Origin of the sequence: Pseudomonas sp. YNh, from assembly GCF_037993085.1 — a bacterium.
GTDB lineage: Bacteria > Pseudomonadota > Gammaproteobacteria > Pseudomonadales > Pseudomonadaceae > Aquipseudomonas > Aquipseudomonas putida.
The window spans coordinates 112,737-169,017 of sequence record NZ_JBBMRJ010000009.1; the positions used below are offsets into that span (position 1 = coordinate 112,737).

The following is a 56,281-nucleotide window of genomic DNA, read 5'->3' on the forward strand; positions in this document are numbered from 1 at the left end:
GATGATATTGCCGATGATGATCGCCGCAATCCCTTGCAAGGGCCCGACGAACAGCGCGGTGGCGCCGCCGATCAGGAACACCCAGGTGGCCACCGCCAGCGCCGAGTTGGCGTAGGCAAAGCCCCAGAAGCCCCAGACCCGCTCACCGGGTAGCAAGGGGGTGTCGCCACGTTCCGCACCCAGGCGAAACTCCTGCTCGCGGGAGGCGCTCATGGCTGGCCTCCCAGGTAGTACGCGCCAGCAATCATCACCAGCACCAGCAGGGTAAGTGCAACCACGTCAGCCGCCGTCAAGGCGCCCGGCCACTGCACACGCTTTTCCAACTCCTCGTAGGCGCACAGGCGCCTTTCCAGGTCCTGCGCACGCTCCACATCCACTTGGCTGTTCATCGGCATCACCTCGACAGGTTCTTGTTCTTGAAATTCGATGCTTGATTGAACCTGCGTCGCTCGCCAAACCTCAGCGACGCAGACACGCCCTGAACCTCAGGGCAAGGTGATCCAGACCGCCTTGGTCTCCAGCAGAAACTCCAGTTGTTCCGCGCCCAGGTCCTTGCCATAGCCCGACTGCTTGTAGCCACCGAACGGCATGGCCGGGTCGAGGGTGCTGTGGGCATTGACGTACACGGTACCGGCCCGCAACTGCGGGATCAGCCCGTGCACCCTGCCCAGGTCGTTGGAGTAGATCGCCGCGGCCAGGCCGAACAGCGAGTCGTTGGCCAAGGCCAGGGCCTGCTCCTGGGTATCGAACGGCTGGGTGACCAGCACCGGGCCAAAGATTTCCTCGCTGACAATGCGCATGTCGTTGCGGCAGTGGGCGAAGATCGTCGGCTGCACGTAAAAGCCCGGGCCGTCCAGCGGCTCGCCGCCATAGTGCACCTGCGCGCCTTCGGCCTTGCCCAAAGCGATGTAGTCCAGCACCCGCTGCTGCTGTTGCTGCGACACCATGGGGCTGATGAAACACTCAGGGTCGAGCCCCGGGGCGATCTTCAACGTCGCGGTGTAGCGCGCCAGCGCTTCGAGAAATGCCGGGTAGACACTGCGCTCGATGTAAGCACGGGTACCGGCGTCGCACACTTGCCCGGAATTGAAGAATACGCCGTTGGCCACGGCTTGCGCCGCCGCCTCGATGTCCGCGTCGGCAAACACGATCACCGGCGACTTGCCGCCCAGTTCGAGGGTGAGGCGCTTCATCTGGTCCATCGCCGTCTTGCCCACCGTACAACCCACCGGGGTAGAGCCGGTAAAGCTCAGCTTGTCGATGCCCGGGTGGCAGGTCATCGCCTGGCCGACCACGCTGCCGCGTCCGGTCACGATGTTCACCACCCCGTCGGGGATGCCTGCCGCCTGTACCAGTTCGGCAAAGCGCAGTGCCGACAGCGAGGTCAGCTCCGCCGGTTTGACCACCACGGTGCAGCCGGTGGCCAGCGCTGCGCCCAGTTTCCAGGCCATGGTTTGCAGCGGGAAGTTCCACGGCACGATGGCGCCGACCACCCCTACCGCTTCCTTGCGGGTGTATGCCAGGTAATTGCCGGGTAGCGAAGGCTCGACGGTGCGGCCATGAATCTTGCTGGCCCAACCGGCGAAATAGCGCAGGGTGTCGACCGTGCCCTGAATGTCGACAGCACGCGCCTGCACCACCGACTTGCCCATGTCGATGGCTTCGATCTGCGCCAGTTCGTCGCCGTGGGTTTCGATCAGGTCGGCCAGGCGATGGATCAGGCGTTCGCGCTCCAGCGGTTTCAGCTGGCTCCAGGCGCCACCATCGAACTGCGCACGCGCGGCGCGCACGGCACGGTCAAGGTCATCTGCGGTACCCATGGGGATGCGCGTCAGTACCCCTTCGGTAGAGGGCTCGACCACCTCGGCGCTGCCACCGTCGCTGGCCTCCAGCCAGGCACCCCCGATGAACATGCGCTGCGGCTTGCTGAGAAAGCGTTGGGTCGCCTCGCTAACACCAAAGGCCTGCAAATAGGCTTTTACCTTGTTGTCCACAGTACAGTCTCCGGGTCAGCGAGCTTTGGCGCGCGCGTGGAAAATGAAGCCGATGCTGTTCATCAGCAGTTGGGCGGCAAGGATCGAGGTCATGCCGGTGGGGTCGTAGGCCGGGGCCACTTCGACCAGGTCCATGCCGACAATGCGACCGTGGCTGCGCTTGGCCAGCGCCTGGATGATTTCCAGCACTTCGTAGTAAAGGAACCCGCCATGGCTCGGCGTGCCGGTGCCTGGGGCGATGGAGGGGTCGAAGCCGTCGATGTCGATGGTGATGTAGTAGTTGCGCCCTTCCGGGATTTTCGCCAGCACGCCTTCGCAGCCCAGGCGGCGAACGTCACGTACCGAAAGAATCTGCGAGCCGGCCTCGCGAGCGGCGTCGTAGTCGTCGCGGTTGGATGACGACACGTTGCGGATACCCATCTGGGTCATGCCGACGATGTGATCCAGCTCCGAGGCGCGGCGCAATGGGCTGCCGTGGCCATAGCGCACGCCATGACGCTCGTCGACGAAGTCCAGGTGGGCATCGAAATGCACGATGTGGATCGGCCCATGCCCTTCGAACGCCTTGATGACCGGCGCATGCACCGAATGGTCACCGCCCAGTACCACCGGCATGGCGCCGGCTGCGAGGATCTGCCGGACGGCCGCCTCGATGTTGGCGTTGCTGCTGACCATGTCGGTGTGCACGATGTCGGCATCGCCCACATCGACCATGCGCACCTGGTCTTCGGTCAGGTAGGTGGCGTCATCCTCGAAGTCGTAGGCACCGGCATGGCCGAAGGAAAACAGGGTGGACGCCTCGCGAATGCCACGCGGCCCGAAACGCGCCCCTGAACGCCACTGGGTGCCCATGTCGTTGGGCGCGCCCAAAATCGCCACGTCGGCATCGATAGCCTCCCAGTCGGTGCACACCGGCGCCTTGGCGAACGTGCAATGGCCCACGAAAGGCAGGTTCAGGCGGCCGGACTCATAACCGTGTTTTGCCATGTTCTGGTTTCTCCACTTCTTGTTGTATGTCAGGAGACGGGGCGACTGCTCGACCACCGTTGCAGCCACTATGGCAACCACCGGGGCAGGGAAAAATGCGCAAGTGCAGATACATACATCGCCCTTTCCGATGTATCCGAAGGCGATGCGGGCGGACAACGCCAGGCATTGCAGCGGCCTGGCACTCATGGTTAGCTTGCGCAACAAGAACAATGCACGGGCGCTCATATCAGCACGGGCGATGTGAGGCCCGGCCGGGAGGCTATGGTGATCCAGCTCCACGATGTCGACCTGAAGCTGCTCAGGGTATTCACCACTATCGTCCGGTGCGGCGGCTTTTCTGCGGCGCAGGCGGCACTCAATGCCGGCCAGTCGACCATCAGCGAACAGATGACGCACCTGGAAACCCGTCTGGGGGTCAAGCTGTGCCAACGCGGGCGCAGCGGCTTTCGCCTGACCGAGCAAGGGGTGGCGATCCATGAGGCAACCTTGCGCCTGCTCAGTGCCGTGGAGAGCTTTTGCCTGGACGCCGACGTGCTCAAGCAGCACATCAGCGGCAAGCTCAACCTGGGCATCATCGACTCCACCCTGACCGACCCCGTCTCGCCGCTACCGCGCACCACCCAGCGCTTTGTTTCACGCGGGCACGATGCCCACCTGCACATCTACATCGGTGCCCCGGCGGAACTCGAAGAGCGCGTGCTGGATGGCAGGCTGCACCTGGCCATCGGCCATTTCCCGTTGCGGGTGCCTGGCTTGTCCTACCTGCCGCTGTATGACGAGGCCCTGGGGCTTTACTGTGGCCGGCGCCACCCGTTGTTCGCCAGCAATGCAGCCAACGGCCGGCTGATGGAAGACGTGCGCCAGAGCCGTATCGTGGTGCGTGGCTACATGCAGCAGTACGACCTGGAGCAACTGGGCATCACCAAGGCCGACGCAACGGTGGAGAACATCGAGGCAGCGGCGATCCTGATCATTTCCGGCGCCTACATCGGTTTTTTGCCCGTGCACTTTGCCGAGCAGTGGGTCAAGACGGGCGAAATGCGCCGCCTGGGGGCCAGCACCCTGGACCTCAGCTCACCCTTCGAAGTGGTTACCCGACGCGGAGTGTCGCGCCCGCCCATCCTGCAGGCCTTTCTGGAGGACCTGGCGGCCTGCACCAGCCAGCCCGGGGTGCCATGAGCCGCAGGCTCAGCCGGCGTGGGCCAATTGCACCTGCAAAAACGCCATCAATGCCCCCGCCGCAGGTGACAAGCTGCGCCCCTTGCGGGTGAGCATGCCGATATGCCGCTCGACCTTGGGCTCCACAAGCGGTACGAACGCCAGCTTGTCGTTCTCGTGCGGAAAGGCGAGGTACGGCAGGGTGCTGATCCCCACCCCCTCCTCCAGCATGGCGATCAACGAAATCATGTTGGAGATGAAGAGCCGGCTGTGCGACAGCAAACCCTCGGCCTCGGTGCCTGCCAGCAGTTGCGAGGTACCATTGCGGATCATCGGCACGCCCTGCAACTGCGCCCAGTGCAGCGGATCACCCGCCTGCGCCAACGGGTGGTCGCTACGGCACACCACGCCCACCTGATCGTTCACGATCGGGGCGAATTCAACCTGCTCATCATCCATCCACAGGCTGCTGATGCCGAAATCCACCTGCCCTTGGGCCAGCAACTGCTGCACACGTTCGGCGGTGCCATCCTGAATGCTGACCTGCACGTTCGGGTGTGCGGCCACGAACCGGGCCAGCGGCCCTGGCAGCATGCGGCTGGCCACCGAAGGTACCGTGGCGATGCTGACCTGGCCGATTTCATGCCGGGCAAGCAGCGTGGCTTCACGGGCGATACGGTCATGGTGCTCGATCAAGCCGCGAAACAGCGGCAGGCAATGCTCGCCGAAGGGTGTCAGCTCTACCCGTCCCCCGCCCTTCTCGACCAATGCCTGGCCCAGCTTCTGCTCCAGTTCACGCACGGCCAGGGATATCGCCGGCTGGGTGCGAAAGGCCTGGCGGGCGGCGGCATGGAAGCTCTTGAGTTCGGCGACCAGTACGAAGTAGCGCAATTGGGCGATCTTCAGCTCGGGCAACATGGTTAGCATTCCTTATCAAAGCATTTTTTTTATTAATTTTTATTTGCTGCATATTGCTCGCATGATGAATGCCATGCAACCAGAGGCGTTCATCCATGTCACACAAGACCTACAACAACTACATTGATGGCCAGTGGTGCGAAGGCCACACCACCCTGGGCAACTACAGCCCCTCGGACACCGGCGACCTGATCGGCCAGTACCATCAGGCCAGCGCCGAACAGGCCCGCCAGGCCATCCAGGCCGCCCGCGCCGCACAACCGCAGTGGGCCGCCAGCGGCCTGGAAGCCCGTCAGCAAATCCTGATGGCCATTGGCGACGAACTGATTGCCCGCAAGGAAGAGCTCGGCGAACTGCTCTCGCGAGAAGAAGGCAAGCCCCTGGCCGAAGGTATCGGCGAGGTCAACCGCAGCGGCCAGTTCTTCCATTACTACGCCGCCGAAGTACTGCGCCAGATGGGCGAGACCGCCGCCTCGGTGCGCGCCGGGGTCGACATCGAAGTGCATCGCGAACCGGTGGGTGTGGTGGGCATCATCACCCCATGGAACTTCCCCATGGCCACCGCCGCCTGGAAAATCGCCCCGGCCCTGGCCTTCGGCAACGCCGTGGTGTTCAAGCCGGCCAACCTGGTGCCGGCCAGTGCCTGGGCACTCACCGAGATCATCAGCCGACAGGGCTTGCCCAACGGCACCTTCAACCTGGTGATGGGCAGCGGCGCCGACGTCGGCGAAGCCCTGGTGCAGTCCGCCGACATCGATGCCCTGACGTTCACCGGTTCGCTGCAGACTGGCCGGCGCGTGGCGGTCGCCACCGCAGGTAACCTGGTGCGCTGCCAGCTGGAAATGGGCAGCAAGAATGCCTTGGTGGTCATGGATGACGCCGACCTTGAACTGGCCGTGGAATGCGCGCTCAACGGTGCCTTCTTCGGCACCGGGCAGAAGTGCACGGCTTCGTCACGGCTGATTGTCTGCGACGCCATCCACGACCGCTTCGTCGAAGCCCTGCGCCTGCGCATGCGCCAGCTCAAGGTCGGCCATGCCCTGGAGGCCGGCGTGCAGATCGGCCCGGTGGCCGACGCGCGCCAGCTGGAGCAGAACCTGGCCTACCTGCAGTTGGCCCAGGCCGAAGGCGCCACCCTTATCGAAGGTGGCGAACGCCTGCAACTGGAGAGCGACGGCTACTACATGCGCCCGGCGCTGTTCATCAACAGCCGCAACGACATGCGCATCAACCGGGAGGAAGTGTTCGGCCCCATCGCCTGCGTGATCCGCGTACGCGACTTCGAAGAGGCACTGGCCACGCTCAACGACACCGAATACGGCCTCACTGCCGGCATCATCACCCAGTCGCTGCGCCACGCCAGCCACTTCAAGCGCCGCGCCCAGACCGGCTGCGTAATGGTCAACCTGCCCACCGCCGGCACCGACTACCACGTGCCGTTCGGTGGCCGCAAAGCCTCAAGTTTCGGCCCACGGGAACAGGGCCAGTACGCCCGTGACTTCTACACCGTGGTCAAGACCACCTACCTGCGGCCCTGAAGGAGTACACGCCATGCACGACCTCTTGATGATCGACGGCCTGCAGTACTCCAACTGGAGCCCGGAAATATTCCAGCAGATGCAGGCCGGTGGCCTGAGCGCGGTGCACGCCACCATCGCCTACCACGAGAACGCCCGCGAAACCCTGTCGCGCCTGGGCGAATGGAACCGCCGCTTCGAGACCTGGCCTGAGCTGATCCGCCCGGTGCGCACGGCCAGCGACATCCGCCTGGCGCACGAGGAAGGCCGGGTGGGGATTTTCTTCGGCTTCCAGAACTGCTCGCCGATCGAGGACGACATCGCCCTGGTGGAAGTCTTCCGCCAGCTCGGGGTGTTCGTCATGCAGCTGACCTACAACAACCAAAGCCTGCTGGCCAGCGGCTGCTATGAGCGCGAAGACAACGGCATCAGCCGCTTTGGCCGCCAGGTGATCGCCGAAATGAACCGCGTCGGCATGCTCATCGACATGTCCCACAGCGCTGAACGCAGCACCCTGGAGGCCATCGAGCTGTCGAGCCGACCGGTGATCATCTCCCACGCCAACCCGGCCAGCTTCCACGCCGCCAAACGCAACAAGTCCGATGCGGTGCTGCGCGGGATCGCAGCATCAGGCGGGCTACTGGGCTTCAGCACCTACCCGTTTCACCTCAAGGGTGCCTCGGGCTGCAGCCTGGAAAGCTTCTGCGACATGGTCGCGCGCACCGCCGACCTGATGGGCGTGGAGCATATCGGCATCGGCACCGACCTGTGCCAGGCGCAACCGCTGGCCGTGCTGGAATGGATGCGCAATGGCCGCTGGAGCAAGGACAAGGACTACGGCGAAGGCTCCAAGGATAACGCCAACTGGCCAGCGCCCTTGCAGTGGTTCCGCGACAGCCGTGACTTCGGCAACATCGCCCAGGGCCTGCGCGCCCGTGGCTTTGCCGAACAGGATGTGGCCAACATCATGGGCCTGAACTGGTTGCGCCTGCTGGAGACTGCCACCACGGCGCAGGCCTGAGCCCCTTGCACGGACAGCATCCACAATAACAACAATCGCAGGTTCCGGAGGCTTCATGAAAAACCCAACCACCCTGCAGGCTGAAGGCCAGGCCATGGGCCTGCCAATGGCACGCGACATCGACTGGCCGCTGTTCGTGATCAGCGGCGGGTTCCTCGGCGCCTTCCTCCTGGCGGCACTGATCGACATCGACAGCGTGTCGGCGCTGGTCAACACCCTGTTCGCCTGGTCGACCAGGTTCTTTGGCCTCTACTGGCAAGTGCTGATGCTGGCAACCTTCGCCGTCAGCCTGTTCATCGGTTTTTCCAGATGCGGACGCGTACGCCTGGGCGGCGTCACCCAGCGCCCGGACATCAGCACCTTCAACTGGATCGCGGTGATCATGTGCGCCCTGCTGGCAGGTGGCGGCGCCTTCTGGGCCGCTGCCGAACCCATGATGCACTTTGCCAGCCCGCCCCCCCTATTCGCCGGCCTGCAGCCGCACAGCGAAGCGGCGGCCACCGCGGCACTGGCGCAATCGTTCGTGCACTGGGGCTTTCTGGCCTGGGCCGTGCTGGGCAGCCTGCTGGCAATCGTGCTGATGCACCTGCACTACGACAAAGGCCTGCCACTGGCGCCGCGCACCCTGCTTTACCCGCTGTTCGGCGAGCGGGCGCTCAAAGGGCCGATCGGCACCCTGGCCGACGCCACCTCGATCATCGCCGTGGTCGCCGGCACCATCGGCCCGATCGGCTTCCTCGGCCTGCAGATCAGCAGCGCCATGCATGCGGTGTGGGGCTTGCCCAACGATATCGTCACCCAGTCGCTGACCATCGTCCTGGTCACGGCCATGTACACCGTCTCGTGCCTGGTGGGCCTCAAAGGCATCCGTTTTGTCAGCGAGATCAACGTCTGGCTGATGATCGGCCTGGCGCTGTTCATGGTGGTGTTCGGGCCGACGCTGTTCATCCTCGGCGGCTTCCCGGCGGCTTTTGCCCTGCATGTGGAGCACTTCATCCCGATGGCGATGTTCCGCGCCGACCCCAAGTGGCTGGACTGGTGGACGGTGTTCTACTGGGGCTGGTTTATTGGCTACGCGCCGATGGTGGCACTGTACGTCGCGCGGATCTCGCGGGGCCGAACCATTCGCGAGATCATCATGACACTGTCGATCATCGCGCCGCTGGTAACCATGTTCTGGTTCACCGTGGTGGGCGGCACCGGTATCGGCCTGGAGCTACAAACGCCTGGCATCGTCACCGCCCACGGCACCCAGCCCGAGGACCTGCTGCTGGGGGTGACGCAGAACCTGCCACTGGGTGGCCTGATCAGCGCGCTGTTCCTGTTCCTGAGCTTCATCTCGGTGGCCACCAATGGCGATGCCATGGCCTTCACCGTGGCGCTGGCGATGTCCAGCAACGATAAACCGAAAAAATGGCTGTGCGGTTTCTGGGCCATCGGCATGGGCCTGGCAGCGGTGGTGCTGATCACCATCGGCGCTGGCGGCGTGACGGCCCTGCAGTCCTTTATTGTCATTACCGCGGTGCCGGTGTCGCTGGTGATCCTGCCAGCCTTGTGGGATGCAGTGCGCATCGCCCGGCACATGGCCCGCGAACAAGGCGTCTGAACATGATCCATCCAGGTACAACAACAATGCCCAACACCGTGCCTGCAATACCCGCGATGCGCCCTGCCAGCCAGGTCATGGACCTGGCCCGGCTGGGCAGCCACTTCCAGAGCCCGCTGAGCTTCGTGCGCAGCAGCATGCGGCGGATGATGCAGCAGCACTGGCACATCCAGCGCAGCTGCTTCGACCTGGACGGCCAAGGCTTCGGCACCGCGATCTACCGCATCGACACGCCGAATGGCCATTACCAATGCGTGATCTTCTCGGCCTACCTGCCGCCGGAAAAGCGCAGCGACCGGGTCATCGCCGACCAGTGGGACGTCACCTTCGTGCTGGTGAAGGGTGATGTCGATGCCGGGCAACTGGCCGACCTGCAGCGTAACGTGCCGCTGCAGGAGGCTGGCCGCTTCGATGCCCGCGTGCTGGTACTATCACGGGCCAACCGTAGCTTGCGCAATTTCGACCGGTTCCTGGCGGCGCTGGCGGAGGGGCAACAGCCCGACCCAAGCCAGTTGGCCGAGGTCGGCTACCTGTATCGCACCACGGCAGTGTACGGCAATGGCAAGTTCGGCATCGCCGACTTTGGCTGCCTGCAGGACAACCCGGACTTCAACCAGCCGTTCAGCGCGCAGATGTTCACGGTCTACTTGCTGCGCCACTTCAGCATCGAGCAGATCAACCACATGGCCCAGGCGCTAGACCCGCAGCGGGCAGTGCAACTGGCGCCGGCCCTGCAGCGCTACCTGGGGGTCGGCAACGCGACCGGGTTGGGCATGGCCCCGTTCCTGATCAACCACCCGCAACTGGTGGAACGCTGGATCAGCACCCGGGAAACCGCCCTGGCCCTGGTGTTGGCGCAGCCGGCCGACCCTGACCGGTTGGTGCGCCTGCAGGCACTGCTGGCACGCGCCCGCCTGCATTTGCAACAGTCCCGGACCGAAGACCAGCGCCAGCATGAGCAGAACCTGCAAACCTTGGCCGAGCTTGCTTTACTGACCACCTGGCTTGGCGCACAAGCCACCGGCGCGGGCCTTTGGTCGCGCCTGCTGGCCTGGGCTGAGGCACAGGCGGGGGTGGGCTGCCAGGAACTGCTGGCAAGCCTGCTGCTGGAGCTGTACCCCGAGCAGGTCACGCCACTGGCCGAGCACATGGGTGTCAACGAAAGCTGGCAGCTGGACGCGCAGATGCCACTTGGGCAACTGCGCCAGCTCATCGAGCAGCAGTACGGCTGGGCGCTGGGCTACGACTTCAGTGCCGTGGATGCCGAGCACTTCTTCTGGTACCGCTCGGCCGAAAAAGAGGAGCCGCGCCTGGGCATGCGCGCCGAGGAACCGGGGGCCGAAAAAGAAATGCAGCTGGGCATTGCCCGCAATATCCAGCAGTGCCACGCCGCACTGCTGCAACACCTGCAGCTACAGCCCCAGGCGTTGACCGCGCACTTCCTGATCGCCCAACCGGCGTTCAAAGGCACGGTGCGCCGCCTGCAAGGCATGGCACAGACAACCTACGGTGAAATCCGCGCCAACCTGCTGGCCCGGGACATGCTGCCGATTCACCTGCTGCGCTGCAAACTGGCGTTTTTCGGCGCGGGCAAGTTCGACCCCAAGTCCAGCCGCTGGGTGCGTATCACGCTGTTCCAGGGCGCACCACTGGTCAGCGACATCGGCCAACCGTTCGCAGACGACTGGAATTTCGCGGTCATGCCGCAAGGGGAGCGTTGACCATGCGTGTGTCGCTTAACGAAATACAGGTGATGTGCCGCAAGGCTTTCGAAGGCATGGGCTTCGCCCCCGGCGACTGCGAGGATGCCGCCGAGCTGGTGGGCTGGCTGCAATTGCAAGGGCTGGATGGCGTGGGTGCCCTGGAAAAGGCCCTGCTCTACCTGCAAGCCGAAGCCGCCCAGCCGTACGCCTTGAGCCACGAAGATCACGCCCTGCTGGTGATCGACGCCAAGGGCCAGAGCGTGTTGCGCTGCGCCGCAACGGTGGTGGAACTGGCAGCCGCCAAGGCCATGCGCCGTGGTCAGGCCGAGCTGCGCATCCACCACTGCCACAACCGCTTGCTGCTGCTGGGTTACCTGAGCCGGGCAGCTGTGCAGGGGCTGCACGTGCAAGCTCGCTGGGAGGACGCCCGTCAGTGCCATCTGGCCGACTTTACTGCCGGCATTCAGCGCCCGGCACTGCGCAGTGAAGCCCGGCCCGGCACCATTGACGCGGCCGAGCAAAGCGTCACGGTGCTGTTCAGCCGGCCTGGCCAGACCGCAACGGCGCCAGCCAACACGCAGAGCACCTTGCATCAGGGCTTTACAGTCAACGAACACACCTGGCAACGGCTCAAGCAGCTGGCCGAACACATCCTCGTCGAAAGCACCGATGCCTCGCGCCGCCACGGCGCAGGCGGCGGCAGCGATGCTGACTGAAGCCGCTCATCACTCAGGAAACCAACGTATGAAACATGCAATCAAGACCGAGCTGTTCGCCTCCAGGGCCCCCCTGGAATGGGCGGTAGTCGGCAACGGTACGCTGTACACCGCCCAGATCCCCATCGACGCACAGGGCCAGGTGGTTGCTGGCGGCATCGAGGCGCAGGCCCGCCAGACACTGGACAACCTGCGCCATACCCTGGAAGCCGCCGGCAGTTCGCTGGATGCCGTGACCCAGGTGCTGATCTACGTGACCGACCGCCAATACCTGGCCACCGTCAACAGCCTGTATGCCGACTACTTCCAGGCCCCCTACCCTAACCGCGCGGCAATCGTAGTGGCGGGGTTGGCACGCGAAGAAATGCTGGTGGAGCTGGTGGTGTACGCCTGCCTTTGAGGGCCTTGAGGCGCTCGCCTGGGGGTTTTCAGCGCCTGTGTGATCGAGCGCCGCGCGCGCGGCGCTCGATATACGCACCACATCAACCCCAAGACATGCCCCCGGAAGACTTCACTGATTCCCCCGCCAGGCACGGCCTGTGCCCCATCTCGGTTCAAAACCCTCACCCTGATTAAAACCGCCCTTATTTGATGCATCGGCCAAAGCCACCCGATAGCGCCGGTCGGCCATGCCCCTCGCATTTCCCGCATTCCCGGCACTGCCAAGCGTGTTCGGCACTTTCATTGCAAAGGCTGTTTGTGCCCAACGCACAGCCAATCAATCGCAACCGAGGCTTACGCCAGACACAGCATCCCCTGACCCGAGCAAGGCAGCACCCTGAAAAACGCAGATGAATCGCAATAAAGCTGCCGGCGACGGCGGCAAGGAGTGGGTATGTCCCGGGCTTTTTTCAATGAAATGTACGAAGCGAACGGCAGTTGCCGCCCGCATTACCAGGAGTTCGCCCGCTGGCTGGCCAACACCCCGCTGGAGCTGCTGGAACAGCGCCGGCGCGAGGCCGACCTGCTGTTTCACCGTGCAGGCATCACCTTCACTTTGTACGGCGATAGCCAGGACACCGAGCGCCTGATCCCCTTCGATATCATCCCGCGCAGCATCCGCGCCAGCGAGTGGCGCACGGTCGAGCGTGGCTGTATCCAGCGGGTGCAGGCCCTTAACCTGTTCCTGCAGGACATCTACCACGACCAGCGCATCCTCAAGGCCGGCATCATTCCGCCTGAGCAGGTACTGGCCAACGAGGGCTACCAGATCGCCATGCAGGGCCTGGACCTGCACCGTGGGCTGTATGCCCATATCGCCGGTGTCGACCTGGTGCGTGACGGCGATGGCAGCTACTTCGTGCTGGAAGACAACCTGCGTACCCCCAGCGGCGTCAGCTACATGCTCGAAGACCGCAAGATGATGATGCGCCTGTTCCCCGAACTGTTTGCCGCCCAGCGTATCGCGCCCATCGACCACTATCCAAATCTGCTGCTGGACACGCTCAAGAGCGCCAGCCCGCTGGATAACCCCACTGCCGTGCTGCTCACCCCGGGCCGTTTCAACAGCGCCTACTTCGAGCACGCCTTCCTGGCCCGGGAAATGGGCATCGAGCTGGTCGAAGGCGCAGACCTGTTCGTGCGTGACGAGCATGTCTACATGCGCACCACGGCCGGCCCCCAGCAGGTGGACGTGATCTACCGCCGGCTGGACGACGACTACCTCGACCCGCTGTCCTTCAACCCTGACTCGACGCTGGGCGTACCGGGGCTTATCTCGGTTTACCGCGCCGGCAATGTGGTGCTGGCCAACGCCGTCGGCACGGGCGTGGCCGACGACAAGTCGATCTACCCGTATGTGGACGACATGATCCGTTTCTACCTGAGCGAAGAGCCGATCCTCAACAACGTGCCCACCTGGCAGTGCCGCAAACCCGCAGACCTGTCCCATGTCCTGGCCCACCTGCCCGAGCTGGTGGTCAAGGAAACCCAGGGCTCCGGCGGCTATGGCATGTTGGTGGGGCCGGCATCGACCAGCGCCCAGATCGAGGATTTCCGGGCGCGTATCAAAGCCCGCCCGCACGCCTATATCGCGCAACCCACCTTGTGCCTGTCGACCTGCCCCACCTTCGTCGACAGCGGCATCGCGCCGCGCCACATCGACTTGCGCCCGTTCGTGCTATCGGGCAGTGAAACGCGCCTGGTGCCTGGCGGCCTGACCCGCGTGGCCTTGCAGGAAGGCTCGCTGGTGGTCAACTCGTCGCAGGGCGGCGGTACCAAGGACACCTGGGTGGTAGAGGACTGAACCATGCTTTCGCGAACCGCTTCCGACTTGTACTGGATGTCCCGCTACCTGGAACGTGCAGAAAACCTCGCACGCATGCTCGAGGTCAGCTATTCGCTGTCGCTGATGCCCCAGGCCGGGCGCAGCGACGGCCATGCCGAACTGGCGATGTCGCTGCTGGCCTCGGGCACGCTGGACGACTACATCCGCCGGCACACCGAGCTCGACACCGAGCGCATGCTGCACTTTTTTGCCCTGGACGCGACCAACCCCAGCAGCATCTATTGCTGCCTGCAGGCCGCCAGGACCAATGCCCATGCAGTGCGCGGCCGGATCACCGCCGACATGTGGGAGAACATCAACGCCACCTGGATCGAAATGCGCAACATCGCCAGCAATGGCCTTGGCCGCTATGGCATCAGCCAGTTCTGCGACTGGGTCAAGGAACGCTCGCACCTGTTCCGCGGTGCCACCTCCGGCACCATCATGCGCAACGATGCCTACAGTTTCATCCGCCTGGGCACCTTCCTGGAGCGGGCAGACAACACCCTGCGCCTGCTCGATGCGCGCTACGAAATGTTCGGTGAGGCCTCCGAAGAGGTCAGCGACAGCTCCGCCCGCGGCTATTACCAGTGGAGCGCCCTGCTGCGCGCGCTTACCTCGTATGAAGCCTTCAACGAAATCTATCGCGGCGCACCCAGCGCCCGGCCGGTGTCCGAGCTGCTGCTGTTGCGGGTGGACGTGCCACGCTCGCTGCATGCCTGCATCGAGGAACTGGACCTGATCCTGGCCGGCCTGCCGGGCAACAGCGGCCGCGCCGCCCAGCGCATGGCCGCCGAACTGAACGCGCGCCTGCGCTACACCGCCATCGACGAAATACTCGACGCCGGGTTGCACCCGTGGCTGAGCGACTTCATTGGCCGCGTCAACCAATTGGGCCAGGCCGTCCACCACTCCTACCTGGAGGTCGTATGAAACTGTCCATCCGCCACGACACCACCTACAGCTACGCCAGCGACGTGAGCAACAGCATCCAGTTCCTGCGCCTGACGCCGCGCAGCAGCGAACGCCAGCGCATCAATGACTGGCAACTGGACCTGCCCTGCAAGGTCAAGGGCCAGATCGACCCCTATGGCAACATCCTGCATGTGCTGACCCTGGACAAACCCCATGGTCACCTGGCACTGACCGCCCGCGGCCAGGTCGAGATCGACCCGGACTGCGAACACGAAGCCGAGGGCCAGTCACCCCTGCCGTTCCTGCGCGGCAGCCACCTGACCCTGGCCGACGACGCCCTGGTTGCTTTCGCCGCCCGGCAATGTGGCAGCCACCGCGACCGGGCAGCGCTGATCGGGCTGATGCAAGGCCTGGCCGAGCACATGCCCTACAGCCCCGGCGCCACCTCGGTGGGCACCACGGCCATCGAAGCGTTCAGGGGTGGCGCCGGCGTGTGCCAGGACCACACCCACGCCTTCCTGGCCTGCGCCCGCAGCCTGGGGGTGCCGGCACGCTATGTGTCCGGTTACCTGTGCACCGAGGACGAACAGCACCTGGCCAGCCATGCCTGGGCCGAGGCCTGGGTCGACGACGCCTGGTACAGCTTCGACATCACCAACCGCCTGACCCGGCCAGAACGTCACCTGAAGCTGGCGGTCGGCCTGGACTACCTGGACGCCTGCCCGGTCAGGGGCGTACGCCGCGGTGGTGGCGCCGAAGCCATGCAGGCCAGCGTCCACGTACATCGCCAGTGACGGGTTTGCTGCAGGCCGGTCTTGCCGCACGGTGCGGCAAGACCACTCCACTCGCAACACAAGGGAAACCGCATGACTTACTGCGTCGCCATGCACCTGGAGGCCGGGCTTGTCTTCATCAGCGACTCACGCACCAACGCCGGCATCGACCAGATCTCCACCTTTGCCAAGTTGTTCGTTTTCAGCCTGCCGGGCGAGCGGCTGATCGTGCTGCAGACCGCCGGCAACCTGGCAACCTCGCAGTCGGTGGTGAACCTGCTGCGCCAGCGTACCCAGGGCAGCGGCCCTCATCTGCTGAACGTTGCCACGCTCTACGACGCTACGGTGCTGGTTGCCGACACCCTGCGCGAAGTGGTCAGCCGTGACCGCAGCAAGCTTACTGCCGACGTCGACCTGAGCAGTTCATTCATTGTTGGCGGCCAGATAGCCGGCGGGCCCATGGCCATCTACAACGTCTACGCACAAGGCAATTTCTTCCAGGCCACGCCGGATACCCCGTTCCTGCAACTGGGCGAAAGCAAGTACGGCCGGCCAATCCTCGACCGCAACCTGGACTACCGCACCCCGCTCGATGAAGCGCTGCGCTGCGGCCTGATTTCGTTCGACTCCACCATCCGCAGCAACCTGTCGGTGGGTATGCCGCTGGACTTGCTGGTGTACCGCAACAACACCCTGGAAAGCATGACGCGCCAGCGCATCACCAGCGACGATGCCTATTACCAGCAGATTCGCAGACAGTGGAGTGACGGTCTGAAAACCCTGCTGGCCGAACTGCCAGCGCCGCCCTATGGCTGAATGAGCGAACACCCCGCAATCTCTGCTGCCTGTACCGGCCTCTTCGCGGGTAAACCCGCTCCCACAGGTATTGTGCAAATCCTCAAGATTGTGATGATCCTGTGGGAGCGGGTTTACCCGCGAAGAGGCCAGCACAGGCGACATGTCAATGAAGCCAGAGTGCAAAACTGCGGGCTCAGTAGACAGGTTTCAATGGGAAAGCCACGCGGGTTATCCTGCCCCCCTCACCCCTGTCACGAGACTGTCATGTCGTCCGCTGCCACACCGGTGCAAACCCACCGCGCCGACCAAGACTCGCGCAATGCCGCCCAGGTGCTCAGCCTGTGCCTGCCCAGTGACGTACTGCTCTACCTGCTACTGCCGATGTACGCAGCCGATTTTGGCGTGACCCTGGCCGAGGCTGGCATTCTGCTGGCGGCCAACCGCCTGGTGCGCATCATCGGCTACGGCTGGGTAGTGCGTTTCTATGCCCGCCACGGTGACCGCGCGGCCTGCAGCCTCGCCGCCTTCGCCGCCGCCGTGTGTGCACTGGGCAACGCGGTGCTGACCGGTTTCGCCGCGCTGCTGGTGCTGCGCCTGGTCTGGGGCCTGTGCTTCGCCACCTTCAACCTCAGCACCCAGACCCTCGCCACCGCTGAAGCACAAGGCGCGGCGCGGCGTGCCGGGCGTTCGCGGGCGAGCATTTCCATCGGGCCAATGCTGGCCTTGCCGCTGGGTGCGCTGATGGCCCAGGCCTACGGCCCGCGCAGTGTGTTCTTCGTGCTCTGCATCAGTGCCCTGTTCGGGCTGTGGCGTGCACGTGCCCTGCCCAGCACCGGCCACCCGGTCGCCAGCCGAGGTGGCCGGCGCCTGCGCCTGCCAGACAGCATTGCCACGTGGTCCTTCATCGAAGGGGTAGCCCTGGACGGCCTGTTCATCTTTGGCCTTTCGCTTTACGCACAAACCCACCTGGGTGAGTCCGGAGTGCTGGCAGCGGGTGTGCTGATGGCGGTGCGCTACCTCAGCGAAATGCTCTTCAGCCCCTTCGGTGGGCGCCTGGCCGACCGCTTCGGGCCGCTGCGCATGCTGGTGGTGCTGTCACTGGCCACGTCGGTGGCGCTGCTGCTGTTTGGCAGCCACTGGCTGTTCATCGGCGCCTTCTTCGTGCTGGTGCTGCGTGCCCTGCAACTGCCGCTGGTGATGACACTGGTCGCCCTGCGCAACCCGCAACAACGCATCCAGGCCCTGGCCGGCAATGCCATATGGCGCGACATCGGCGCTGGGCTCGGGCCGATGCTTGCGGGGGTATTGCTGCCGCAGGTACCGGCGATCTGGGCCTATGCCGGGGCGGCAGTGGCGGTTGCCGTGGCAGCCTTGAACTGTGCCTGGTCGGCGCGGAATTGAGCGCTGGCGCCATGCATGACATGGGCTCACCTGTTGGATGAAGAGTGATCGTTTGAACCACACGGGCTACTGCACTTCAATTGGGTGCTGTACTGCTATTAGGTGAAATCATGATTCACGGAAAAACCCTGGAAGCCTGGCAACAAAGCCACCCGATCATCGCCGAGCTGGTGGCCCTGAAGCCAACCAGCTGGTTCAACCCTGGTATCGCCAAGGCTGCAGAAGCCCTGCGCGACGTGGGCCTGACGGCGGCCGACGTGCAAGCCACCAGCGCGCGGCTGCAGCGGTTCGCGCCCTACCTGGCCACCGTGTTCCCCGAGACGGCAGCGGCCGGCGGGGTCATCGAGTCGCACATTACCCCGCTGCCACAGCTGCGCCAGCTGCTTGTCCGGGAGGGATCGCTGCAGAACGTGGGCAGCCTGTGGCTCAAGGCGGACAGCGACTTGCCTATCTCCGGCTCCATCAAAGCCCGGGGCGGCATCCATGAAGTGCTCAAGCACGCCGAGGACCTGGCCCTGGCGGCCGGCTTGATCACGCACACGGATGACTACACCAAACTGGCGAGCGACCAGGCCCGCGCATTCTTCAGCCAGTACAAGATCGCAGTGGGCTCGACCGGCAACCTGGGGCTGTCGATTGGCATCATGAGCGCCAAGCTGGGCTTCCAGGTGAGCGTGCACATGTCATCGGACGCCAGGCAATGGAAGAAGGACAAGCTGCGGGCCAACGGCGTCACGGTGGTCGAACACGCCTCCGACTACAGCGTGGCGGTCGAGCAAGGCCGCCAGCAGGCGGCATCAGACCCCAGCTGTTACTTTGTCGACGACGAAAACTCCCCGCAGCTGTTTCTCGGCTATGCCGTGGCCGCCGAACGGTTGGCGCGGCAATTCGACCAGGCGGGCATCCAGGTAAACGCAGATCATCCATTGTTCGTGTACCTGCCGTGCGGCGTAGGGGGCGGCCCAGGCGGTGTTGCGTTCGGGCTGAAGCTGGTATTCGGCGATGCGGTGCACTGCATCTTCGCCGAACCTACCCATTCCCCCTGCATGCTGCTGGGTGTCTATACCGGCCTGCACGATGAAACCAGCGTGCAGGACTTCGGCATCGACAACATCACCGCCGCCGACGGCCTCGCGGTCGGGCGCCCATCAGGGTTTGTCGGCAAAGCCATGCAGCGCCTGATCGATGGTTACTACACCGTGACCGACGAAGAACTGTACCGCTTGATGGTCATCGCCCATGAGCAGGACAAGGTCAAACTGGAACCCTCTGCCCTGGCCGGCGTACCCGGTATGCTGCGGGTGCTGCAAGCAGGCGAGTACCTGGCTCGCCAGGGCTTCACCCCAACCCAGCTGCAGCAGGCTACCCACCTCGTCTGGGGGACGGGTGGCAGCATGGTGCCGAACGATGAATTCAATGCCTATCTGGCGAAAGGGCGTAGCGTGCAGGCGGCGCCGTGAAACTCAATGGCTCGCACCTGGGCAGCCTGCATGTCTTTCTGGTGGCGGCACGGCACTTGAGCTTCTCGCGCGCCGCCGATGAGCTGTGCCTGACCGCCAGTGCCGTGAGCCATCGCATCAATCGCCTGGAAGATGAGCTGGCGCTCAAGCTGTTCCACCGCATGCCGCGCAAGGTCAGCCTCACCGAAGACGGCGAGCGCCTGTTCGCGGTCATGCAACGGACCATGGATGAGTTAAGCGAGGCCGTGCAGGAACGTGCTCACGCCGAAATCGCCGGCCAGTTGACGTTGTATGTGCGCCCGTCAGTCGCACAATGCTGGCTGGTGCCGCGGCTGGCGCAGTTCACCGCCCGCTACCCTGATATCCAGCTGGATATCAGGGTGGGCAACGAGAGCATCGATTACCGCACACGCAAGATCGACCTGGTCCTGTGTTATTCGGATGGCCATCATCCGGGGTTGCAGAGCATCCACTTGATGGACGAGCGGATCGCCCCGGTGTGCTCCCCCCGTTACGCAGAAACCCATGCACTGACCGGTGACCTGCACCCGCTGGATCACTGCACTGCCTTGCATGACGTGGCGGCCTGGGACAACGCTGCATTCGATGCAGAATGGCAGCTCTGGGCCAGCACCACAGGTGCGGGTATCAGCCTCCCGCGCCGATTCCTCACATTCGATCGCTCCGACCTGTGCACGCTCGCCGCGCTGAATCACGTAGGCATCGCCATTGGCCGCGAACAGCTGGTCAAGGATCGCATTGCACGAGGTGAGCTGGTTTTGCCGTTCGGTGGTTTCGTCGACACCCCCAACTATGGCTATTACCTGGTCTACCCGCATCATGACCCGATGCCCAAACGCCTGCAGGTGTTGATCGACTGGCTCGTGAAAGAAGCCTGCACAGACCTGTAGGAGCGGCCTTGTGCCGCGAAGGGCTGCAAAGCAGCCCCGGCGATTTATGCATCTGTCTCGAAACCCTGGGGCTGCTTTGCAGCCCTTCGCGGCACAAGACCGCTCCTACACGGGGCCAGTGCGGACCGGAAGACAGCATCAGGCGCGGATGCACTGGGCAAACACCGGCTCTTGCAGATAGGCCACGTTCAGCAGGGTCCAGGGTGTTACGGCCTTCTGGTTGGTCTGGAAGATCGCCCCCGGCGCCAGCATTACCCCCCTGCCCTGTACTTCACGGGTCAGCACGGCTGTATCTTCGATCCCGGGGAAACGCGCCCACAGGTACAGGCTCTGTTCCGGTCGGCAGAACACTTCGGCCTCGGCCAACTCGTCGATGGCCTCCTTGCTGCCCGCGATGTAACCCACCCGCAAGGCCGCCGACACCGATTTAAAAAAACTGCCGATGTACAGTGGCCACCGCCACGGTGTCCAGTGCCACCTTCGTGTTCAGCCCGGTGGCGATGACGGTAATCCTCGGTGAGGTGATGGGCTCGCGCATCAAGCACGCCTATCACCGGCTGACCACGGTCATCAGCGTGCGCAATGGTGTTATCGAGTCCACCTACATTGCCGAGGCGCTGATCCCGCTGATCGCCTTTGGCCTGCCGCTAAGCCCCGTCGCCGCCGAGCCGGCCGCACTGCTGTTCAACGCCCCGCCACGCTTCACCGTGGACAGCGCCAGCGGGCAGGTGAACAACCTGCACAACTTGCTCAGCGCAAGCGAGTTCCTCGCCTACGGCATGCTGGCGGTCGTGATCGCCATCCTGATCGCCTACCCCTTCTCGATGAACTTCGCCCACCGCGCCGCCTCGTTCGTGTCCCGGCGGATCAGCCACGAGGCGGTAATCGCCACGTTCGTCGGCCCGTGCTCAGCGTGCCGGCCATCGTCGCCCTGTTCGGCTGAAATGACCCTCCCCTGTTCTGCCACGCAGCCACTGCGGCTGCGTGGTTTCACTCGCTTGCAAGAAAGGAAAATCAGCGATCGGGGCCGCTTTGCGGCCCATCGCCGGCAAGCCGGGCTCCCACAGGTGCGGCGCAAAACTCAGCCATGACACGTTACTTGTGGGAGCCCGGCTTGCCGGCGATGGGCTGCGCAGCAGCCCCAAAGACTCCGTACAATCAATGCTCCTGCAGCAACTGGCTCAATACAGCGCGCAATTTCCCAGGCTTGACCGGTTTGTTCAAAAGCGGCGCCCCCAGTTTCTGCAAGCCCCGCCGGCATTGATCGCTGCGGTCGGCGGTGATGATCACCGCCGGTATGGAAACCGCAAAATGCGCACGCAAATACCTGACCACCTCGCAACCCACCACGCCATGGTCCAGGTGGTAGTCGGCCAGGATCAGTTCCGGGGCCTGCCCCTGCAAGGCCAGCAAGGCACCTGCCTGGTCGGTCGCGGTCACCACTTCGCAGCCCCACTGCCCAAGCAGCGCGCCCATGCTCTCGAGGATGCTCACTTCGTTGTCCAGTACCAACAGGCGGCGGCCCGGTAGCGGGTTGCCGACGCTTGGCAACGGCACGGCCTGGTGAGCGGCCAGCGGCACCTCTTTACCCAGCGGAACCTCGATGCTGAACACCGAGCCACGCCCCGGCCACGAACGTACCTCAATCCGGTAGCCGAGAATCTTGGCAATCCGCTCGACGATGGCCAACCCCAGCCCCACGCCCTTGCGATCCGCTGCGCGGCCGACATCCAGTTGGTTGAACTCAAGAAAGATCGCCTGTAACCGGTCTTCGGCAATACCCCGCCCGGTATCCCACACTTCCAGCCGCAAATGCCCACCCCGGCGCCTTGCCCCCAGCAAGATCCGGCCGTCGTCGGTGTAGCGGCAGGCGTTGCTGAGGAAGTTGCGCAGGATACGTGTCATCAGCCGCAGGTCAGTGCTGATGGCACAGTCCGGGATGCGCGCATGCAGCTTGAGGCCTTCCGCATCGGCCACCGAGCGGAACTCCGAGACCAGTGGTGCGAACAACTCGTCGAGGCGGTACACGGCCACGTCCGGCTTCACCGCTGCCTGGTCGAGACGGGAAATGTCCAGCAGGTCGGTCAGCAAGTCTTCGGCGCCCTCAAGGGCCTGGTGGGTACGCTCCACCAGCACGTGCTCGGCCTCTGGCAATGGCCGCTCGCGCAAGGTGGAGATCAGCAGGCGGGCGGCGTTCAGCGGTTGCAGCAGGTCATGGCTGGCGGCGGCCAGGTATTTGTCCTTGCTGCGGTTGGCAGCTTCTGCAGCATCGCGGGCCTCCAGCAATTCATCGGTACGCGCAGCAACCCGTTGCTCCAGCTCGTCATTGAGCTGTTGCAGGCGTTGCTGGGCCAGCTTGCGTTCGGTGATGTCGGCGACAAAACCCTCCACCAGCCCCTCCTGCCCGGGCTTGAGCAGCAGGTTCATCAGCACATCGAGGTGGCTGCCATCCTTGCGCCGCAAGCGGGTTTCATAGCCGTGCAGGCTGCGCTCACGGGCGAGGATCGCGGTAATCGCCTGCAACTCCTCGGCACCGCCGTCGAACAGGTTGGCGGCCAGGTCCGTCAGGGAAAACAGCACCGCTTGCGGGTCGTCGTAGCCCAGCATGCGCGCCAGCGCCGGATTGGCGGCACGCATGCCGTCCTGCAGGCTAGCCTGGAAAATCCCGTGCACGGCATTTTCGAACAGCCACTTGTAGCGGTTGCGCTCGGCCTCCAGCTCGTCCAGGCGGGCGGAAAGCTCCGGGTAATGGCTTTTGCGTGCCGAGTGGTCGCCCAGCCCCAACAGCCCGGCCAGTGCCCGCTGCTGCTCGTCAGAGGGCCTCGCCATAAACGACCTCGACATCACGCTGGCTCGACGCACGGGGGTTGGTGAGGATGCACGGGTCATCCATCGCATGTTGCGACAGGAACGGAATGTCCGCGGTGCGCACCCCGTGCAGGCCCAGGGTTTCATGGAAGCCGATGGCGTGCTTCAGGGCAATCAGGTGCTCCACCAGGCGCCCGCAGATCTGCCGGTGGTTGAGGCCGCGGCAATCAATACCGAACACCTCGGCAATCACCTTGAAGCGCTCTGGCGCCGAGCTGTAGTTGAACGCCACCACGTGCTCCACCAGCACCGCGTTGCACAAGCCATGGGGCAAGTCGAGGAAGCCGCCCAGGCTGTGGGACATGGCGTGAACCGCGCCCAGAATCGCGTTGGAGAACGCCAGCCCCGCCTGCATGCTGCCCAGCATGATCTTCTCGCGCAGGGCGATATCGGTGGGGTTGGCGATCATCTCCACCAGGTTGCCGTTGATCAGGCGCATGGCTTCCAGCGCATGGGGGTCGGTCAGCGGGCCGTGGCCGGTGGAAACAAAGGCTTCAATGGCATGCACCAGCGCATCGATACCGGTGCAGGCCGACAGGAACGGGTCCATGCTCAGGGTAGTTTGCGGGTCGATCAGCGACACGTCCGGCACCACCGCCTTGCTGACGATGGAGAACTTCATGCGTTCCTGCTGGTTGGAGATGATCACGAACTGCGAAACGTCCGCCGAGGTGCCGGCCGTGGTCGGGATCAGGATCAGCGGCGGGCTGGGCACGCGGATCATGTCCACGCCTTCGAATTCGAGGATGCTGCGCCCGTGGGCCACCACGATACCGATGGCCTTGCCGCAATCCATCGGGCTGCCGCCGCCGACGGCGACGATCACATCGCAGTGGTTCTGCCGATAGATCTCGGCACCCAGCATCACCTCTTCGACCCGCGGGTTGGGCGACACGGCGGTATACAGGCAGTAATCGATGCCCTGGGCCTGCAAGCTGGCCTCCACGTCCGCCACCCAGCCGGCGGCGATCACGCCCGGGTCGCTGACCACCAGCACCTTGCGGGCACCGAAGGTTTTCGCGTAATTGGCGACGTTATGCCGGCAGCCGGCACCAAAGATGATTTCAGGCGATACGAACTTGCGAAGCGGGCTGAAACTCTGGCTCATTGGCAAGCCTGTTCTTATTGTTCTGGAAGGTAACCGCCAGCGTAAAGCATCCCGCAGCGAAAGCAACCAGACCAATGAGCAGCACTGGCTCAGCCACGGGCAGTCAGAGGAACCGGCCACCGTAGTGATGGCCGGGTGGCACATCAACGGTTGGCGAAATACATCGTCACTTCAAAGCCGATGCGCAGGTCGGTAAAGGCAGGTTTATTCCACATGGGCAGTCCTCTTCTTGTGCCGGGGAGTCCGGTAGATGCATTAATGCACGGGGGGCGCCAGGGCCGAATGCTACTTTGGAAGGAACTTGCGGGGTGCGTTGGTAGGGGATTTCGTTTCCTGCGCCGGCCTCTTCGCGGGCGAGCCCGCGAAAAGGCCGCGCTGCGGTCTAGAAGAAGCCCAGCGGGTTGATGTCGTAGCTTACCAACAGGTTCTTGGTCTGCTGGTAGTGGTCGAGCATCATCTTGTGGGTCTCACGGCCCACGCCAGACTTCTTGTAGCCGCCAAACGCTGCATGGGCCGGGTACAGGTGGTAGCAGTTGGTCCACACGCGGCCGGCCTTGATGCCGCGGCCCATCCGGTAGGCGCGGTTGATGTCGCGGGTCCACAGGCCGGCGCCCAAGCCGAATTCGGTGTCGTTGGCAATCGCCAGCGCTTCGGCTTCGTCCTTGAAGGTGGTCACGCCCACCACCGGGCCGAAGATTTCTTCCTGGAACACACGCATCGTGTTGTTGCCTTTGAGCAGGGTCGGCTGGATGTAGTAACCGCTGCCCAGGTCGCCCTGCAGCCGCTCGGCACCGCCGCCGGTGAGCAGCTGCGCGCCCTCCTCCTTGGCAATCTGCAGATAGGACAGAATCTTGTCGTATTGCTGCTCCGAAGCCTGGGCGCCAACCATGGTATCGGTGTCCAGCGGGTTGCCCCGCGTTATCTTGGCGATCTTCTTCATCACCTCGGCCATGAATGGCTCGTAGATCGATTCCTGGATCAGTGCCCTTGACGGACAGGTGCACACCTCGCCCTGGTTGAAGAACGCCAGCACCAGGCCCTCGGCGGCCTTCTCGATGAACGCGGGCTCGGCCTGCATGATGTCTTCGAAGAAGATATTCGGCGACTTGCCGCCCAGTTCGACGGTGGACGGGATGATGTTCTCGGCCGCGCATTTCATGATGTGCGAACCCACCGGGGTGGAGCCGGTGAAGGCGATCTTGGCGATGCGCTTGCTGGTGGCCAACGCCTCGCCGGCCTCACGGCCAAAGCCCTGGACGATGTTCAACACGCCCGCCGGCAGCAGGTCGGCGACCAGCTCGGCAAAAATGGTGATCGACAGTGGCGTCTGCTCGGCCGGCTTGAGCACTACACAGTTGCCGGCGGCCAGGGCCGGGGCAAGCTTCCAGGCGGCCATCAGCAACGGGAAGTTCCAGGGGATGATCTGCCCGACCACGCCCAGCGGCTCATGGATGTGATAAGCCACGGTGCCTTCGTTGATTTCGGCCGCGCCGCCCTCCTGGGCACGGATGCAACCGGCAAAATAGCGGAAGTGGTCCGCTGCCAGCGGCACATCGGCATTAAGCGTTTCGCGCACCGCCTTGCCGTTGTCCCAGCTTTCGGTGACGGCCAGCACTTCCAGGTTCTGTTCGATACGGTCGGCAATCTTCAGTAGCAGCAGGGCGCGGTCTTGCACCGAGGTCTTGCCCCAGGCTTCGGCGGCTGCGTGTGCGGCGTCCAGGGCGCGGTCGACGTCCTGGGCAGTGGAACGCGGGAATTCGGCAATCGGCTGGCCATTGACCGGCGAGCTGTTGGTGAAGTACTGGCCAGCCAACGGTTGCACGAACTCGCCATTGATGAAGTTGCCATAACGTGGCTTGAAGGATACGACGGCGCCTGGGGTTCCGGGTTGTGCGTAGATCATGCTGAGCCTCTGCGGGTCGATGCCTGTCCCACGACAGGCGATGGACCGATGGTAAAAAGCCCCGCGTGCCAGGCGAATCCATCGTTGGCAGCGGGGCTCTCGTCATTTGGTAGTAGGGCCGCTTGCCTCAGGCCCACTGCTTTACGGCTTGGCGCTTGCCGTTTGCTGCAGCTGCTTGGGGAGCTTGAAGGTCCAGAGCATGCCGCCCTGGTTGAAGTCCTTGACCCGCTTGGCCACTTCGCCACCCCACAGCGGTACCGCGCCGCCCCAGCCGGAGACCACCGACACGTATTGCTCGCCGTCCATTTCCCAGGTCACGGGCGAGCCAAGCACGCCGGAGCCGGTCTGGAATTCCCAGACCTTGTCGCCGGTCTTGGCGTTGAAGGCCTGCAGGAAGCCTTCCGGCGTGCCGGTGAACACCAGGTTGCCCTTGGTGGTCAGCACCCCGCCCCACAGCGGCGCGTAGTTCTTGTGCCGCCACACTTCCTTGCCACTGATCGGGTCGATGGCACGCAGCACGCCGATGTAGTCTTCGTTGAGCGGTTTGATGGTGAAGCCGGCGCCGAGGAACGCCGCGCCTTTCTTGTAGGCGATGCCTTCGTTCCAGATGTCCATGCCCCACTCGTTGGAGGGCACGTAGAACAGCCCGGTGTCCTTGTTATAGGCCATCGGCATCCAGTTCTTGGCGCCGAGGAACGCCGGGGCGACGAACACCGAACTGCCCTTGGCTTCGCTGCCGGGTGCGCCTGGGCGGCTGGCGTCGTTGTAGATCGGCCGGCCGTCCTTGTCCAGGCCGGTGGCCCAGGTGATCTTGTCGACGAAGGGGAAGCCGCGAATGAACTTGCCGTTGGTGCGGTCCAGCACGTAGAAGAAGCCGTTGCGGTCGGCCGTGGCAGCGGCCTTGACCTCCTTGCCGCCATCCTTGTAGTTGAACGAGATCAGTTCGTTGACGCCGTCGAAGTCCCAGCCGTCATGCGGCGTGCTCTGGAAGTGCCACTTGATGGTGCCGTCGTCAGGGTTCAGCGCCAGGCGCGACGAGGAATACAGGTTGTCTCCGGGGCGCAGGTGCGAGTTCCACGGTGCCGGGTTGCCGGTCCCGAACAGGATCAGGTTGGTTTCCGGGTCGTAGTAACCGCCCAGCCAGGGCGCAGCGCCGCCGGTCTTCCACAGGTCCCCGGGCCAGGTCTTGCCCGCCTCGCCGCCGGAAATACCGTTTTCGATGGCCTTGCCGTCCTTGTACACGTAGCCCATGTGCCCTTCCACGGTGGGTCGCATCCACAGCAGCTCGCCGTTTTCCGGGTTGTAGGCCTGGATCTTGCCCACCACGCCGAACTCGCCACCGGCGACGCCGGTGATCAGCTTGCCGTTGACGATCATGGGCGCGGCGCTGATGGAATAACCTTCCTTGTGGTCGGCCACTTTCTTGCTCCAGACCACCTTGCCGGTGTCCTTGTTCAGGGCCACCAGTTTGGCGTCCAGGGTGCCGAAGAACACCAGGTCGCCGTACAGCGCCACGCCGCGGTTGATCACGTCGCAGCAGGGGCGGATGTCATCCGGCAGGCGTGCATCGTATTGCCACAGTTTCTTGCCGGTGCGCGCATCCACGGCGAACACCCGCGAGTAGGAACCGGTCAGGTACATCACCCCATCCTTGATCAGCGGCTGGGCCTGCTGGCCGCGTTGTTTTTCACCACCGAAGGAGAACGCCCAGACCGGCCGCAGTTCCTTGACGTTGTTGGCATTGAGCAGGTCCAGCGGGCTGTAGCGCTGGCCCTGCACACCCAAGCCATTGGTCACGATCTGCTGCGGGTTCTTCGGGTCCTGGAGGATTTCTTCATTGCTGACAGCGGCGTGGGCTGCACCGGCAAGCAGCATGGCGCTGAGCACCAGGCTCACGGCGAACATGGGGCGACGCGGGGATCGGGTCATGACGGCTACCTTTGGTTTTTTTGTTGTGCCCGGGAAAATTTCCCGGTGTGCCGGGAATTCTTGGTTGCCGCCAGTTCGCCAACAATTGCCCGCTGTGCGGAGTTTTCTAGTTCCTTGGTACAGGGCTGCGTCCCCAAGACAAGCGCGATCCCTTGGGGATAGCGTCAGGGGTTGGCGTCGACCCGCTGGAGTTGTTGGCGTTCGTAGCGGGGATACAGATGGCTGACACTGCGAATCAGCTCATGACGGGTCAGGGTGATCCCGGCAAAGCGTTCAGGGATGGGGCTGCGGATCATCTCGGCCATGTCGTCGCCACGCGCCGCGCCGTCGCGCATCAGGCCATCCAGCCAGCCCAGGTAATCACGCACCTGCGCAAACGGCCGGGCATCGCTGGCCACCGGCCCGTGCCCGGGCACAAGCAGCTTCCAGGGCAAGGCTTGCAGGGTGTCCAGGTCCTTCTGCCACACCTCCAGCCCCGGGCTGTTGGGGGTGGTCAAGGCACGCTCGTAGAAAACCAGATCGCCAGCGAACAGTACGCCGGTCTTCTCATCCAGAATCGCCAGGTCGGCGCCGGTATGCCCGCCTAGCTCCAGCAATCGCAGGCGGTGCCCGCCCACCTCGTGGATACCCGGCTGCAGCACCTGGGTAGGCAGCACCACTTCGGTGCCGCGCATCCAGTCGCCGACCAGGCGGTACATGTTCTCGGCCATGGCCTCGCCCTGCTGGCGCAGCAAGTCGCCGGTACCGGCCAAGGCGCCAATAGGCACATCGGCAAAGGCCTGGTTGCCCAGTACATGGTCAGGGTGATGATGGGTCAGCAGCACCTCCAGCACCGGCTTGTCGGTGGTGGCGGCAATCGCCTGGCGTAACGCGTCGCCGTAACGCTTCGATGGCCCGCTGTCGATCACCACCACACCGCTGTCGGTGACAATGAACGCGGTATTGACGATATTACCGCCATTGGCCTTGCCGAAGTTGTCAGTGCTGCCCTCCAGTAGCCAGGTGCCCTCCGCTATCTGCCGGGGCGCAAGCCGATAGTCCAGGTCTGCCTGGGCCGGCAGCCCCAGGCACAGCAGCAACAGCATCATCCAACGCATGAAGAGCGCCTCTGGTCAGGGGTGAAATCGGGCAATGGGCTCAGGGCACTGCCGCTTCGAACTGGTTGCCGCTGTTGTCCTGCAACAGCAGCCGGGTCGGCCCGGCGCCCTGGATATCGAAGCCCAGGCTGGGGTTTTCGCTGACCGCCGGGTACAGCTCGAGGCTGGCCAGGCGCTGGCCGTTCGCGTCCTGCAACTCGGCATGGTTTAGGAAAAACTCGGGAATACCGCTGACCAGGCCGTTGTCCATCGGATGGGCCACCTGCAGGCGCAAGCGGCTGCTGTCGCCACGCGGGTAGCGCCCGCCCAGCACTTCACCGAGGTGTTCTTCCCAGCCAGGCTGCGTGCGCACCACGCTGGGCGCGGTACAGCCGCCGCCGGCGGCATCGATCAGGGTCGAGCCGACGTGCCACAGGCCGTCGCGTGTCAGCACGGCGGCGCGCAGCGGCGTGGCCTGTTCGATGCGGATGCGGATCGACAACCAGGGCAACACGCGCTCGCCGGGCTGAAAGTCGACAATGCGCGGCAACGGGTTGAGTTCGGCCCAGGCGATTATCCGCACCACCTCGCCAGCGAATGCCCGGGCGTCGATCTCCAACGGCACCTGCCGTGCGTCCTCGGCAAAGGGCGGCGCCAGCAGCTTGACCCGGTCATCGAAGACGAACGCGGCCTGGCCCAGCAACTGCTTGTGGTAGAAGTCCCACATCACCGAGGGCACCGGGTCCGTCTGCGGGGCTGGGGTGGCAGCCTGGGCTGACCAGGGTATGCAGCAGGCCAGCAGGAAAGTCGCTTTCAAGTTCATGATCCGCTCCCATGGATCAACACAGGATCTTCAGGGGTACCAAGGCCACTGTGGGAGCGGGTTCACCCGCGAAGAATCCGACGCGGTGCATGGCACCGGCTTCGCCGGTGTTCGCGGGTAAACCCGCTCCCACAGGGTGATGTGTTGCCTGCGCGAATCCGCGGGCCTGGGCAATTTGTTACTGATACATCTCGGGAACCTCGTAGCGCAGGCCGTAAGCTGCATACATCGCCTTGAGCCGGCCATCGCGGATCATCGCCTCAAGGGTCTCCTCCACGGCATAGGCCAGCTGACGGTTGCTTTCATGGACGGCCATGCCGATTTCCCAGGCCTGCTTGCCCAGGTTGGGGTAGGCGTTTTCCGCCAGGGCCAATTGCGGGTCGGCGGCCTGGTGCAGCTGCCAGTCAACTTCGCCACGCATCGCCATCACCGCGTCCACCTGGCCAGCCTGCATGGCGCTGAACGCCTGCTGTACACCGGGGTAATGATGGGTTTTGGCACTCAGCATGCCGTTGAACACAGAAGTCAGGTAGAACGAAGGCACGCTGTCCACCTCGACACCGATCGGGTGCTGCTGGAACACCGCCACACTGCCCACCGACTTCAGACGACGCTGGTCGTAGGCCACCTGCCAGCGCTCTTGCTGATAAGGGCCGAACATCACCACCTGGGCGTTTTCCAGCTCGCCCAGTTCGTTGCGTCTTTGCGCGTAGGCGTGGTCGTAGGGCACCCTCATCATCAGGTCGGCCAACTGCTGGTGGCGCAGCGGGCTGCCACGCCAGATGTAATCGCGCAGGTCATCGTCGAGTTTTTCCCCGGCCGGCGCCCAGATCAGTTGCAAGCGCACTCCCAAGGCGGTGGCCAGCGCCTGCGCCAGCTCCACATCGACACCCCGGGGCTTGCCGTGGTCCTCGAAACTGTAGGGCGCGAAATCCTTGTACACCGCCACCTTCAGTTCGCCAGCGGCGATGATCGCGTCGTAGTTGCGCACCTGCGCCTGGGCCGTCGCGCACCACAGCAGCAGGCTACAAAGCCACACGGCAAACAGACGCATGGCCGTCACTCCTCGACGTGCACGCTGTCCAGGTAGGTGCGCACCGCCCACAGGGCTTCCTGGCTGAGGTAATCGGCCATCTTCGGCATGTACACACGGCCATCGCGGACCGCGCCATGGCGTACCCGTTCGACAAACCATTCATCCCCGGCGTCACCGGCATCGAGCATGCGCAGGTCGGGGGCGATACCGCCGGACTTGGCCTCCAGGCCATGGCAGGCAGCGCAATTCTGGTTGTAGGCCGAGGCGCCGATTTCCACGGCCTTGTCGTGCTCGGGCGAGCTGCGGTAAGGGTTTACTGCCGCCCAGCCGTCGCCGTCCAGGCTTACACCGGCGTCCTTGATCGGGGTCAGGCCCTTGGTCTCCACCGCCTGGGGCACCACGTTGCCATGGGCAAAAGCGGTACTGGTCAGCACCGCTGCAGCCAGCAGCCCTGCAGCAAGCAACACATTGCGTTTTGTTGTCATTGTTATGCCCTCACCATTGCACGCAAAGCCTCAACCACAGAGGCCGTGCCGCCATCTTAGAAACAGCTTGCGAATGGTCGAATGCTGCTTTGGTGGCCGGGCCTTACTCCCTTGGTAGTAGGGCTTGTGGCGAAGGGCCAATTGAGGTGCCGTTCGGGAACTATTCCCGGCAAGGGCGGGATTTTTTCCGTATCCCGCGACAGCGCCCCCGCCCCACCCTGTGCAGGCCAAAACCTCCACTGGGAACTGCAACCATGACAATAAGATCGCTACCCGCCCTTTCCCCTCTGGCCCTGAGCGTGCGCGTCCTGCTACTGGCCGGTGGCCTGGCCCTGGGCAATGTGGCAACAGCGGCCACTGCACCTGCGGCACCTGCCGGCAAGAGCGTCACCTGGGAAGACATCGCCAACGACCACCTGACCACCAAGGACGTGCTGCAGTACGGCATGGGCACCAATGCCCAGCGCTGGAGCCCGCTGGCCCAGGTCAATGACCAGAACGTGTTCAAGCTGACTCCGGCCTGGTCGTACTCCTTCGGCGACGAGAAGCAGCGCGGCCAGGAATCCCAGGCCATCGTCAGCGACGGCGTGGTCTACGTCACCGGCTCGTACTCGCGGGTGTTTGCCCTTGATGCCAAGACCGGCAAACGCCTGTGGACCTACAACCACCGCCTGCCCGACAACATTCGCCCGTGCTGCGACGTGGTCAACCGCGGGGCGGCCATCTTCGGCGACAAGATCTACTTCGGCACCCTGGACGCGCGGCTCATCGCCCTCGACAAGCACACTGGCAAAGTCGTGTGGAACAAGAAGTTCGGCGACCACAGCGCCGGCTACACCATGACCGGCGCCCCGGTGCTGATCAAAGACAAGACCAGCGGCAAGGTGCTGCTGATCCATGGCAGCTCGGGCGATGAATTCGGCGTGGTCGGCCAGTTGTTCGCGCGCGACCCGGACACCGGTGAAGAAGTGTGGATGCGGCCCTTCGTCGAGGGCCACATGGGCCGCCTGAACGGCAAGGACAGCACCCCCACCGGCGACGTCAAGGCGCCATCCTGGCCAGACGACCCAACCACCGAAACCGGCAAGGTCGAAGCCTGGAGCCACGGCGGCGGCGCCCCTTGGCAAAGCGCGAGCTTCGACCCCGAAACCAACACCATCATTGTCGGCGCTGGCAACCCTGGCCCCTGGAATACCTGGGCGCGCACGTCGAAGGACGGCAACCCGCATGACTTCGACAGCCTGTACACCTCCGGCCAGGTCGGCGTCGACCCGAGTACCGGCGAGGTCAAGTGGTTCTACCAGCACACCCCCAACGATGCCTGGGACTTCTCCGGCAACAACGAGCTGGTGCTGTTCGACTACAAGGACAAGGACGGCAACGTGGTCAAGGCCACCGCCCACGCCGACCGCAACGGCTTCTTCTATGTGGTCGACCGCAACAACGGCAAGCTGCAGAACGCCTTCCCCTTCGTCGACAACATCACCTGGGCCAGCCATATCGACCTGAAGACCGGCCGCCCGGTGGAAAACCCCGGCCAACGCCCGGACAAGCCGCTGCCGGGTGATACCAAGGGCAAGCCGGTGGAAGTCTCGCCACCGTTCCTGGGTGGCAAGAACTGGAACCCGATGGCCTACAGCCAGGACACCGGGCTGTTCTACATCCCCGGCAACCAGTGGAAAGAGGAATACTGGACCGAGGAGGTGAACTACAAGAAGGGTTCGGCGTACCTGGGCATGGGCTTCCGTATCAAGCGCATGTACGACGACCATGTCGGCACCTTGCGCGCCATGGACCCGACCACCGGCAAGCTGGTGTGGGAGCACAGGGAGCACCTGCCGCTGTGGGCGGGCGTACTGGCAACCAAGGGCAACCTGGTGTTCACCGGCACGGGCGACGGCTTCTTCAAGGCCTTCGACGCCAAGACGGGCAAGGAGCTGTGGAAGTTCCAGACCGGCAGCGGCATCGTCTCGCCGCCTATCACCTGGGAGCAGGACGGCGAGCAGTACATCGGCGTGACCGTGGGCTACGGCGGCGCCGTGCCGCTGTGGGGCGGCGACATGGCCGAGCTGACCAAGCCGGTGGCTCAGGGTGGTTCGTTCTGGGTGTTCAAGATCCCGAGCTGGGACAACAAGACTGCGCAGCGCTGACTGCCTGAGGTAAAGCGTTACCGGGGCTGCTTTGCAGCCCATCGCCGGCAAGCCAGCTCCCACACTACGGTGCAGATCTCAAGGGCTGTGCAGTCCCTGTGGGAGCTGGCTTGCCGGCGATGGGTCGCAACGCGGCCCCATAACGCTTATCCCGAATGCATTCAGGTCCGCCCCACAACTGCCCTGTTCCAACTGAGAGCCTTTCACCATGAACTACCTGCCATTTGCCTTGCTGTTGATACTGTCCCCTGCCTTGGCCGGGAGTGCCGACGACGAGGGCAACGATGCCCCCTTGACCATCAACGGCTGCGTCATTGCCGAAGCCAGCCAGTGCCCGGGGGCCAACCTGCGCGGCGCCAAGCTGGCCAACCAGGACCTGCGCAAGATGAACCTGGCCGGTGCCGACCTGCGTGATGCCGACCTGCGCCATGCCCGGCTGGACCTGGCCAACCTGGAAAAAGCCCGCCTGCAGGGCGCCAACCTGACCCGTGCCAGCCTGCAACAGAGCAACCTGCGTGTGGCTGACCTGAGCAACAGCAAGCTGGTGGCCATTCAGGGCTGGGGCTTGTTCGCCCAAGGGGCACAGTTTGCAAAGGCCGACCTCAGTGCAGCCTACTTGCAGTTCGCCAGGCTGTCCGGGGCGAAGCTGCAGCAGGCCAACTTGCAGGCGGCGGACCTGGAGATGGCCTGGCTGAGCAAGGCTGATTTGCAAGGGGCCAACCTGAGCGATGCCAACCTGCAAGAGGCCAAGTTTGGCCAGAGCAACCTTGCGCGTGCCGATTTGCGCGGGGCGCGGCAGCATTACGGAAATTTCCAGGAGGCGAACATGGAGGGGTGCAAGGGATGCCCGGATACATGGGACAAATAAGTTCAGTTAGCAGGGGCCGCTTTGCGGCCCCGGCAAGCGCAGCTGACACACCTCACCCCGCCACCCGCACCACCCCCAGGTTGATGCCCAGGTGCACCAGCTCGGCATGCGAACTGACCTGCAACTTGCTCTTGAGCAAGGTCAAATGATTGGACACAGTCTTGGCGCTGATGCACAGCTGCTCGGCAATCACCCGCATCGGCGTACCCTTGGCCAGCATCGTGAAAATCTCCAGTTCACGCTGGGTCATGCGCTGCAAGCGCGGGTCACTGGTGCTTTGCTGTGACGTGCACGCCAACTGCGTAGCCAAGGGCTGTTCGATGTAGGCATGCCCGGCCAACACCCGCTGCACCGCCTCGATCAACACCTCGGGCGCCGAGTTCTTGGTCAGGTAGCCCGAGGCCCCGGCTTCCAGCGCCTGTCGCACCAGCGGCAACTCGTCGTGCATGCTGAAAAACAGCACCCTCAGCTGCGGCAAACGCTGGCGCAGGCGGCGGGTGGTTTCCAGGCCGCTGATACCCGGCAGGCCAAAGTCCATGATCACCAGGTTCGGCACTTGCTCCTGCACCCGGGCCAAGGCCTCTTCACCACTGGCGGCCTCACGCACCTGCACCGTCGGCAATACCGTCCGCAGCAGGCTGGCATAGCCCTGGCGAACCACGGCATGGTCATCGACCAATACGATATTCATTACACCTCCCTGGGGATGTTCAGGGCCAGCGCCCAGCCGCCACCCGGGCGGCTCAAAATGCGCAGCTCCCCCCCAAGGCTACGGGCGCGCTCGGCCATCGAATGCAGGCCTACCCCTGGGCGCTGGGGCGGGTGCGCGCCGCGGCCATTGTCGCGAATGAACAGGCGCAAACCCTTGGCACTGCGCTGCAGGCGCACTCGCACCTGGCTGGCGCCGGCATGCCGGGCGACGTTGGTCAGTGCCTCTTGCAGCAAGCGGTACAGGTGCGTTCTGCTCGCCCCGGGCAGCGCCGGCAAGTGCTCGCCAACCCGCAGCCGGCACTCGATGCCCTGGCTGGCCTGCCACTGGCTCACCAGCAGGCCGAACGCCTCGGCCAGCGGCATGTAGTGCAGCGCCACCGGATACAGGTTGTGCACCAAGGCGCGAAAACCGTGCTGGAGGCGCTCGCAATTGAGTTCGAGGTCGTGCGCCGTCTGTGTCACCACCGCAGGTTGCTCGGCCACCATACGCAACAGACAGAGCTGGGCACGAATACCTGCCAGGTATTGCCCCAGGTCGTCGTGCAGCGCCTGCGCCAGCTGGGTACGCTCTTGCTCCTGTGCCGCCAGCAGTGCCTGGGTCAGCTGCGCATTGTCACCCCGGGCCTGCTCCAGCGTCGCGGTCATATGGTTGAAGTAAGCTGCCAACTGGCGCGCCTCCGGCAGCCCCGCCTCGCGCAAGCGCGCAGTCAACTGCCCGCCCGAAACCTGGCGCAAGGCGCACAGCAGCTCATCCAGCAGGCCCATGGCCCGCCGTACCGCCCAGCGAATGGTCAGCAAGCTCAACAGCAAGGCCAGGCCACACAGGCCAAGCAGTTGCTGCAGAGAGTCCCAGACTTCGTCGATCTCATCCCGCGGATCGACCGCAATCAACACCCTGCGCCCGTCATTCAGCGCCAGCAGCCGACTGCTGCTGGGGCGCTCGCCAAACAGCTGGTGGCCCAGCCAGGCATCCAGCCCGGTTTGCGACGGTAACTGCGGCGCTTCACCCGGCGCCAGCCAGTGCACCCGCACATGGCGCAGGCTCTGGGTCAGCCGGGGTTGCAGGCTTGCCGGGTCGTGTTCGGCAGTGTCACCGAGGTACGCCACCACCGCTTCGGCAGACTGCAACTCACGCTCTACGTCAGCCACCGCCTGGTGCAACAACACGCCGGCACAGGCCAGCGCCACCAAAGCGAAACAGAACGTGACCCACAGGTTGATCCGCCACAGGGCCGACAGGTTGACAAGGCGCACAGGCGATTCTCCTCGGGGCGTCGTGGCCCATCGTGCTCCCCATCCTAAAGCCGCAGCACCCGCGCCGAATTACTACCTTGGTACCGGGCTAGCGCTACTTTCTGCATATTTCCTCCTCCCGGCGGGCTTCCTATGCTGGCGCCATCTGCCGTGGAGTGTGTTATGCGCCAGCCTGCCCACCTTGCCCTGACCTGCCTGCTGGCCCTGGCCGCGACGCTGTCTGCGCCACTGGCGCCCGCCGCTCAGGGCCAACCCGCAGCACCACTGCAAGTGCGCATCGGCTACCTGGGCTATCGGCCCGACCCCGGCCCGCTGCTGTCCAATGTCATTTCTGAGCCTGCCGACGCCGGGCGGCAAGGTGCCGAGCTGGCGATTGTCGACAGTAACAGCACCGGGCGCTTCCTGAAGCAGCAGTTCCAGCTGAGCAACGCCACGGTCGACAGCCCCGAGGCGCTGCTGCAGGCGGCAAAGGCACAGCACGACCAAGGCCTGCGGCTGTTTGTGGTGAATGCCCCGGCCGCCAGCCTGCGCGCTTTGTCTGCCGCGCTGCCCGACAGCCTGCTGTTCAACGCCGGCAGCCCCGACGACAGCCTGCGCAGCAGCCAGTGCCTGGGCAATGTGCTGCACAGCCTGCCGGGGCGGGCCATGCTGGCCGATGCGCTGGTGCAATTTCTGGTGCTGCGCAAGTGGCAGCGGGCGCTGCTGGTGGTGGGCCAGACCGAAGACGACCATGCCTACGCCGCCGCCCTGCGCCGTTCGGTGAAGCGCTTTGGCGTGCAATTGGTAGCGGAGAAGACCTGGACCTTCGACAACGACCAGCGCCGCAGCGCCCAGGCCGACATGCCGCTGTTCACCCAGACCGCCGAATACGACGTGGTGCTGGTGGCCGACGAGCGCGGCGACTTTGGCGAGTACTTGCCCTACCAGACCTGGTACCCCCGCCCCGTGGCCGGCACCCAGGGCCTGACCCCCACCGGCTGGCACAAGACCGTGGAAACCTTTGGCGCAGCGCAGCTGCAAAAACGCTTCGAAGCCCAGGCCGGGCGCTGGATGAATGACCGCGACTTTGCCGCCTGGATGGCCGTGCGCAGCATTGCCAGCGCTGCCAGCAAGCTGCGCCAGGCCGAACCCCGCGCGCTACAACAACTGCTGCTCAGCGAACAGTTGCCACTGGATGGTTTCAAGGGCCGCAAGCTCAGCTACCGCCCGTGGAATGGCGAACTGCGCCAGCCAATCCCGCTGGTGCAGCCGCGCGCCCTGGTCAGCACTTCGCCGCAGGAGGGCTTCCTGCACCCTTTCAACGAAATGGACAGCCTGGGCTACGACAAGCCCGAAGTGACCTGCAGCTACCCCTGACCCGATAACCACAACAATAAGGAATTCGCCATGCGCCGCCCCCTCTTCCACCGGGCCCTGCTTTACCCCAGCCTGCTGTCGGGCGCTTTGGCGCTTGCCTGCGGGCACGCCATGGCCGCCACTGCCTGGGTCTCCAACGAGAAGGACAACAGCCTCAGCCTGATCGACATGCAAACGCTGGAAGTCACCGAAACCTTGCCGGTGGGCCAGCGCCCGCGCGGCCTGCTGCTGTCACACGACAACAAGCTGCTGTACATCTGCGCCAGCGATTCGGACCGGGTGCAGGTGATGGACGTGGCCACCCGCAAGATCATCAAGGAGCTGCCCTCTGGTAAAGACCCCGAGCAGTTCGCCCTGCACCCCAACGACCGCTGGCTGTACGTGTCCAACGAGGACGATGCGCTGGTGACGGTGATCGACACCGTCACCGACAAGGTGCTCGGGCAGATCGACGTCGGTATCGAACCTGAAGGCATGGCGGTGAGCCCCGATGGCAAGTGGGCCGTCAACACCAGTGAAACCACCAACATGCTGCACTGGATCGACACCAGCACCCAGACCCTGGCCGACAGCACCCTGGTCGACCAGCGGCCGCGTTTCGTCGAGTTCGACAAGGACGGTTCGCGGCTGTGGGCGTCGGCGGAAATCGGTGGCACGGTGACCATCCTCGACGTGGCCACCCGACAAGTGCTGAAAACCCTGAACTTCCAGATCAAGGGCGTTCACCCGGACAAGGTCCAGCCGGTGGGCATCAAGCTCAGCGCCGATGGCAAGTACGCCTTCGTCGCCCTGGGCCCGGCCAACCATGTGGCGGTGATTGATGCCAAGACTTACGAGGTACTCGACTACCTGCTGGTCGGGCGGCGGGTCTGGCAGCTGGCATTCACCCCGGACCAGCGCCAGTTGCTGGCCACCAACGGGGTCAGCGGCGACGTTTCGGTGATCGACGCGAAATCCCTCAAAGTGCTCAAGTCGGTGAAGGTCGGGCGCTACCCCTGGGGCGTGGTGGTAACACCATGAACGCCCTGGACGTCAGTGATGTGAGCTTCGCCTACGGCCAGCGCGAAGCCCTCAAGCAGGTGGGTTTCAGCCTGGCGCCCGGGCGCTTCGCCGCGCTGCTGGGCCCCAATGGCGCCGGCAAGTCGACCTTGATCGCCCTGCTTACCCGCCTCTACGACCTGCAGCACGGCGACATCCGCGTGAGCGGCTGCTCACTGCGCAACGCTGCACGCCCGGCGTTGCGCCAGTTGGGCGTGGTGTTTCAGCAAAGCACCCTGGACCTGGACCTGAGCGTTGAACAGAACCTGCGCTACCACGCCGCGCTGCATGGCCTGTCGCGGCGCCAGAGCGACCGGCGGGTGGAAGCCGAACTGGCCCGCCAGGGCCTTGGCGAACGCAGGCGCGATCGTGTACGCGAGCTGAACATCGGCCATCGGCGCCGGGTGGAAATTGCCCGCGCGCTGCTGCATGAGCCGCGCCTGCTACTGCTCGACGAAGCCAGCGTCGGCCTTGACCCTGCCAGCCGACTGGCGCTCAACCAGCACCTGCGCGGGCTGTGCCGCGAGCAGCAGCTCAGTGTGCTGTGGACCACCCACCTGCTGGATGAAGTGCAGCCCAGCGATGACTTGCTGATTCTGCATCAGGGCCGCCTGGTAGCCAGTGGCACCGCCGATGCGCTGAGCCTGGAGCACGGCGGCGACCTCGACAACGCCTTTGCCAGGCTGACCAACGCCCACTCAGGAGCCGACGCCCGATGAACGCTTACTGGCAATGTTTCAACGGCATCATGCTGCGCGAATGGCTGCGCTTCGTGTTGCAGCGCACGCGCCTGCTCAGTGCCCTGGTGCGCCCGCTGCTGTGGTTGCTGGTGTTCGCCGCCGGGTTTCGCGCGGCGCTGGGCATTGCAATCATCGAGCCCTACGACACCTATATCCCTTACGAGGTGTACATCATTCCGGGCCTGGCCTGCATGATTCTGCTGTTCAACGGCATGCAGGGCTCGCTGTCGATGGTCTATGACCGCGAGATGGGCAGCATGCGCGTGCTCTTGACCAGCCCATTGCCGCGGCCTTTCCTGCTGGGCAGCAAGCTGTTGGCGACTTCGTTGATTTCCCTGCTGCAAGTCTATGCCTTCCTCGCCATCGCCTGGCTCTACGGCGTGCAGCCACCGGCTGCGGGCTTGCTGCTGGCGCTGCCGGCAATGCTGCTGGTGGCGTTCATGCTCAGCGCCTTGGGCCTGTTGCTGTCGAACGCGATCCGCCAACTGGAGAATTTTGCCGGGGTGATGAATTTCGTGATTTTTCCGCTGTTTTTCCTGTCTTCGGCGTTGTACCCGCTGTGGAAGATGCGCGAGGCCAGCCAGTGGTTGTACTGGCTGTGTGCTGTGAACCCGTTTACCCATGCCGTGGAACTGGTGCGGTTTGCGCTTTATGAGCGGCTGAACCTGCTGGCGCTGGCGGTGTGCCTGGGGTTGACCGCCTTGTTTACCCTGCTGGCGATACTCACCTTCAACCCCCAGCATGCGGCGCTGCGCAAGCCCCGCTGACGGGTCGCAATCCATTGGCTGAGCGAGGCGCCTGTGGGAGCGGGTTTACCCGCGAAGAAGGCGACGCGGTGTATGGCACCGGCTATGCCGGTGTTCGCGGGTGAACCCGCTCCCACAGGGACTGCTCCAGCATGAAAAAAATTAGCAAATCGGGAATATCGTCGGTCCGCCAGCTACTACTTTAGTACTGCCTTTGCTGTCTAATCGTCGCATTCACAACGCACCGCCACTGGCATGTAATGGGCCTATAACAAAAAGGACAAAACCATGCCACGTGCCCTGCGCCCTTTGTTGGCTGCCCTTTCGCTGAGCATGTCGCTGAGCGTCGCCCACGCCGACACCACGCCGCTGTTCTCCGCCGAAGGCTACCGCGCCACCCTCTATCGCAGCCCGACCCCGCAACAGGTCGAAGGTGGCCAGGTCATCGACACCGCCACGCTGCAACGCCTGCTGGCCCAGACGCCCAGGCCGGTGCTGGTTGACGTCTACCGCCGGCAATGGCTGCAAGGCCGCTTCATCGAAGACGAACCACACAGCAACCTGCCCGGCAGCGTGTGGCTGGCCAACACCGGCGACGGCGAACTGAGCCCGCCCTGGCAGGACTACTTCGTGCGTAACCTGCAAAAAGCCACTGCCGGGCACCCGGAGCAACCGCTGGTCTTCTACTGCCGCTCCGATTGCTGGTTAAGCTGGAACGCGGTAAAACGCGCAAAAGCCCTGGGCTATGACAACCTGTACTGGTACCGCGACGGTGTGGACGCCTGGCAGCAGGCCAACCTGCCGCTGCAGCCGGCGCAGCCCGTGCCCTTCCCCTGAAACACTTGCCTGCGAACGCGTGCCCATCCAATAAAAAAAAGGTGAAAAGGCCATGTACAAAATTCTGATTGCCGACGATCACCCCCTGTTTCGCGAAGCCATCCACAACGTCATCAGCGATGGTTTTCAAGGCAGCGAGGTCATGGAGACGGCCGACCTGGACAGCGCCCTGGCATTGACCCAGGCGCACGATGACCTCGACCTGATCCTGCTTGACCTGAACATGCCCGGAATGCATGGCCTCAATGGCCTGATCACCCTGCGCAACGAGGCGCCGACCACCCCGGTAGTGATCGTTTCAGCCGAGCAGGAAAAGCAGATCGTGTTGCAGGCCATCACCTACGGTGCCGTGGGCTTCATCACCAAGTCCTCGCCACGCTCACAGATGATCGAAGCGATCGAGCAGATCCTCAATGGCAATGTCTACCTGCCACCGGACATCATCCGCGCGCAAAAAAGCAGCACCAGCCGGCGCCACAACGATACCCCGAGCTTCCCGCCGGAAATGCTCCAGGCGCTGACCCGCAAGCAGCTGCTGGTGCTTGAGCGCATGACCAAGGGCGAATCGAACAAGCAGATCGCCTATACGCTGGATATCGCCGAAACCACGGTCAAGGCGCATGTTTCGGCTATCTTGCGCAAGCTCAATGTGCACAACCGGGTGCAGGCAATCCTGAGTGCCGGCGATATCGATTTTGCTGATTACTTGAGGCGTTGACCTGTAACGGCCTATTCGCGGGCTTGCCCGCTCCCACAGAAGCCTGCGAAAAGGCCAGCGGCTATGTCATGCCGCCGGCCAACAAGTGGCTCATCGCCGTCTTGAGCTTCATCGGCCGCACCGGTTTGTGCATCAGGGTATGGCCCAGCTCGCGGATCTGCTGCTTGAGGTCGTTACTGTAGTTGGCGGTGATCATCAGCGCCGGTAGCGGCTGAGCGCGGCGGGCATTGATCCGCGCCACGGCGTCGACACCGTTGCAGTCGTTGTCCAGGTGGTAGTCGGCGATCAGCAGATCGGCCTCGGCGTGGTAATTGTCCACCTGGCGCGCCAGGTCTTCCTCCGACAGCGCCGTGACTACCTGGCAGCCCCAGCCCTCCAGCAGGGTACGCATGCCGGCGCAGATCGCCGCATCGTTATCCAGCACCCACACCCGCGCCCCACGCAAGCGTTCGAGCATCGGCTCGCAGATCACCGGGCTTGGCTGGGCCTTGGGCGCGGTGGCGCTCAGCGGCACTTCGACGGCGAACACCGAGCCTTTGCCGAGCCATGAACGCACCCGGATCCGGTGGCCGAGGATGCCGGCGATCTTTTCCACGATCGCCAGGCCCAAACCCAACCCGCGGTCCTGGTCCGGGCGCTGGACATCACCGCGCTTGAACTCCTGGAACATTTCTTCCAGGTGCTCTTCGGCAATGCCGATACCGCTGTCCCACACTTCGATCCGCAGGCCGCCACGCTGGCGCCGACAACCCAACACAACGCGCCCGCTGTGGGTGTAGCGGATGGCATTGCTGAGCAGGTTGCGCAGGATCCGCGCCAGCAGCTGGATGTCACTGCGCACCACCGCAGAACAGCCCACAAAATGCAGTTCAAGCCCTTCGCTGCGCGCCACTTCGGCGTATTCGGCAGCCAGGTTGTCCATCAGTTCGCTGAGGGCGAACGGGGCGACATCGGCCTTGATCACGCCGGCATCGAGCTTGGATATATCAACCAGGGTGCCTAGCAGGTTCTCTACATCCTCCAGCGAGTTGCTCACATTTCGAACGAGGTGGGCACTGTCTTGCGGCTCGCGGCGCTCGAGCAGCGCGCTGGTGAACAGCCGCGCCGCGTTCAGCGGTTGCAGCAGGTCGTGGCTGACCGCAGCGAGGAATTTGGTTTTCGACAGGTTGGCCTGTTCGGCCTCGCGCTTGGCCTCGCGCAGGCGCGACTCGGCCTGGCTGCGCTCCTCTATCTCACGCAGCAACTGGTCGTTGAGGCTGGTCAGTTCAGCGGTGCGTTCGCGCACCCGTTGCTCCAGGTGTTGATAGGCCTGGTGCAGCGCCTGGGCGGTATTGCGGCGCTCGGTAATGTCGCGGATCAATACGAAGATGCCCACCACGTCGCCATTGGCCAGGCGGTTGGGTACGTAGGAGCGCAGCATGTAGCGCTCCTGGCCAGTGATGTTGGTTTCGGCAAATTCGAAGGTGACGCTCTCCCCCGCCAAGGCACGCGCCACATAGGCTTGCAGGCGCTGGTAATGCTGCTCGCTGTGGGCCTCGCGCAGGCTCTGGCCCAGCATCACGCCGTGCGGCCAGCAATACCATTCTTCATAAACCTTGTTGGTGAATTCGTAGACCAGATCGGCATTCAGGTAAGCGATCAGCGCCGGGACATTGTCGGTAATCAGGCGAATCTGGTGTTGGTGGGCGGTCTCGGCCCGCTGTCGGGCTTCGCTCAGCAGCCGGTTGACGGCCTTGAGCTCAGCCATGGCCTGGTTCAGGGCATCGGTGCGTTCACGCACCTGCTCGGCCAGCACCACCGAATGCTGGAACGCCGCATAGGGGTCGTTGCCCCGCGTTACCCCCGACTCGATGCGTTCAATCAACGCGCCGTTGATCCGCTGCAACTTGTGGTTTTCGTGCTGCAGCCGGCTGAGCTCTGCTTGCAGTTCAGCGCCCGACAGGAGGCCGGTTGCGGGCAATGGCGACCCCGGTGAAGGTCTGGTTGATATGCATGCCATTGAACTGTTCTCCGTAGGTGTTGAAGCCGATCACCCGCTGCTCGCGCAAGAACGCACCCACCGGCTCCAGGCCGTGATGGGCTTCCAGCTCCAGACGCCGCAGAAAGCAATCACAACCGATGGTCAGCAGCGGCGGGCCAAGGCGCTGGTGCAAACCGTCGAACAGCTGGTGCAGGTTCGGCAACAGCGGGCCCGGGGCCATGGCGGTGAGCACGATGCCATTTTCCACTGCGCAGTAGAAACTCAGGCTCAGGTCCGGATGCACTTGCTGGATCGCCCGCACGTAGTACTGGTCATGAATGCGCACGGCCAGCGGATGGGCGGCGAATACCCGGTAATCGAGCGCAGCCACCGGCACGCCGATGTGCCGGGCGTACTCCTCGGCAGCAGGCTCGGCATTCAGCTCGAAGACCCGACGCTGGGCGCTGTCGGCGCCGGTTACCACCAGTTTTTCCTGCCGTGGCAGGATGTGGTGCGTGGTGAACACTTCAAAATCGAGCCAGGTGTTGACCAGCACTACCACTGCGGCACCGTTGTGGAACGCGCCACCGAAATACACATGGGTACGGGTCAGGTAATTGTCGTCACCGGCCGAACCGCCAAAATGCGGGATGTCACCCAGTGCCGCGCTGAGCGCGGCGAGCACCATCTCCTCGCGGCTGGACAGGCCGTCGAGCAGGGTCAGGGCAAAGCTGTGGCCCTTGATCGGCGCCAGGGTGTTGCTGCGGCAGGTGCCGACCAGGCGCTCGACCATCTGCTGCGCGTCGATCAGGCTGAAGTGCTCCATCTCATCGATGAGCTCGGTGGCGATGGAAAAATGCCGGTGATCAAAGCCCACCGCCGTGACGCAATTGCGGCCGTAGCCCAGCGGGGTGATTTCGCCAGCGCTGGTGCAACCGACCAGGCGGATACCGCCAAAGCCCTGCTCCAACGCTTCGCCCAAGGCTTGCAAGTCGTATTCGGCGGAACAGAAGAACAGCACGAAACCCAGGTGCGGGTGCAGCAGCTGCCGCGCCAGGTCCTGGGCGGCCAGCCGTGCATCGGGGGCCTGTGACATGGCGCTGACCACACCGTCGTTTTGAGCCTGCTGCATCGTGGTCTCCGGCGCGGGTGGCTGAGGGGTCAGTGTACGAAGGTGAGCAAGGGGGACGAATGCTACTTGGGTAGTGGGTGGGCGGTTCCATGGGCGTAATAGCCCGCATCATTTGGGGCCGCCTTGCGGCCCATCGCCGGCAAGCCAGCTCCCCTCAAGCTTTGCGCGGTCTCTGTGGGAGCTGGCTTGCCGGCGATGGGCTGCGCAGCAGCCCCAGGGATTCACCAGGTCAACACCGCACCCACCGCAAAGGTATCGGTGTCTTCGTTCTGCGCGCTGGTGTCATGCCCGTCGATGGAAAACTGGTTGTACTCGGCCACCAGCTTGAGGTTATCGTTTACATCATGGAACAGCGCCACGCCGCGGGTCTCGTAGTCCGCCCCGCTGCCCACCGCGCCATTGCCATCGTCCTTGGTCTTGCCATAGGACAGCGCCACGCGGTTCTTGCCGAACTTGTACGAGCCCTGCAGCAGGTAGCCGTCACTGTCGACATTGCGCAAAACCGGTTCGCCCGCGTTGTTGGTGAAGAACGGGTTGATGCCCTTGGCCTGGAACCCCGAGCCTGTCAGCGACAGCCCGCCCATCTTGGCCTGCACGCCATAGCCGACACCTTTGGAGGTAATGGACTCCACCGTCGAATCGGTATTGTCGGAGGTCTGGTAGCTGCCGTTGACCCAGCTGTAGATCTGCGCCCCGCCCAGGTCGAACTGGTAGGTGATTTCGCTTTCGGTGCGCGGGTTTTCCTGGTAGGCCTTGCCGGTCGGGCTGCTGTCGTTGGTGTCTACCGGGTCCATGATGCCCACCGCCACCCGCAGGCCGTCCATCACCGGCGTGCGGTAAGTGATCTGCGAGGTGGGGAACGGGTACGGGTAACCACTGCCGATGTTGCCGAACGACACCCCGCCGCCGTCCACCAGCCCCAGCGTGTCGCTGACCTGGCCATAACCGGCCAGCAGCTCGTCCAGCAGGATGTTGGAGCGGGCGAACAACCCGAAGTCCTTGCCGATCAGCACCTCGCCCCACGCGGGGTTGGCCACGGTGCCGTAGAACTGGCGCACGTCGATGGCGGTGTCGGTGCCGTTGGTTTCACTGTCGTTGATGGTTACCCAGAACGAGGCACGCGCGCCGAGCTTCAGGTCATCCACCTGCTTGCCCATGTTGAAGCCAAGGTAGTTGGGCAAGAAGCCCATTTTCACCCGCGACTGGCGGCGGTCGAACTGTTCGCCCTCACGGTCGACCTTGCTGTTGACGTAGAAGGCATTGATGTAACCGTCGGTGGAAAACGTTGTCTGGTCCTTGTCGTACAGCATGATCTCGGCCTCGGCGACGCCGCTCAGGCCCAGGGCAGAAAAGCTGGCGATGGCGGCTGCGAGGAAACGAGGCGACAGGTGCTTATTGTTGTTGTGCATGGCGCGCTCCAAACGGGGACTGGATGTCGGAGGCGATTATCGGAAGTGGCCAAATGGCCAGATACGCTGCTTTGGGGCAGGCGGGCAGGTGCTTTGGGCTGGCGAATGCGGCGTGATGATTTGGTCGCGCTACCGGGTCTGGCCAGGAGGCAAGACCTAAGGTGTACGCATGAATAGCAGGCGGGTATCAATACAACTGTACGAACTGGGGCCGCCTTGCGGCCCTTCGCGGGCTTGCCCGCTCCCACAGGGATCACGCATCTCTTGAACTCAGCGCCAGACCTGTGGGAGCGGGCAAGCCCGCGAAGGGCTGCAAAGCAGCCCCGTTGTTACCGAGTGCGCTGACCACTGCCCTCAGGAAGCAAGCGCCTGCGAGCGCTGGCGCACGGGCATCTCATAGCGGTGCGGTTGCTGCCAGGCCAGCCGTGCCTGCACGTCGACCGCCGCGTCCATCACCTTCTGTGCCCAGTTTTCGTCCTTCGGGCACACCACCACAACGCGAAAACCGTGGTCGACGCCTTCCAGCCGCACACCTTCGGAATCATCGACATGCAGGTCGATATCGAACGCCGAGGGCAACTTCGAGGGCGAATGCTCAAGGCCGTTCTGGGCCAGGATATGCTGGTGCCGGTCGCTGTTGACCACACCATCGACATGGATGCCATAAAGCATCAGCCAGCGCCGGATGTAGGCCGGGGTGCGCCCCGACGAGGTATAGATCCAGATGCTGCAGCCCTGGCGGCGCAGGTCGCGGATCAGCGAGCGCGTGCCACTGCGCAGGGGCTCGCCCAACCAGCGATGGACGAAATTCGGCAGCTTGCTGTCTTCGGCGGCAGCGTGCTCGGGCAGGCAGGCGAGCGTGTCGTCAATATCGAACGAAATGCGTACCTGGCCACGCTTGAACTTGCGTTCAAGGGCTTGGCGCCCGCGTGCGAACATGGAGTAACGTTGCATCAGCGGCGCCCCTCGCAGGCAGGCACGGGCGTGCCGTTCAGGAAGAACTTGCCGGGCGCAGGCGCCTTCTCTTCAAGGAAAGCCGCGTACTTTTTCTTGATCTTGGGTAGTTCGTACAAAGCCTTTACACCGTGTTTAGCGGAGTTGCGTATGACCGAGGACGGGTTGAAGTAACCCTCGGCGTTGTCCAGCGACAGCACGAAAGGCGGCAACCCGGCACGCATCAGCAGGTAGCTGACGATGAGCGAACCTGTGCGGTTGTTGCCTTCGATGAACAACTGCGGCTTGCTGAGGATTCGTACATAAACACCGGCTGCCCGCTTCCAGACCGAATCGCTGCGGTACGAGCAGTACCAGTTGTACAAGTCCTTGATGCCACCTTCGACGTTATTGAAAAAGTGCGCCTCGGTTGCGGCGAGGTGCGGGGCATATTCCAGGCGACGGGCCGGGTCGCTGCCGCACAGCACGGTGGCATTGATTTCCAGCATCAGGTTCAGCTGCTGCAGGTCGAAGAGGTCGATACCGCGAGCGACATAGTCGTCAATCAGGGCGTAGCCTTCAAGCACGTTCAGCAGCACCTCGTCGGTAAACGGGTCCCGCGGCTCGGTGAAATGCCGGCTGAGTTCGGCAAAGCGGCCCTGCACCTCGCGCAGTGCGCGCTCTACCGCTGAAAGATCAAGACGACGCGTTGCTCGCATTGGAAATCCCGGGTAACACTTTAACGGAAGGTAACGCGGCCGGGTGCTGCAACCTCCCTGGCTGCAACACCCGGCCACCTTGGGCGTACCTGACTCAGCTGAACTTGCCGCTGATGTAGTCGCTGGTCAGTTGCTCGCGTGGGTTCTGGAAAATCTGCGCCGTAGGGCCCATCTCGACCAGGTACCCGGTGCGGCTGCCCTGGGAAATATCGACCGAGAAGAACGCCGTGGTGTCAGCCACACGAATCGCCTGTTGCATGTTGTGGGTCACCAGGGCGATGGTGTAGTCCTTCTTCAGCTCGACCATCAACTCTTCCACGCGACGGGTGGCAATAGGGTCGAGTGCCGAGCATGGCTCGTCCAGCAGCAGCACTTCGGGCTCGGTGGCGATGGCGCGGGCAATGCACAGACGCTGCTGCTGGCCGCCGGACAGCGACAGGCCGCTGACCTTGAGCTTGTCCTTCACTTCGTCCCACAGCGCGGCACCTTGCAAGGCGTGCTTCACGCGGTCACCCAGGTCGCCCTTGTAGCGGTTCAGGCGCAAGCCAAAGGCGACGTTGTCGAAGATGCTCATCGAGAACGGGTTGGGCTGCTGGAACACCATGCCGATGTAGCGGCGCACGACCACCGGGTCAACACCCTTGCCGTAGACATCCTGGCCCAGGAAGTGCACATGGCCTTCAAACCGGAAGCCCTTCACCAGGTCGTTCATGCGGTTGAGGCTACGCAGCACGGTACTCTTGCCGCAGCCCGACGGCCCGATGAAGCCGGTGATCTCGTTCTTCCTGATCGGCACATGGCTGTCACGCACGGCCATGAAGTTGCCGTAGAAAATCTTGTCCAGCTTGCAGTCCATGACGATCGGGGTGGCTTCACTGACCATGGGAGCGGCTCTTTGCGCAGTGGATACGTTCAAGTGGGATGCTCCCTTTCTCAATACTTGGGCTTGCCGAAGACTCGGCTCAGAATGTTGATTACCAGCACGATCATTACCAGCACCAGCGAGGCCGCCCAGGCGAGCTCGAGCTGGTTGTCGAATGGCATGCCGGAGAAGTTGTAAATCAGTACGGCGAGCGAGGCCGTAGGGTTCATGACCGCCAGGCTGCCGTCATGGTAGATCCAGTAGTTGCTGAACAATGCGGTGAACAGCAGTGGCGCGGTTTCGCCAGCGGCGCGGGCCACGGCCAGCATGACGCCGGTGAGGATCGCCGGCAGGCCTGTGGGCAGGACGATCTTCCAGATCACCTGGGCACGGGTGCAGCCCATGCCGTAAGCGGCGTCTTTCATGATCTTGGGCACCATCTTCATCGACTCTTCAGCGGTCAGCACCACGATCGGCAGCATCAGTACTGCCAGGGCCACACCGCCAGCCGGCGCCGAGTAGGTGCCGGTGGTCATCACCACCAGGGCGTAGGCAAACACCCCGGCCAGGATCGACGGCAGGCCGGTGAGCATCTTGGCGGCAAAGCGCGCGGCGTTGGCCAGCTTGCTGTCGGGGCCGAGTTCGGCCAGGAACACTGCTGCCAGGATACCGACCGGTACCGCGATGGCGGCGGCAATGCCGACCATGACGAAGGTACCGGCCATGGCGTTACCAAAACCGCCACCCATCTCGAAGCCGGTCGGCGGCAGCTCGGTGAACACTTCCAGACTCAGGCGTGCACCGCCGCGGGTGATCAGCATGTACAGCACGGAAATCAGCGGCACGCTGGCCACCAGTGCCGCGAGCCATGCCAGGGTAGTCAAAAGCACGCTGCGCAGGGCACGGCCTTCCAGCTTGCGTTGCAGGCTGGGCAATGCGGCTACAGGGGTCGTCAAGTCAGTCATTGTTTGTTACCACGCTGGGCGTAGAGCATGATCATCGAGCCGAGCACGTTCACCAGCAGAGTGATGAACATCAGGACCAGTGCCGCGTACATCAGCACTTCGACCTCGTTCGGGCCGGCTTCCGGGAAGTTCAGCGCCAGCAGCGCCGCCAGGGTGTTGGCCGGGGCGAACAAGGAAAGGGAAATGGTGTTGGCGTTGCCGACCAGCATGGCCAGTGCCATGGTTTCACCGAGCGCGCGGCCCAGGCCCAGCACCAGCGAACCAAAGATGCCGGTAGCAGCCGATGGCACCATCACCTTGAGGATGGCTTCCCAGTGGGTTGTACCCATGCCGTAGGCAGCCTGCTTGGTTTTCATCGGTACGCTGGTCAGCGCATCCTGGGAAACGGCAGCGATGGTCGGCAGGATCATGATCGCCAGTACCAGCGCAGCAGGCAGCAGGCCGGGCCCGCTCAGGGAGGTGCCGAAAAACGGGATCCAGCCCAGTTCGCTGTTCAACCAGGCGGTCAGCGGGCGAATCGCCGGGATGACCACGTAGATGCCCCACAGGCCGTAGACCACGCTGGGGATGGCGGCGAGCAATTCGACGATGGTGCGGAACACTGCGGCGAGCTTGGCCGGAAGGAAATCCTGGGTGAGGAAAATGGCCATGCTGACGCCGAAGAAACCGGCGATCAACAGGGCGATGAAGGCACTGTAAAGCGTGCCCCAGATCGCTGGCAGAATACCGTACTTGCCTTGGTTGACGTCCCAGACGCTGCCGAACAGCACGTCAAAGCCGTGCTTTTCGATGCCGGGCAGTGCCTTGCGGCCCACTTCGTAGACCAGCGCGAAGACCAGCGCCAGTACCAGCACCACACCAATGCGTGCAAGCGCACGGAAGGTGCGATCGACCAGGAAGTCTTTCGCAGACGGTGGCTGGCACGCGGAATCGGGGTTATCCGGTATGGCAAAGGGTGTGTTCATGGGCAAGTTCCGGGACTAGGGACAAACACCCCCGGCATGGCTTCATGCCGATACCGGGAGCGCCTGGGTATTACTGGATGTTGGCAGACGCTTTACGCACCTGGTCGACAACCGACGCAGGCAGCGGGATGTAACCCATCGAGTCGGCGATGGTCTGGCCTTTGGTCAGGCTGTACTCGACCATTTCACGCATGGCCTTGGCTTTTGCCGGGTTGCCGTTGTCCTTGCGGAAGATCATCCAGGTGTAGGAAGTGATCGGGTAGGACTTGGCACCGTCCGGGTCAGGCAGCCAGGCCACCAGGTTTTCCGGCATGTTCACCGCAGCCAGCGCTTCGGCACCGCTCTCTGCGTTTGGCACGACGTATTGGCCAGCCTTGTTCTGCAGCACGGCGAAGTCGACCTTGGCCAGCTTGGCGAAGCCGTATTCGATGTAGCCGATGGCGCCCGGGGTCTGGCGGACGGTGGCGGTTACGCCATCGTTCTTCGGCGACTTGATGAACTTGTCGGTGGCCGGCCAGTTGACGGTGTTGCCCTCACCCAGCCCTTGCTTGAAGTCAGCGTTGATGGCCGACAGGTGCTTGGTGAAGACCGCAGTGGTACCGCTGGAGTCGGCACGCACGACCACGGTGATCGGGGTAGCTGGCAGTTTCAGCTCAGGGTTGGCCGCGGCGATTTGCGGGTCGTTCCACTGGGTGATCTTGCCCAGGAAGATGTTGGAGTACACCTCGCGCGGCAGCTTCAGCCCTTTAGGGTTGCCCGGCAGGTTGTAGGCCAGGACGATTTCACCGGCGGTCATTGGCAGCAACTGCACGCCTTCGCCAACCTTGGCAATGTCTGCTTCGCTCATGGCCGAGTCGCTGGCGGCGAAGTCGACGGTCTTGTTCAGGAAGTCCTGAACGCCCGCCCCGCTGCCCTTGGACTGGTAGTCAACGGTGACGCCAGCGGTGTTCTTGCTGAAGTCCTTGAACCAGGTCAGGTAGATCGGTGCAGGGAAGCTGGCGCCGGAACCTGTCAGGCGAACGTTTTCTGCAGCAAAGGCTGCCGAAGTGGCGCAAAGGGAGACCGCAACGGCGAGTGCAGCAGACTTCATCAGGCGTTTCATCAAAAAGTGCTCCTTGTGATGGCCGGCACACTTTGCATCAGCTGTGTTACAGCTTTGTGACTGTTGAGTGGCAGGCCGCACGGTAGAGCTTTTTGCCTGTGCCATGAGGCTCCGTTTGTCCATTGTCCGGCACTCTCGGTGGACGCCTGGCCTCAACCGTGCAGGCAAATCCAGCAGGAGTGAACACCATGCCACGCGGTGACAAGGACAAATACACAGACAAACAGAAGCGCAAGGCCGAGCACATAGAGGAGAGTTACGAAGACAGGGGTTTGTCGAAAGAAGAGGCCGAAGCCCGTGCCTGGGCCACCGTCAACAAACAGTCCGGAGGTGGCGACAAGAAGGGCGGCTCGGGGAGCCACACGTCTGCAAGCGAAAAAAAGACAGCCCGCTCCGACTCAGCCAAACGCGCGGCTAAATCACGCCAGGGTTATTCGCGCAGTTCGGGTGCTTCTCTGGAAACCCAGAGCAAGCAAAGCCTGATGAAGGAGGCGCGCAGCAAAGACATCAAAGGCCGCTCCACCATGAACAAGGCAGAGTTACTAGAAGCGCTGCGCAAACACGGTTGAGGGCGCGATGGATGGCACCGGCTGCGCCGGTGTTCGCGGGTGAACCCGCTCCCACAGGGTTTGGTCAGCCAATGCCGACAATACCCGCTTCATCGCCTTCCTGGCTGCGGTTGCGGCACGCACACTCGAACTCGGCCTGGGCCCGTGTGGCAAAGTTGAGGCTCAAGCGCATCTTTTCCTGGGTGTCGTAAAGGTCATAACCCTCTCCCAGGGCGGCGGGAAAGCCAAGACGCCGAGGGTAAACCTCTCGCTTTACTGGCACTGCGGGCACCACAACGAAGCGCGTCTGCATGATCGTCCCTCTTCGGCAGTGCTTAAGTATTAGTAGCCTTATGCCAAAGCATCAAGATGACTCATGCAATATTTTGGTTCAGTTACCTATGCTCGCGGTAATGAGTGCGCAGAAACCCAACAGGCAGACAGCCCCGATGGCATAGAACAGCGTTCTCCATGGCTGCACGCCCAGCAGATAGGCCAGCGTATGCAGGACCCTGGCAAGGGTGAAAGCAATGCTCAGCCACACAGTGGGCTGCGCGGCTGTATCCAGGGCGATAGCCAGCCCACCCAAGGCGAAGAAAGCCGGGATGTTTTCCAGGTCGTTAGCCCATACCTTGGCGGCGCGGATCACTTCAGGCCGCTCAGTCGCCTGCGCAGCGTGTTTGAAGACAGCAGCATCCTCAGGGTTGGTAAACGCCACAAAGCGCAAGCGGTGATAGCCCTGGTAACAGGAGACCATGAACATCTTCAGGAAAAGCACCACCATACACAGCGCATAAACATTCAAGGCATTGCTCATGGCTGACGCACCCCGGCAACGCCTCTGTTGACGAGATACAACAGCGGCCCCGCCGAAACGAACACAGCCGTCAGCAACAGGTAGGGCAGCAACGATATCCCCTTCCCGCCCCGCATACGGTTGTCCCTCACCATCCAGACGCAGGCCAGCCCCGCCATCAGGTACAGGTCAATGACCACCTGAGCAGTGTCTGGCCGCGACAGCAGCGTTAGCCCGAACGCCAGCAGCGACTGCTCGGCAATCAGCATCGTCCAGCCGGTATACAGCGAAAACAGCACCAGCAACGCCAGCGCGCAGCTACGCAAGCCCATCGTCCTTTCCTCTGTAGGGTTTGCCGGCACAGTAGTGATAGGGTTGCCTGCGCTCAATGACCTGTGAGGTCATGGACGCTGCAATCAAGGACGATAAGGATCAAGGCATGAGTCATCATCTGTTCCATCGCAAAAGCCCTGCGCCGGATACTTCGGCAGGCCAGCATCTGCGCCACTTGCGCCAGCAGGCCGGGCTCAGCCAGCTGGCGCTTTCGCTATTGGCTGGCGTATCGCAGCGCCACCTGAGCTGCCTGGAAACCGGGCGCGCCAAGGCCAGCCCTGGCACCCTGCATGCCCTGCTTTCGGCCCTTGGCGCGCCACTGGAGCACTGCAACGAAGTGTTCATTGCCGCCGGGTACGCGCCCCGCTACGCGGCCTCGCCGCTCGACGCGCCTGAACTGGCATTGGTGCATGCCGCCATCGAACACATCCTGCAGGCGAACAACCCTGCACCTGCAATCGTCATCGACAGCAACTGGCAGGTCATCGCTGCCAATGCCAGTACCGGCCTGCTGTTGGCGATGGTGGGTGTTGCGGCGCAGGCGGCGCCTGGCCTTAACCTTCTGGATACGCTGCTGCGCCCTGGCGGCCTGGGCGATCATCTGGCCAATGCGCAGCAAATTCGTGCCGTTGCCTGGCAACGTGCATCCAGGGAGGCAGTGGGTAACGCGACGCTGGCAGCGCATTTGCGCAATCTTCCAACCCCGGCCAACCCAGAGCAGGCGACAGGTATCGCGCCCGTGTTGCTGACCCGCGTGAGCACCCCCTATGGCGAGCTCAGGTTCCTGTCGACCTTCACCACCTTCGGCATGCCGCTGGATATCACCGTGGAATCACTGCGGATCGAGCACCTGATCCCCGCCGACCCACAAACCCGGCAGAGGATGCAGGCGGCGTTTGATCAATGGTCGGCGGTTACAGCGTGAACGACAGCGCCTGGCCAAGGAACCTGGCGCTAACCTGATGGCCTGTTTCATTGAGGTCGAACGGCTGGCACATGGCCCCCGTGGTCACCACATCACCTGCCTTCAATGTCTGGCCGCGTTCGGCAGCATGGGCATACAGGTGAGCCAGCGACACCAGCGGGTCGGTCGCAGCATCGCCAGACAAGCCGCGGGCGCGTAATTCGCCATCTACGTACACCTCGGTGGTCTCGGCCAGGTCTGCAAGCAAGGGTACGTTGATGCCTGCCCCGAGGCTGTTGCCCACGACCAACGCTTCAAAGCCCACGTTGTCCGCCACGAAGCTTGGCCAGCCGACGCTCTTGCGGTCGACGAAGCGCGAGCGCACCACCTCGAAAGTGACGCAGGTTGCGCGAATATCCTCGCTGGCCGGCACCCGTCCCGCTTGGGGGGGGATATCGCGGTCAAGCACGAAGGCGATCTCACATTCGATGGTCACAGGTGTCACCGCCGGCAGCTCGATGCGCACACCATCAGCGTGGCAGCGCTTTGCTTCCAGTTGGCCAATCAGCGGCCGGGACAGGTTGGCCGCACGCATGCCGGCGGGGCTGCCGACACCCAGCTTCCACCCGGCACGCTGGCCAGCGGCGGCGGCGAAGAACTGATCCTGGCTGTCATAGCCTTGTTTCAAGGTTTCGGGCCTGAGGCTGGCAGGCAGTTCCGTCAGCAAGTCACCGCTGCGCCAGTGCTGCAGCAACAGGGCCGCGGTACGTTGGGGTACGAAAAGCGAACTGTTCATCAAGACCTCATGGAAATGGGCGATGCCGGGCAACCGATGCTAGGGCCTGAAATTGATAAGGATAAATATATTGTCATGATGCCTGGCATCACAAACCGTTATGAAACGACTTCTGGAAGCTGATGCGATCCTTGTGGGAGCGTGTCGCGATTGGGCCGCAACGCGGCCCCACCGGTCTCTACGGTCCTGCAAGGATGCTGGGGCCGCTCTGCGGCCCAATCGCGACACAAGGCCGCTCCCACAGGGATTGCACAGGCCTGACGATCACTGGTCAGCAGAAACCGGCTGCTTCAGCAGCAATACGTAAGCCATCGCTGCCACCGCCGCCACCGCAGCACTGATCAGGAACGCCGAGGCAAACGACCCGGTCTGCTGGATGCTGAACCCGGTCACGATTGGTGCCACCGAGCCTGCCAGGTAGCCACCAAAGTTCTGGATCGAGCCAAACGAGGCAACGCGCTGGCTATCGACCACAGTGTTGGCAATCATCCAGGCAGTCGAACTGGCCATGTTCACGCTGAACAGCGCGCAGCACAGCAGCGCCACGCTGAGCATGAAGCCGCTGCCGAACGACAGCGGAACGGTAAATGCCGCCGCCGCGAACAACGCCGTCACCACTACCCGCTTGCGGCTACCCAACACGCTGGCGCCGTTCTTCACCAGGCGGTCGCAGATGCGGCCCGCGACAATGGTGCCCAACGCACCGAATACATAGGCCAGCGATACCACCCAGGCCGTCTGGTACAGGCTCAAGCCATGCTCACGTTCGAAATAGCCCGGCAGCCAGGTAAGGTGCAGCCACAGCATGTAGATCACCCCCATGAAGCCCAATACGGCGCCCCAGGTGCTCTTGTGGCGAAACAGCTCGGTCCAGGCCGCCAGTTGTGCCCGCAGGCTCGGCCTGGCGCTTGCCACCGGCTGTTTATGGGCCTGTGTCGCCAGCAGCCGCTCACGTTCCTCGGCAGGCAGCTCGGCCAGGTAGCGTGCCTTGCTTTTATAGAAGGCAAACCAGCAGGCGGCGACCAGGATGCCGAATACCCCAGTGACAATGAACATGCCGCGCC

General features: G+C 63.6%; 54 protein-coding genes and 2 pseudogenes (2 of these 56 only partly in view). 25 read left to right on the top strand and 31 right to left on the bottom strand.

The genetic code is table 11. The features are described from left to right. The 4 genes from WF331_RS11950 to speB form a co-directional block, all read right to left on the bottom strand. Window positions 1–213, bottom strand: partial view of a cytosine permease gene (locus WF331_RS11950; protein WP_284397684.1) — the 5' end (the start) only. The gene continues 1,257 nt to the left of window position 1, outside the view; 213 of the gene's 1,470 nt are visible here — the first part of the coding sequence; it begins with the start codon at window positions 211–213; its stop codon lies beyond the left edge, outside the window. Then, complete coding sequence (locus WF331_RS11955; RefSeq protein WP_016500197.1) at window positions 210–389, bottom strand: hypothetical protein; 180 nt, start codon at window positions 387–389, stop codon at window positions 210–212. The genes WF331_RS11950 and WF331_RS11955 overlap by 4 nt, the downstream gene beginning before the upstream one ends. Window positions 390–485: 96 nt before the next feature. After that, a complete protein-coding gene (locus tag WF331_RS11960) occupies window positions 486–1,994 on the bottom strand; it encodes an aldehyde dehydrogenase family protein (protein WP_059396065.1) in 1,509 nt (502 codons plus the stop codon). A 15-nt stretch (window positions 1,995–2,009) separates the two neighbouring features. Further along, window positions 2,010–2,981, bottom strand: a complete 972-nt coding sequence (speB, locus tag WF331_RS11965; protein WP_016486208.1) for an agmatinase — start codon at window positions 2,979–2,981, stop codon at window positions 2,010–2,012. A 267-nt stretch (window positions 2,982–3,248) separates the two neighbouring features. On the opposite strand from speB, the gene WF331_RS11970 reads away from it, so the two are divergent. Continuing rightward, window positions 3,249–4,163 carry a LysR family transcriptional regulator gene (locus WF331_RS11970; protein ID WP_041168071.1) on the top strand — a complete coding sequence of 305 codons (915 nt, stop codon included), beginning with the start codon at window positions 3,249–3,251 and terminating at the stop codon, window positions 4,161–4,163. Between the two features lie 9 nt (window positions 4,164–4,172). Here the strand turns inward: WF331_RS11970 and WF331_RS11975 are convergent, their stop codons facing one another. Continuing rightward, the gene (locus tag WF331_RS11975) at window positions 4,173–5,060 is read right to left on the bottom strand and encodes a LysR substrate-binding domain-containing protein (RefSeq protein ID WP_016500200.1); all 888 of its coding nucleotides are present in this window, start codon (window positions 5,058–5,060) and stop codon (window positions 4,173–4,175) included. Window positions 5,061–5,155: 95 nt separating this feature from the next. On the opposite strand from WF331_RS11975, the gene WF331_RS11980 reads away from it, so the two are divergent. The 13 genes from WF331_RS11980 (at window position 5,156) to dsdC (ending at window position 20,147) form a co-directional block, all read left to right on the top strand. Next, complete coding sequence (locus WF331_RS11980; RefSeq protein ID WP_059396063.1) at window positions 5,156–6,598, top strand: aldehyde dehydrogenase family protein; 1,443 nt, start codon at window positions 5,156–5,158, stop codon at window positions 6,596–6,598. A gap of 13 nt (window positions 6,599–6,611) precedes the next feature. Next, window positions 6,612–7,598 carry a dipeptidase gene (locus WF331_RS11985; RefSeq protein WP_016500202.1) on the top strand — a complete coding sequence of 329 codons (987 nt, stop codon included), beginning with the start codon at window positions 6,612–6,614 and terminating at the stop codon, window positions 7,596–7,598. 55 nt (window positions 7,599–7,653) lie between these two features. Further along, a complete protein-coding gene (locus WF331_RS11990; RefSeq protein ID WP_016500203.1) occupies window positions 7,654–9,204 on the top strand; it encodes a BCCT family transporter in 1,551 nt (516 codons plus the stop codon). Between the two features lie 26 nt (window positions 9,205–9,230). Continuing rightward, window positions 9,231–10,925, top strand: coding sequence for a hypothetical protein (locus tag WF331_RS11995; protein ID WP_340622949.1), 1,695 nt, complete (start codon window positions 9,231–9,233; stop codon window positions 10,923–10,925). Window positions 10,926–10,927: 2 nt separating this feature from the next. Beyond that, the gene (locus WF331_RS12000) at window positions 10,928–11,623 is read left to right on the top strand and encodes a DUF3726 domain-containing protein (protein ID WP_016500205.1); all 696 of its coding nucleotides are present in this window, start codon (window positions 10,928–10,930) and stop codon (window positions 11,621–11,623) included. A gap of 28 nt (window positions 11,624–11,651) precedes the next feature. Next, complete coding sequence (locus WF331_RS12005) at window positions 11,652–12,023, top strand: RidA family protein (protein WP_028613671.1); 372 nt, start codon at window positions 11,652–11,654, stop codon at window positions 12,021–12,023. A gap of 435 nt (window positions 12,024–12,458) precedes the next feature. Beyond that, entirely contained in the window at window positions 12,459–13,868 is a 1,410-nt protein-coding gene (locus WF331_RS12010) for a circularly permuted type 2 ATP-grasp protein (protein ID WP_016486198.1), read from the top strand. A 3-nt stretch (window positions 13,869–13,871) separates the two neighbouring features. After that, on the top strand, window positions 13,872–14,822 hold the full coding sequence (locus WF331_RS12015; RefSeq protein WP_016500207.1) for an alpha-E domain-containing protein: 951 nt from the start codon (window positions 13,872–13,874) through the stop codon (window positions 14,820–14,822). Continuing rightward, on the top strand, window positions 14,819–15,598 hold the full coding sequence (locus WF331_RS12020; protein WP_016500208.1) for a transglutaminase family protein: 780 nt from the start codon (window positions 14,819–14,821) through the stop codon (window positions 15,596–15,598). Before WF331_RS12015 ends, WF331_RS12020 begins: the two co-directional genes overlap by 4 nt. A 72-nt stretch (window positions 15,599–15,670) precedes the next feature. Continuing rightward, window positions 15,671–16,393, top strand: coding sequence for a hypothetical protein (locus WF331_RS12025; protein WP_016500209.1), 723 nt, complete (start codon window positions 15,671–15,673; stop codon window positions 16,391–16,393). A gap of 246 nt (window positions 16,394–16,639) precedes the next feature. Beyond that, the gene (locus WF331_RS12030) at window positions 16,640–17,776 is read left to right on the top strand and encodes an MFS transporter (protein ID WP_016500210.1); all 1,137 of its coding nucleotides are present in this window, start codon (window positions 16,640–16,642) and stop codon (window positions 17,774–17,776) included. Window positions 17,777–17,886: 110 nt separating this feature from the next. Continuing rightward, a complete protein-coding gene (locus WF331_RS12035) occupies window positions 17,887–19,236 on the top strand; it encodes a D-serine ammonia-lyase (RefSeq protein WP_016500211.1) in 1,350 nt (449 codons plus the stop codon). Continuing rightward, on the top strand, window positions 19,233–20,147 hold the full coding sequence (gene dsdC, locus WF331_RS12040) for a DNA-binding transcriptional regulator DsdC (RefSeq protein WP_016500212.1): 915 nt from the start codon (window positions 19,233–19,235) through the stop codon (window positions 20,145–20,147). The genes WF331_RS12035 and dsdC overlap by 4 nt, the downstream gene beginning before the upstream one ends. A 138-nt stretch (window positions 20,148–20,285) precedes the next feature. On the opposite strand, the pseudogene WF331_RS12045 reads toward dsdC, so the two are convergent. Next, window positions 20,286–20,606 (bottom strand): annotated as a pseudogene (locus WF331_RS12045) (PLP-dependent aminotransferase family protein); the annotation flags it as partial. Between WF331_RS12045 and WF331_RS12050 the strand changes: the two are divergent. Then, a pseudogene (locus WF331_RS12050) lies at window positions 20,594–21,049 on the top strand (tripartite tricarboxylate transporter permease); the annotation flags it as partial. The pseudogenes WF331_RS12045 and WF331_RS12050 overlap by 13 nt on opposite strands. A 256-nt stretch (window positions 21,050–21,305) precedes the next feature. Here the strand turns inward: WF331_RS12050 and WF331_RS12055 are convergent. The 9 genes from WF331_RS12055 to pedF all read right to left on the bottom strand — a co-directional run bounded on the left by WF331_RS12055 (window position 21,306) and on the right by pedF (window position 31,375). After that, window positions 21,306–22,976: a PAS domain-containing hybrid sensor histidine kinase/response regulator gene (locus WF331_RS12055; protein WP_284397703.1), complete on the bottom strand. Its 1,671-nt coding sequence runs from the start codon at window positions 22,974–22,976 to the stop codon at window positions 21,306–21,308. After that, window positions 22,960–24,123 (bottom strand): alcohol dehydrogenase-like regulatory protein ErcA, encoded by a 1,164-nt coding sequence (gene ercA, locus WF331_RS12060; RefSeq protein WP_016500216.1) that lies wholly within the window; start codon window positions 24,121–24,123, stop codon window positions 22,960–22,962. The genes WF331_RS12055 and ercA overlap by 17 nt, the downstream gene beginning before the upstream one ends. Window positions 24,124–24,266: 143 nt before the next feature. After that, window positions 24,267–24,338, bottom strand: a complete 72-nt coding sequence (gene pqqA / locus WF331_RS12065) for a pyrroloquinoline quinone precursor peptide PqqA (RefSeq protein ID WP_010455123.1) — start codon at window positions 24,336–24,338, stop codon at window positions 24,267–24,269. A gap of 167 nt (window positions 24,339–24,505) precedes the next feature. Beyond that, window positions 24,506–26,026, bottom strand: coding sequence for an acetaldehyde dehydrogenase ExaC (exaC, locus tag WF331_RS12070; RefSeq protein WP_284364632.1), 1,521 nt, complete (start codon window positions 26,024–26,026; stop codon window positions 24,506–24,508). A gap of 141 nt (window positions 26,027–26,167) precedes the next feature. Beyond that, window positions 26,168–27,955 carry a PQQ-dependent alcohol dehydrogenase PedH gene (gene pedH / locus WF331_RS12075; protein WP_016500218.1) on the bottom strand — a complete coding sequence of 596 codons (1,788 nt, stop codon included), beginning with the start codon at window positions 27,953–27,955 and terminating at the stop codon, window positions 26,168–26,170. A gap of 164 nt (window positions 27,956–28,119) precedes the next feature. Next, complete coding sequence (locus WF331_RS12080) at window positions 28,120–29,052, bottom strand: quinoprotein relay system zinc metallohydrolase 1 (protein ID WP_016500219.1); 933 nt, start codon at window positions 29,050–29,052, stop codon at window positions 28,120–28,122. Between the two features lie 40 nt (window positions 29,053–29,092). Beyond that, window positions 29,093–29,854, bottom strand: coding sequence for a quinoprotein dehydrogenase-associated SoxYZ-like carrier (locus WF331_RS12085; protein WP_049274384.1), 762 nt, complete (start codon window positions 29,852–29,854; stop codon window positions 29,093–29,095). 178 nt (window positions 29,855–30,032) lie between these two features. Next, a complete protein-coding gene (locus WF331_RS12090; protein ID WP_016500221.1) occupies window positions 30,033–30,908 on the bottom strand; it encodes a substrate-binding periplasmic protein in 876 nt (291 codons plus the stop codon). 5 nt (window positions 30,909–30,913) lie between these two features. Beyond that, window positions 30,914–31,375: a cytochrome c-550 PedF gene (gene pedF, locus WF331_RS12095; protein ID WP_016500222.1), complete on the bottom strand. Its 462-nt coding sequence runs from the start codon at window positions 31,373–31,375 to the stop codon at window positions 30,914–30,916. Between the two features lie 254 nt (window positions 31,376–31,629). Between pedF and exaA the strand changes: the two genes are divergently transcribed. Both exaA and WF331_RS12105 read left to right on the top strand, forming a co-directional pair. Further along, window positions 31,630–33,525 carry a quinoprotein ethanol dehydrogenase gene (exaA, locus tag WF331_RS12100; protein WP_340622950.1) on the top strand — a complete coding sequence of 632 codons (1,896 nt, stop codon included), beginning with the start codon at window positions 31,630–31,632 and terminating at the stop codon, window positions 33,523–33,525. Between the two features lie 208 nt (window positions 33,526–33,733). Then, window positions 33,734–34,393, top strand: coding sequence for a pentapeptide repeat-containing protein (locus tag WF331_RS12105; RefSeq protein ID WP_016500224.1), 660 nt, complete (start codon window positions 33,734–33,736; stop codon window positions 34,391–34,393). A 52-nt stretch (window positions 34,394–34,445) separates the two neighbouring features. Here WF331_RS12105 and WF331_RS12110 read toward each other — a convergent pair whose 3' ends face one another. Continuing rightward, entirely contained in the window at window positions 34,446–35,084 is a 639-nt protein-coding gene (locus WF331_RS12110) for a response regulator transcription factor (RefSeq protein ID WP_016500225.1), read from the bottom strand. Continuing rightward, entirely contained in the window at window positions 35,084–36,358 is a 1,275-nt protein-coding gene (locus WF331_RS12115) for a HAMP domain-containing sensor histidine kinase (RefSeq protein ID WP_340622951.1), read from the bottom strand. The genes WF331_RS12110 and WF331_RS12115 overlap by 1 nt, the downstream gene beginning before the upstream one ends. A gap of 162 nt (window positions 36,359–36,520) precedes the next feature. Between WF331_RS12115 and WF331_RS12120 the strand changes: the two genes are divergently transcribed. The 6 genes from WF331_RS12120 to WF331_RS12145 all read left to right on the top strand — a co-directional run bounded on the left by WF331_RS12120 (window position 36,521) and on the right by WF331_RS12145 (window position 41,793). Continuing rightward, on the top strand, window positions 36,521–37,714 hold the full coding sequence (locus WF331_RS12120) for an ABC transporter substrate-binding protein (RefSeq protein ID WP_174371744.1): 1,194 nt from the start codon (window positions 36,521–36,523) through the stop codon (window positions 37,712–37,714). Window positions 37,715–37,744: 30 nt separating this feature from the next. Further along, complete coding sequence (locus tag WF331_RS12125; protein ID WP_016500228.1) at window positions 37,745–38,734, top strand: YVTN family beta-propeller repeat protein; 990 nt, start codon at window positions 37,745–37,747, stop codon at window positions 38,732–38,734. Further along, window positions 38,731–39,471, top strand: coding sequence for an ABC transporter ATP-binding protein (locus WF331_RS12130; protein WP_016500229.1), 741 nt, complete (start codon window positions 38,731–38,733; stop codon window positions 39,469–39,471). The genes WF331_RS12125 and WF331_RS12130 overlap by 4 nt, the downstream gene beginning before the upstream one ends. After that, window positions 39,468–40,259 (top strand): ABC transporter permease, encoded by a 792-nt coding sequence (locus tag WF331_RS12135; protein ID WP_016500230.1) that lies wholly within the window; start codon window positions 39,468–39,470, stop codon window positions 40,257–40,259. The genes WF331_RS12130 and WF331_RS12135 overlap by 4 nt, the downstream gene beginning before the upstream one ends. A gap of 267 nt (window positions 40,260–40,526) precedes the next feature. After that, complete coding sequence (locus tag WF331_RS12140; protein ID WP_340622952.1) at window positions 40,527–41,075, top strand: PQQ-dependent catabolism-associated CXXCW motif protein; 549 nt, start codon at window positions 40,527–40,529, stop codon at window positions 41,073–41,075. Window positions 41,076–41,127: 52 nt separating this feature from the next. Then, the gene (locus WF331_RS12145) at window positions 41,128–41,793 is read left to right on the top strand and encodes a response regulator transcription factor (protein ID WP_016500232.1); all 666 of its coding nucleotides are present in this window, start codon (window positions 41,128–41,130) and stop codon (window positions 41,791–41,793) included. A 61-nt stretch (window positions 41,794–41,854) separates the two neighbouring features. On the opposite strand, the gene WF331_RS12150 is transcribed toward WF331_RS12145, so the two are convergent. The 9 genes from WF331_RS12150 to pstS all read right to left on the bottom strand — a co-directional run bounded on the left by WF331_RS12150 (window position 41,855) and on the right by pstS (window position 51,840). Then, window positions 41,855–43,753, bottom strand: coding sequence for a PAS domain-containing hybrid sensor histidine kinase/response regulator (locus WF331_RS12150; protein WP_016500233.1), 1,899 nt, complete (start codon window positions 43,751–43,753; stop codon window positions 41,855–41,857). Next, window positions 43,722–44,885 carry a nitric oxide-sensing protein NosP gene (gene nosP / locus WF331_RS12155; protein WP_063425815.1) on the bottom strand — a complete coding sequence of 388 codons (1,164 nt, stop codon included), beginning with the start codon at window positions 44,883–44,885 and terminating at the stop codon, window positions 43,722–43,724. The genes WF331_RS12150 and nosP overlap by 32 nt, the downstream gene beginning before the upstream one ends. 221 nt (window positions 44,886–45,106) lie before the next feature. Next, window positions 45,107–46,294, bottom strand: a complete 1,188-nt coding sequence (locus tag WF331_RS12160; protein WP_340622953.1) for a porin — start codon at window positions 46,292–46,294, stop codon at window positions 45,107–45,109. A gap of 354 nt (window positions 46,295–46,648) precedes the next feature. Then, window positions 46,649–47,248, bottom strand: a complete 600-nt coding sequence (locus WF331_RS12165; RefSeq protein WP_016500236.1) for a hypothetical protein — start codon at window positions 47,246–47,248, stop codon at window positions 46,649–46,651. Beyond that, entirely contained in the window at window positions 47,248–47,946 is a 699-nt protein-coding gene (locus tag WF331_RS12170; protein ID WP_063425813.1) for a hypothetical protein, read from the bottom strand. The genes WF331_RS12165 and WF331_RS12170 overlap by 1 nt, the downstream gene beginning before the upstream one ends. Window positions 47,947–48,040: 94 nt before the next feature. After that, window positions 48,041–48,829, bottom strand: a complete 789-nt coding sequence (gene pstB, locus WF331_RS12175; protein ID WP_016500238.1) for a phosphate ABC transporter ATP-binding protein PstB — start codon at window positions 48,827–48,829, stop codon at window positions 48,041–48,043. Window positions 48,830–48,879: 50 nt separating this feature from the next. Next, window positions 48,880–49,773 (bottom strand): phosphate ABC transporter permease PstA, encoded by an 894-nt coding sequence (gene pstA / locus WF331_RS12180; RefSeq protein ID WP_016486166.1) that lies wholly within the window; start codon window positions 49,771–49,773, stop codon window positions 48,880–48,882. After that, on the bottom strand, window positions 49,770–50,738 hold the full coding sequence (gene pstC / locus WF331_RS12185) for a phosphate ABC transporter permease subunit PstC (protein ID WP_016486165.1): 969 nt from the start codon (window positions 50,736–50,738) through the stop codon (window positions 49,770–49,772). Before pstC ends, pstA begins: the two co-directional genes overlap by 4 nt. Before the next feature lie 70 nt (window positions 50,739–50,808). Further along, the gene (pstS, locus tag WF331_RS12190; protein ID WP_016486164.1) at window positions 50,809–51,840 is read right to left on the bottom strand and encodes a phosphate ABC transporter substrate-binding protein PstS; all 1,032 of its coding nucleotides are present in this window, start codon (window positions 51,838–51,840) and stop codon (window positions 50,809–50,811) included. Window positions 51,841–52,028: 188 nt separating this feature from the next. Between pstS and WF331_RS12195 the strand changes: the two genes are divergently transcribed. Then, a complete protein-coding gene (locus tag WF331_RS12195) occupies window positions 52,029–52,409 on the top strand; it encodes a hypothetical protein (RefSeq protein ID WP_016500239.1) in 381 nt (126 codons plus the stop codon). Window positions 52,410–52,473: 64 nt separating this feature from the next. Here the strand turns inward: WF331_RS12195 and WF331_RS12200 are convergent, their stop codons facing one another. From WF331_RS12200 to WF331_RS12210, 3 genes are all read right to left on the bottom strand, one after another. Continuing rightward, window positions 52,474–52,701, bottom strand: coding sequence for a hypothetical protein (locus WF331_RS12200; protein ID WP_016500240.1), 228 nt, complete (start codon window positions 52,699–52,701; stop codon window positions 52,474–52,476). Window positions 52,702–52,779: 78 nt separating this feature from the next. Then, the gene (locus tag WF331_RS12205; RefSeq protein WP_016500241.1) at window positions 52,780–53,205 is read right to left on the bottom strand and encodes an MAPEG family protein; all 426 of its coding nucleotides are present in this window, start codon (window positions 53,203–53,205) and stop codon (window positions 52,780–52,782) included. Further along, on the bottom strand, window positions 53,202–53,516 hold the full coding sequence (locus tag WF331_RS12210) for a hypothetical protein (RefSeq protein WP_016500242.1): 315 nt from the start codon (window positions 53,514–53,516) through the stop codon (window positions 53,202–53,204). Before WF331_RS12210 ends, WF331_RS12205 begins: the two co-directional genes overlap by 4 nt. Window positions 53,517–53,623: 107 nt before the next feature. Between WF331_RS12210 and WF331_RS12215 the strand changes: the two genes are divergently transcribed. Further along, window positions 53,624–54,442, top strand: coding sequence for a helix-turn-helix domain-containing protein (locus tag WF331_RS12215; protein ID WP_016500243.1), 819 nt, complete (start codon window positions 53,624–53,626; stop codon window positions 54,440–54,442). Here WF331_RS12215 and WF331_RS12220 read toward each other — a convergent pair. Both WF331_RS12220 and WF331_RS12225 read right to left on the bottom strand, forming a co-directional pair. After that, window positions 54,432–55,217: a 2-keto-4-pentenoate hydratase gene (locus WF331_RS12220; RefSeq protein WP_016500244.1), complete on the bottom strand. Its 786-nt coding sequence runs from the start codon at window positions 55,215–55,217 to the stop codon at window positions 54,432–54,434. The two genes, WF331_RS12215 and WF331_RS12220, sit on opposite strands and share 11 nt — an antisense overlap. Window positions 55,218–55,481: 264 nt before the next feature. Then, on the bottom strand, window positions 55,482–56,281 hold the 3' portion of the coding sequence (locus WF331_RS12225) for an MFS transporter (RefSeq protein ID WP_049277332.1). 544 nt of this gene lie beyond the right edge of the window; the window shows 800 of its 1,344 coding nt (coding positions 545–1,344); the start codon falls outside the window, past its right edge; it ends in the stop codon at window positions 55,482–55,484.

Excerpts from the sequence above, each read along its gene's own strand:
- exaA (WP_340622950.1), top strand. The coding sequence starts at position 31,630 with ATGACAATAAGATCGCTACCCGCCCTTTCCCCTCTGGCCCTGAGCGTG.
- WF331_RS11955 (WP_016500197.1), bottom strand. The coding sequence starts at position 389 with ATGAACAGCCAAGTGGATGTGGAGCGTGCGCAGGACCTGGAAAGGCGC.
- WF331_RS12145 (WP_016500232.1), top strand. The coding sequence starts at position 41,128 with ATGTACAAAATTCTGATTGCCGACGATCACCCCCTGTTTCGCGAAGCC.
- WF331_RS12010 (WP_016486198.1), top strand. The coding sequence starts at position 12,459 with ATGTCCCGGGCTTTTTTCAATGAAATGTACGAAGCGAACGGCAGTTGC.
- WF331_RS12020 (WP_016500208.1), top strand. The coding sequence starts at position 14,819 with ATGAAACTGTCCATCCGCCACGACACCACCTACAGCTACGCCAGCGAC.
- WF331_RS11975 (WP_016500200.1), bottom strand. The coding sequence starts at position 5,060 with ATGTTGCCCGAGCTGAAGATCGCCCAATTGCGCTACTTCGTACTGGTC.
- WF331_RS12125 (WP_016500228.1), top strand. The coding sequence starts at position 37,745 with ATGCGCCGCCCCCTCTTCCACCGGGCCCTGCTTTACCCCAGCCTGCTG.
- WF331_RS12110 (WP_016500225.1), bottom strand. The coding sequence starts at position 35,084 with ATGAATATCGTATTGGTCGATGACCATGCCGTGGTTCGCCAGGGCTAT.
- pstC (WP_016486165.1), bottom strand. The coding sequence starts at position 50,738 with ATGAACACACCCTTTGCCATACCGGATAACCCCGATTCCGCGTGCCAG.
- WF331_RS12140 (WP_340622952.1), top strand. The coding sequence starts at position 40,527 with ATGCCACGTGCCCTGCGCCCTTTGTTGGCTGCCCTTTCGCTGAGCATG.
- pstB (WP_016500238.1), bottom strand. The coding sequence starts at position 48,829 with ATGGTCAGTGAAGCCACCCCGATCGTCATGGACTGCAAGCTGGACAAG.
- WF331_RS12105 (WP_016500224.1), top strand. The coding sequence starts at position 33,734 with ATGAACTACCTGCCATTTGCCTTGCTGTTGATACTGTCCCCTGCCTTG.
- pstS (WP_016486164.1), bottom strand. The coding sequence starts at position 51,840 with ATGAAACGCCTGATGAAGTCTGCTGCACTCGCCGTTGCGGTCTCCCTT.
- WF331_RS12025 (WP_016500209.1), top strand. The coding sequence starts at position 15,671 with ATGACTTACTGCGTCGCCATGCACCTGGAGGCCGGGCTTGTCTTCATC.
- WF331_RS12170 (WP_063425813.1), bottom strand. The coding sequence starts at position 47,946 with ATGCGAGCAACGCGTCGTCTTGATCTTTCAGCGGTAGAGCGCGCACTG.
- WF331_RS12220 (WP_016500244.1), bottom strand. The coding sequence starts at position 55,217 with ATGAACAGTTCGCTTTTCGTACCCCAACGTACCGCGGCCCTGTTGCTG.
- WF331_RS12165 (WP_016500236.1), bottom strand. The coding sequence starts at position 47,248 with ATGCAACGTTACTCCATGTTCGCACGCGGGCGCCAAGCCCTTGAACGC.
- WF331_RS12160 (WP_340622953.1), bottom strand. The coding sequence starts at position 46,294 with ATGCACAACAACAATAAGCACCTGTCGCCTCGTTTCCTCGCAGCCGCC.
- WF331_RS12090 (WP_016500221.1), bottom strand. The coding sequence starts at position 30,908 with ATGCGTCTGTTTGCCGTGTGGCTTTGTAGCCTGCTGCTGTGGTGCGCG.
- WF331_RS12000 (WP_016500205.1), top strand. The coding sequence starts at position 10,928 with ATGCGTGTGTCGCTTAACGAAATACAGGTGATGTGCCGCAAGGCTTTC.
- speB (WP_016486208.1), bottom strand. The coding sequence starts at position 2,981 with ATGGCAAAACACGGTTATGAGTCCGGCCGCCTGAACCTGCCTTTCGTG.
- WF331_RS12130 (WP_016500229.1), top strand. The coding sequence starts at position 38,731 with ATGAACGCCCTGGACGTCAGTGATGTGAGCTTCGCCTACGGCCAGCGC.
- WF331_RS12205 (WP_016500241.1), bottom strand. The coding sequence starts at position 53,205 with ATGAGCAATGCCTTGAATGTTTATGCGCTGTGTATGGTGGTGCTTTTC.
- WF331_RS12030 (WP_016500210.1), top strand. The coding sequence starts at position 16,640 with ATGTCGTCCGCTGCCACACCGGTGCAAACCCACCGCGCCGACCAAGAC.
- pstA (WP_016486166.1), bottom strand. The coding sequence starts at position 49,773 with ATGACTGACTTGACGACCCCTGTAGCCGCATTGCCCAGCCTGCAACGC.
- WF331_RS12135 (WP_016500230.1), top strand. The coding sequence starts at position 39,468 with ATGAACGCTTACTGGCAATGTTTCAACGGCATCATGCTGCGCGAATGG.
- WF331_RS12200 (WP_016500240.1), bottom strand. The coding sequence starts at position 52,701 with ATGCAGACGCGCTTCGTTGTGGTGCCCGCAGTGCCAGTAAAGCGAGAG.
- WF331_RS11990 (WP_016500203.1), top strand. The coding sequence starts at position 7,654 with ATGAAAAACCCAACCACCCTGCAGGCTGAAGGCCAGGCCATGGGCCTG.
- WF331_RS12005 (WP_028613671.1), top strand. The coding sequence starts at position 11,652 with ATGAAACATGCAATCAAGACCGAGCTGTTCGCCTCCAGGGCCCCCCTG.
- WF331_RS12055 (WP_284397703.1), bottom strand. The coding sequence starts at position 22,976 with ATGGCGAGGCCCTCTGACGAGCAGCAGCGGGCACTGGCCGGGCTGTTG.
- pedH (WP_016500218.1), bottom strand. The coding sequence starts at position 27,955 with ATGACCCGATCCCCGCGTCGCCCCATGTTCGCCGTGAGCCTGGTGCTC.
- WF331_RS12085 (WP_049274384.1), bottom strand. The coding sequence starts at position 29,854 with ATGAACTTGAAAGCGACTTTCCTGCTGGCCTGCTGCATACCCTGGTCA.
- WF331_RS12035 (WP_016500211.1), top strand. The coding sequence starts at position 17,887 with ATGATTCACGGAAAAACCCTGGAAGCCTGGCAACAAAGCCACCCGATC.
- pedF (WP_016500222.1), bottom strand. The coding sequence starts at position 31,375 with ATGACAACAAAACGCAATGTGTTGCTTGCTGCAGGGCTGCTGGCTGCA.
- ercA (WP_016500216.1), bottom strand. The coding sequence starts at position 24,123 with ATGAGCCAGAGTTTCAGCCCGCTTCGCAAGTTCGTATCGCCTGAAATC.
- exaC (WP_284364632.1), bottom strand. The coding sequence starts at position 26,026 with ATGATCTACGCACAACCCGGAACCCCAGGCGCCGTCGTATCCTTCAAG.
- WF331_RS12080 (WP_016500219.1), bottom strand. The coding sequence starts at position 29,052 with ATGCGTTGGATGATGCTGTTGCTGCTGTGCCTGGGGCTGCCGGCCCAG.
- WF331_RS12120 (WP_174371744.1), top strand. The coding sequence starts at position 36,521 with ATGCGCCAGCCTGCCCACCTTGCCCTGACCTGCCTGCTGGCCCTGGCC.
- WF331_RS11980 (WP_059396063.1), top strand. The coding sequence starts at position 5,156 with ATGTCACACAAGACCTACAACAACTACATTGATGGCCAGTGGTGCGAA.
- WF331_RS12015 (WP_016500207.1), top strand. The coding sequence starts at position 13,872 with ATGCTTTCGCGAACCGCTTCCGACTTGTACTGGATGTCCCGCTACCTG.
- WF331_RS12195 (WP_016500239.1), top strand. The coding sequence starts at position 52,029 with ATGCCACGCGGTGACAAGGACAAATACACAGACAAACAGAAGCGCAAG.
- WF331_RS11985 (WP_016500202.1), top strand. The coding sequence starts at position 6,612 with ATGCACGACCTCTTGATGATCGACGGCCTGCAGTACTCCAACTGGAGC.
- nosP (WP_063425815.1), bottom strand. The coding sequence starts at position 44,885 with ATGCAGCAGGCTCAAAACGACGGTGTGGTCAGCGCCATGTCACAGGCC.
- WF331_RS12210 (WP_016500242.1), bottom strand. The coding sequence starts at position 53,516 with ATGGGCTTGCGTAGCTGCGCGCTGGCGTTGCTGGTGCTGTTTTCGCTG.
- WF331_RS11995 (WP_340622949.1), top strand. The coding sequence starts at position 9,231 with ATGCCCAACACCGTGCCTGCAATACCCGCGATGCGCCCTGCCAGCCAG.
- WF331_RS12215 (WP_016500243.1), top strand. The coding sequence starts at position 53,624 with ATGAGTCATCATCTGTTCCATCGCAAAAGCCCTGCGCCGGATACTTCG.